This window comes from Photobacterium aquae (assembly GCF_001029445.1).
Classification (GTDB): Bacteria; Pseudomonadota; Gammaproteobacteria; order Enterobacterales; family Vibrionaceae; genus Photobacterium; species Photobacterium aquae.
The window spans coordinates 1-57,671 of the sequence record NZ_LDOT01000016.1 but is presented as its reverse complement, the minus strand read 5'-3'; the positions used below and the strand labels follow the sequence as shown (position 1 = coordinate 57,671).

Genomic DNA, 57,671 nt, shown 5'->3' with positions numbered 1-57,671 from the left:
AGCACCTTGGCTCTTGTTGCCATGAATAGCAGCAGCAGTGATCCCTTGGCTGTTCAGGTAATCGGCAAGACGGTTGGCACCGTACTTCATTTTACAGAACACCAATACCTGAGACCAATTACCGGCCTTGATCAGCTCAGCCAGCATTGCAGGTTTCTTTTTCTTATCTGCAGGATAAATGCACTGCTCAACCGTTTTTGCTGTCGAGTTCGCAGGTGTCACCGAAATTTCTACCGGATTATTCACCAAACCTTTGGCCAATTCGCGGATCTCATCAGAGAAGGTCGCTGAAAACAGCAAGTTTTGACGCTGCTTCGGCAGCAATTCCAGAATTTTACGGATATCACGGATAAAGCCCATATCCAACATACGGTCAGCTTCATCCAATACCAGCACTTCTAGCTGTGAGAATTTAACTGCATTTTGTTGGTAGAGATCCATCAAGCGTCCTGGTGTTGCAACCAGAATATCGCTTCCTTTACGCAAATTGAGCATTTGAGGGTTGATCTTAACCCCACCAAACACAACACTGGAACGTAAACGCATATGGCGGCTATAAGTCACAACGTTTTCATTGATCTGTGCGGCCAACTCACGAGTCGGTGTCAGGATCAATGCACGAACATGGTTGCTCTTAACACGAGGACCTTGGCTCAATCGCTCCAGAATAGGCAGCGTAAAGCCTGCCGTTTTACCTGTACCTGTTTGGGCTGCGGCCATAACATCCTTGCCTTCGAGGACAGCGGGAATCGCTTGTGCCTGAATCAGTGACGGTGTGTCGTATCCCTTTTCCTGAATAGCTCTAAGGATTGGCGCAGAAAGACCTAACGAGGTAAAACCCATACTTTGATTCTCAATTGTTTATCTAATGGTATTCATCCGCCTGACCTGACAACTTACAGATGAAAAAGCGGAAAAGTTCGTCATTCTGAATGTTTTGGACGTTAGCATCAATACTTAATTCACATTCATCGCATGATTCCTCTCTTTTCCGCATGATCCTATGCCCTACACCATCACTTGGGGGCATGCCTAACAGTTCCTTAATGCATGACCAATACTGTCTCTTTGATAGAAACATCTTGAAAGAGCTCGGGTATACTATGAACCGTGTACTTTTAAGCCACCGAGTCATTCGGTGCTATAGCAATACCCAACGGAATGTTTAACGCAAACAAATGGATATGTCTTCCCTATGATCACGCCCCCTTCTCCTTACCGATGGCGCAAAACATCTTGCGATAGCAGGCATCCCGCCATCACACCACGAAAATGGCTTCTTTGCCTCCTTGCAACCGTGTTGTTGACCGCATGCTCATCACCGCTAGATTTCACAAAAGAAGCCAGCTATGCCGTACCTATGGATGCAAACACCTCACTCGGTGGGCTTGCTGTTGACTATATGGAGCATGCTCCAAATGAAGGCACCGGTTTTTACCCGCTCAATGACGGTCAGGAGGCCCTGCTTGCTCGCCTTGCCTTAATCCACAAAGCAGAGAAAACCATTGACCTTCAGTATTATATCTATCGCGATGATGCCACCAGCTCGCTACTGACCTATGCCCTCTACCTTGCCGCCGAGCGTGGCGTACGGATCCGTATCCTGCTCGATGACATGCAGTCCAGAAACGATCAGGCGATGGCATCACTGTCATCCCACCCAAATATCGAGCTAAGGCTATTTAATCCATTTGAAAACAGAGCAATGCGAATGCTCGGCTTTGTCAAAGATTTTGACCAAAGTAACCGCCGGATGCACAACAAGTCATTTATCGCCGATAGCGCCTTTGCCATCGTTGGTGGCCGCAATATCGGCGATGAATACCTTGCTGCCAATAACAGCGTCGATTTCGGTGACTTCGATCTCATGCTGCTAGGCAAGGCCGTGCCTGATGTCAGCGAACAGTTCGATCTTTATTGGAACAGCTCACCAGCTTCCCCTGTTGAGTCGCTCATCGATGAACCTACCTCAATATCACAAACCGATATCGCCCATTGGAAAGAGAGCCTCAACCGACATTTCAAGAACTCGGACTATGTTGCAAGTTTTACGAACCTACCACTGGTCAAGGCCCTCAATGAAGAAACCCTCACCTTCTTCTGGGGCAGTGCCTCCGTCCACTACGACTTGCCCAGCAAAGTCTACAACCCAGCCGAAACGGACTTAATGCTCCACGCCTTGGATCAAATCCTCACCAAAGCCGAGTCGTCCTTCTTTTTGGTCTCCCCCTACTTTGTCCCAACTCAGTCAGGGACAGATGCCTTGGTTGCCGCCGCCCAAAATGGTCTTAACATCATCATTATCACCAACTCGCTCGCCTCAAATGATGTTTTCGCTGTTCATGGCTGGTATGCAAAATACCGCGCGCAGCTGCTCGAAGCCGGTATCGCCCTGTATGAAGTCAAAGTCGATCCGAAACTCAAAAAGAAACGCTCATGGCTAGGCAGTTCACGCACCAGCCTCCATGCCAAGACCTTCATTATCGACGACCAGGAAATTTTTGTCGGTTCATTCAATTTCGACCCACGCTCGGCGTTTATCAATACCGAAATGGGCGTGCTGGTTCACTCTCCGGAGTTTATTGATGCCGCATTTAGCGAACTGGACGATAACTTACAAAAAAGCACCTATCGCCTCAGTCTCAATGAACAAGGTGACATCCTGTGGCACAATGATTTTGCCAACATTACCTATGACAATGAACCCGATGCAAGTGTCTGGCTACGACTCGGGGCTTGGTTGGCAAGCATCCTACCCATTGAAAACCAGCTCTAATCATCTCTCGCTTAAAGGCTAAATCGGATAAAAAGCAGATAAAAATAAGCCCCGTATGAACGGGGCTTGGAGAGTATTCAATAATAAGGTCGAGTTAGCGAGCCACCACAGAGGCCATGGCACCTTTGCCGACCCCCTCATAGGCAACAACGTCAATTGACTTGCCCGCGTCGACCCAGCAGCTTGCTTGCTCTGCAATATAACTGGCCAACAACTCTACTGTTGTATCTGTTGGCAAGATTTCAGTTTCAGATTGGGCAATTGCCAATTCAAACTCGCCCTGAGGGGCGGTATAGCGGAAACCGAAATATGCCTCGTCGGTTACGACACCTTTCGCGGCATCACTCAGAGTCAGCTCTGACACTGGGCAACGATCTTCCTCGCTGCCAAGGTAAATATCCTGCCAACGCTCGGCCCATTTGGCTTCAAGTTCGGCATCACGTTGCCCATCAACAAACAGTTCTACCGGCGAACGGTGACCATGGGCAATGCGCTGACAATTACCGTCATGTTTTTTCAAGCCGTGGCTGTAGTGGTAAAACGCGCCGTCTATCTTTTCATGACGAAGTGTAATTTCAAGGCCCTGAACATTTTCAGGTAACTGGCCTTGCAACACTTTGCAAATATGCTGCGTAACCGAATCAATAGTGACTTCGTCAGAATCAATAATGCAATACGCCTGCTCTGGACAATGTAAATAAATACTTTTATCACCACGATCCAAATCCACGGTCTGATATCCAGACGTACTCTGCCCGATCGAGATAGCCGCGTTCTTTGCTGGAATAATCAAACGGTGATCAACAAATTCATCCACGATGTGTTTGATCTGTTTTTTTACCCGACTGAAATCAAGCACCATACTCATTTCATTGAGTTCACCGGACATCACTACATCCAGGATCCAGCTTTCACCTACCATACCACGCGTCGGGCACAGATATGACGCATCTACAACCGTCAGGTCTCTTACAAATAGCTTCAACGTGAAGTCCTTATTGATTCTCACTTCGGCAAAGCATTATACGCAGCTGCATCAAAGAGTAAACCGCCAAGGAATACTAAAAAACCCTATCAACCATCTTAAGATACTGAATTAAATGGACAAGTTATCGCCAAACGTCAACGATACTAACCACTAAAATCGATACGTCACTCCCGCATAAGCCGATGTTATCCCTTTTAACTGAGAGTGCACCTCAACCGGAGCGCCATTGGCATCTTCGGCTTGCCATGACTCCCGCTCTGCAGGCAACACGCTATGACGCAAACCAACCTCTAAGGAAAGATCTCTCATAACCTGCCAGCCAATACCGGTTTGAAGACCAAACACCAAACCATTATCGTCAAACTCTCCGGGAAAATCAGACTCGGTTTTGCTAAAGGCATAACCAAAATGCAGGCCGACAAAAGGCTGTAACGATTTCTCAGTACGGAACAAATAATCAGCGTTGATCAGATGCAAACTAGACACCGTGTCATACGCATCTTTACCAGCAAATTGTGTCGTCGCTTTATGGTATTCATAACTGTAATACACCCGATTCTGGCTATTATGGAGGTACACCCCTGCATCTACACCGGCAAAACCGCCAATGCCGCCATCGTCCGTATCCACAACTTGCCCACAGACTAACTTAGCACTGTCATCATTACCAATCAGACTCCCGCCAGCGCGAAGTGAGACAAAGTACTGGTTTCCATTTTCCACTGCTTCAACAACAGCATCGTCAGCCTCACCACACCATGCCTGATAAGGTAAAACTGCCAACATCAATCCGATTGCTACCTGCTTTTTTGCCATGCTTCTCACCTACTGCGAACTTCGCCGAACATCCAAACCCGACGACTCAAATTACATGGCAACATAGTAGTTGATTCAATAAATCAAGACCATAGCCCACTTCTCGAAATGGCAGATACAAAAATGCTCATCCATATCTAACAAGGGGCTATACCCTTTAAAGCGCCTATGGCTCTGACTCTCCGGTATCCTCATTTCGTAGCCAATTCAATGCTTCGAGAGGGTCTTCAAAATACCGAACTTCGCCGCTGGTAAACCACCCGCCAACTTTACTCATGATCTCTTGCCAGCGCTGATTACCGTAAATAGCGACCTTGTTAAATGTCTTGCCGTATTGCAGCCCCAATTTTAAATCGTCCCAAGCAGCCCGGAGTTCCCAACCTTCGAACTCCGTACCGTCGATATACATATTCACCACAGGCTCTTTAACATTGAGCAAAGCCTCATCCAACAAAGGCGTTATTTTCTCGTAATCATGATGCGTCAAAGTACCAATCGCTTTTACCTCAACAAATACCTGATTGTTCTCTAACTGTTTTATATCTAGGTGAATGCCATGTATATTTGTCATGGTCTTAACTCCTATCTACGTAGAGCTGTATCTAACCAACATCAAGATACAAGTGTAGTATACCCGTACCCTCGAGATCAGCCGGCAAGACAACGGGGAGCGACTATTTGAGTAGTTACCAGATGGGGGAAATTAAATTCCACCATGCCTAGCACCAACGGCGTACTTGTTGGCAATAGGCCGTGTAATCCTCGCCAAACATGGCCTGCAACACCGCCTCTTCTGGGGCTATTTGGAAGTGGTTCATATAGAACACAAACACCACCAGCATAAGAAAAGGCGACAACGCTGAAAAATAAAGGCAGGCAGCAATCAACCAGCACAGCAACCCCAAATACATCGGGTTACGGCTATAGCGGTAAATTCCAAAAGTGACCAAAGAAGATGTTTTATTGGGAAAACGAGGATCGATCGTCGTCTGGACTTGGGCAAATGCCACGACTCCAGCCAACCCAATAACCGCCCCCAACAAGCACAACACCAATATCACCGCCAATTGGCCGGTAAAATGCCATTGGTAAATGGGCCAATACGATGCCAGTCCGTACATCCCAGCCAGTGTCAGCAACATCACCAATGGCGGCGGTAGTCTCAAATACATCCCTGCGTCCTCATTAATACATTGATATGGAGATCATTATACCCAAGCCGCTCCGGTATGCTGAAGATGTTCCCTTGTTAGCTTGAGCATATTTGCAGCCGTTACCTCATATCGCTAGAATCGTGCAACCACTGTGCAGCTAACGCCACGTAACCGTTTCTTAGAATAGAGCCATGCAAACATTAAATTACCTACAAGGCTACCCGAGTCATCTTATCGATCAGGTGAATAACATGATCGAGAAGAACAGCCTCAAGAAATACCTACTGAAAAAATACCCTCACGGCCATGATATTCAATCGGAAAAGGCGCTCTACCAGTATGTCATGGACATCAAAAACGAATACCTCCGCCAGTCGCCACCGATTAGCAAAGTGGCTTATGACAGCAAAATTCATGTGGTCAACCATGCGCTGGGTATGCACACGTTTATCTCTCGCCAACACGGCAACAAACTGCAGGCTCGCAAAGAGATCCGCGTCGCCACTGTATTCAAGCACGCACCACTGCCATTGTTAAAAATGATCGCCGTTCACGAATTGGCCCACATCCGCGAGAAAGAACACAACAAGGCATTTTACCAACTCTGTTGCCATATGGAGCCAGAGTACCACCAGCTCGAGTTCGATATGCGTCTGCTACTCACCCAAATTGAATTAGACGGCCCGATTTACACAGACAACTAACCCACAGCTACTCAATGAAAAATTGTTACCCCACCAATTTTATTCTGACAACCGTAAGCATTTTGCTTACAATGAGCCGCTAACTTAATTTGTAGGTGTTTACATGAAAATTTGTGCTGTTGAGCTACGTAGTAACGAAGCGGTAATCTGTCTTCTGTCAAAAAGCAATGGTCTGTTCGACATTCCTGAATGCCGCGCCCAGAAGTTCATCATGCAGGATTCCCTGAACAACGAAGAAATGAAAAAATTCCAGCAGACATTCCAGAAGCTGCTGAATGACTACAACGTTGATCGCGTTGTTATCCGTACCCGTGAGACACGCGGTAAATTTGCTGGTAGTGCAGTTGGCTTCAAACTGGAAGCGGCTCTACAGCTGATCGATGGCGTTGAAGTTGATTTCATGACCAACCAAGAAATCAAAGAGCGTCTTAAGCGTAACCCTCTAGGCATCGAATTCCGCGCAACTGGTCTACGTCAGTTCCAGGAAGCGGCCTTCATGACAGGTTATGCGTACCTGAGCAAGTAAGCTTATCTCTCAAGAAGCCAGCACCGTGCTGGCTTCTTACCTCTTGTCTCGTACATTCCCTCACAGTCCGAACTCCACGACGGTACAAACTCAAAACAGCGATAATTCGCACAGCGCAGCCCTTCCCTATCTTGGTAGCCCTGAAGGCTTTCAAACACATTAAAATGCGACACAACAATGATCTTCTCTGCATACTGATAACGTGACAGCACCTCTTCGGCGCGAGCCCTTAGCATATCGCTTGTTTCGTAAGCTGGATTGTCAGCCGTCATACCAAATTGCAGAAAATGGCGATACTCCTTCCAACGTCTGTCCCGCTCTTCAAGAGGAATATACCCACCAGCCAGATCAGCTCGCCACTCTCGCAAATCATGCTCTACATACAAATCCAACCCCAGACGACGATTTAGTATTTCCGCCGTTTGCAGCGCACGGGTATAAGGGGATGACACTATCAATTGCGCCCCACGGAAAATGCGCTGTTCTGACAATGCCGTCACTTTATCAACAGCATCGCGTGCTAATGGCGAATAGTCCTTTTCCAGTTGGCTCATCGCCCGTTGGTCAGCCAGCGAATAGTCAGGCTCACCGTGTCGTACAAAAATCACGTCCATGAATTTCTCCAAAATAGCACGCGGCATATCTTACCCACGCAATAAAGAACAAGAAGCAAAAGGATTATCGGCATCATAATAAACGGACCTTGCAGGCGAAAATGCAACGGTACAATCTGCCCGCCGGAGAGATGCGTGTTATCTACGCGATATTCAGACCAAAATTCATAATCTAAATTAAAATAATGAACATAATATCGATGGTTTTCTCGGGAAACCTCAACATGACCTTGGTTACCATCATCCGCACTGAACCCCAAGGTTTCCTTCTCGGCCAAAATCCAAGGCGAATAATTTTGAGGCGCATCGCGATAATCACGCCACATCATCAACATTGGCACGCCTTGGCGTTCAATCACCACCGGAAGCTGCCCTCTCACTACCGAGTGATGGTGAAACTGAGTAAAGAAAGTAGGTTCCTCATAATATTCAGCGGTCACTAAATATGGTGGAACGAAAAAAAACACTACCCAGCAAGCGGCAAGTATGCTGACTATCTTCACGCACCAAACTGAACCCTTTACGATTCTTTTCGCCAGCCGCTTAGCCACTCTCCCACTCATTGAAAATATCTCTTGGCCAATAGCTGCTCTTGGGTTAAAGGCTCTTGCTGCCAAACATAAACCTGCTGCGCGCCCGCAGCACGCGACAGTTCAATAAGAACCACCTTTTCAACCTCGGTAAGCGGTTCATCAGAAAAATGGCATTGCTGGATCACAGCGATGATTGGTTTACGGAAAATACTCGCCGGAACACCATGATCTATCGCTTGCTTTAGCTGTTTTGCAGCAACATCGATATTACCCACGGCCAAGTGCGAGGAGGAGAACGGCGCGCCAGATTCAACCCCATACTGTTTGTCTTCAACGGGCCAATACACACGGAAACGGTTCTGGTGAACCTGAATATATACAAGGTGGGGCTGAGGGAGCATCCATGCCTCTTCGGTAATCGGTAAAACACGAAAAGTGATACTAACCAATTAGTTACCCAGCATAAAAGGGGTAACACAGTGTTACATTAACATTTACGTAATCAATCACGCCTTAGCGGGCGAATCACCGATTCCAGCCCTTCAATCTGCATCTCCAAGGCCAAAGCCATCAGCATACCCAACTCACCTTCTGGGAATCCTTTTTTGGCGAACCACAACAAATACTCTTCCGGCAAATCAATAATCACCCTGCCTGCATACTTGCCATACGGCATCTTGGTATTCGCCAATTTTACGATTTTTTCTTTATCAAACATATTCTTAACCTGTTGTCAGAACAACATCTCAAAAAACAGCCCCTTTGATAGGGGCTGTTTTTCATCTATAGGCTCAAAATAACACGGTTATTCGGAGACAAACACCAAATTGGCGCTCACCGGAACACTCATCAAAATGGAATTAAGCTTGGCAATATCCTTGAGCTTGTTCACCCCATCAGCCAGCCCAAACGCATCGGCGGTAATTACAACCGGCTCTACCGTTGTCACCAATAGCCCGCCATTATCCAACCCTGTTACCTGCACTTCAGCCTTGAGCGGCTGTTTTTTGCCATGCAAATCCAACTCAAACTCAACCGTGGTGGTCGATGTTTTGCCTGCTGCTATTTTTTCCAGCATCGCCGTATCAATGGCTGCAGAAACTTGAGTGATGGGATAACTCTTCGTATCAAACAATTCTTTTTTCATTCGCTCATCACGAATTTGGATCTGAGTATCTACACTATTTAGATCGATACTCAAAGATACCTTGCCGCTATCTTCAATCGAACCGCTGAGATTACGAAACCCGTGCTGCTCGAAAACCGAATCGTTTTTAACCGACGCAAAATGGATACTCGACTGCTGATTATCCAACTTCCACCCAGCCCACACGGGCATACTCGCCAGCATCATCCCCCCCACCAGCGAGGTTAAAGCAGCCGTAATAATTCCATTTTTCCTTACCGACATTATCATTTCCCCTAAAAACAGACACATCCTTTTTACTATAGGTCATGCAGCTGGAAACGATACGCGATCTCCTTCAGCAGTGAGGATCGCAATCTCCATTGGACGCCCATCAGGATCGAGTCTTACCTCACCAATTGCACTACGGTTCACCAAGCGATGATTATTCAGCAAATCCGGATCGCGCTTGAGAATCTTCAATCGTTTACGCTTAGTCAGCCAGTTAAGCGGCGAACGCGGGCTATATAGAATCCGGTCCATAAAATCGCAAACGCGCAGCAATCCATTAGGAAACTCATTTTTGATGCCGCTGGAGGTTATCTGGAAGATATTCGGCTTGCACTTACGCACTCGCAGCTTGACGTCATACGCAAATGAGTAATGCACATCACCCGACAGAATGACGAAGTTCGTCGGTGTTTTGGTATGGGTAAATATACTGATCAATGTATTGGCCGAACCGGGATGGGCCATCCAGTTCTCAGCATCAATCAAGAGCGGCTGGCCGAGCCAAGTCATCATTTTTTGCAGGGTTTCAATAAACTTAACCCCAAACATAGGCGCCGCCGAAACAATGATCACGGCAGGCTCATGCAGCAACTCATGCTGGAACTCCATCAGGGCTTCCCAGTCCATCAGCCCAGATGGCTTGTTCATCTTGGATTCCGAACGCCAGCGCCGGGTTCGGGTATCCAGCACCACCATTTTTGGCGTGGTCGGTATCGTGTAGTGCCACTGCTCGAAACGGTAGAGATAATCAATAAAATCATCTTGCGTCGCTGATTGCGGATCACTGAAAAATGTCGACGCTTTATGGTGGAATTCATCGCCAAAATGCTCGGGGGCATTACCCCACCCCTGACATAGCCAGTAAGCAATCAAACCGTTACCGATGATCCTGCGAGAAAAAGGATTGCCGTAAGCAGCCCGTTCCCAACCCACCGTCAGGTTCCAGTCATCGGTAATATCGTGATCATCGAAAATCATGTAGGTAGGAATATGCGCCATCAGGCGTTGTACCTGTGGCAGACCCGCGACAAAATTGTCGATTTCAATTTTCTCTTCTGCCCAACGCTGCTGCCAGGTGGGTTCAATAGCCCTCCCTGCCACACGAAAGTGCTGCTTCGCCAAACGTCCGGAATCGACAATCTCCCACAACGACGGCGACCAAACCATAATATACATCGCCATAAACTCAGCGAACGTGATCAGGTGGTTGCCCGACTCTCGCGAGCTGAAAACCGGTGAGCGACGACGAAGCCATGCGGCAAATTTCGGAAATTGCTCAATAACCTCTTCGCCACCTTCCATATAATGCGGTAGCAGCTTGTCTCGATAATAGAAGTTATCGGCATGCTGATATAGGGCTTCAGAATCTGCCACGGGGGCATCATCAAACTGTTCGCCGTACAACCCCAATAGGTCAATAACCTGCTGGATAGCATCCAGCATCGGACCGGCAACATGGTCAGCATAAATCTGATCACCGCTCATCATCAGCAAAGACGGTCGCTCGTGATATGCCTGACCGGCAACCTTGTTATCTGCGGCAACCAAACTGTCTTTGCTCGGATAATGAGGATTGCGACACGAGCCGTGCATCACATAATCGGCCTTTGTGCGAATCACGATATTAAGGTGTGATTGCCCCGGATAACACAAATACGGCATCAATGCCGTAAGGCTGCCCTGCTGGGTAACAACATCGTAATTCAGTGGCGTGTCTATCGGGCAAGAGTGAGAGGCCGTCAGCTGGTAAATCCATGCATGGCGACCAACCTGAATATGCTGCCCCATCGCCAAGTCGACCTTGAGCAACGTCTGCTTACCGTAACCTTCATTCTCTACCCAGACTTCGAAATATCCGTTCAGAGGTTTGCTTACTGCCAGCCATATTGTCAACGAATCCGCCGTTGCCCGGCGAATTATCGGACCGGCCAATACCAATGGCAACGTATCTTTAAGAGCTGCTTCGGCATTATCTCCGCTACAGCTAAAATTATTCGTCATCTTTTTATTTCTCTTGTTCTATGACCTATTTAAACGCTCAGTGAGTACGAAGTGCCTATCAAGGCGCGACATCAAATATCTTTTCCAATTCCTCGTACATCCACTGCATTACTTTACCGCATCCCTTGTCACGACGCTTCACGATCCCTATTTCGACCATCAAGGGATCCGGAATTTCCTCTGTCGATAACTCAACCACATCATTCACGTACCATTCTTCCTTGGCAACATGTTCTGGTACCAGCGCCCAACCTATGCCCCGGGTCGCCATTGCCGATATCATGTAATAGCTATCAATATGCCAGTAATTCGATGATAACGGCTTGGCCTGCCCTAATCCCATTCGGTCACGGATCACCAACTGGCGATGCTGCGACAAATCATTGACTGTCGGAGCAGGAATTTGGGCCAATGGGTGTTTACGAGACACAATCAGGCAATACTTAAATTTACCGACAGATGTAAACTCAAGATCTTCAAGCAAGGTATGCTGATGGAAAAGCACTCCGAAATCAGCCTTGCCGCTCGCTACCCATTGGGCGATATCCTGTTGCGAACCATTAAAAATCGTCAGTTTCAAATTGGGATAAAGTTCAGACAAGGTCACGAACATCATCTCAAATGCCATTAAGGGTACAGCTTCATCAATGGCGATAACTATAGTGGCCTCCTCTCCTTGTGCCACCGTCATCGCCCTCGACTGCATCCGTTGGCACTGGGCCAATACAGCCCTTGCCTCCACTAGCATATCCTCGCCAGCAGCCGTCAATACGGGCTGACGCGAGGTCCGGTCAAACAGCTCGAACCCCAAATCTAACTCCAAATTGCTGATCGCCGTACTTACCCGTGATTGGGCTTTGCCCATTTTACGGGCCGCCGCCGAAAAGGACCCTTGCTGAGCTGCACAAACAAACGCCTCTAACTGATCCAATGTCCAATGCATTTTTCACCTCATCGTGGGCTCACTCACCTTCTGTAGCGAATGGCCAGAGACCCAATCTATCCGAAAACCGGATAGATTCTAGCTTAAACCAATCTAAAAAAAGAGGATAATTAGGGGCAATAACACAATATATTGAGAACACGATGCAAGTCGAAACCGAATACAATAAAAAAGACATCAGGCGCACATTCTGGCGTTATGCCATTCCCTCTGTAGTCGCCATGCTAGTCAACGGCCTCTATCAAGTGATCGACGGTATTTTTGTCGGTCACTTCATTGGCTATGAAGGACTTGCCGGGATCAATATGGCATGGCCGGCTATTGGCATCATTGCCGGTATCGGTATCCTCATCGGTATGGGAGCCGGGAGCCTGATTTCTATTTACCGTGGCGAAGGCAACGAATCCCTCGCCAAACACACACTGTCAACCGCGGTGGCCTTGATGGTCGCTGCTGGCGCGTTACTCTATCTTGTTCTTCACTATCTTGCGCCGCTCTTTCTTACGATGCAAGGTGCAACGGGCAAACCACTGACAATGGGACTGGAATATATTCAGGTCTTTTCGTGGGGTGCCGTATTCACCATTGCCGCTGGGGCAATGCCGATGCTGGTACGCAACGATGATAGCCCGAATCTGGCAACCTTACTGATGGCAGCTGGCGCCGTACTTAATATCATTCTTGATTATCTGTTCATCGGTCATTTTGGAATGGGACTAAAAGGTGCTGCAATGGCAACTGTCATCGCCCAGATCGCAATTACAATCACAGCACTCGGCTACTTCTTCAGCCGCTTTTCATCACTGCGACTGGGCATTAACAGCTTCGTTCTCTCACCGAGGCTGGGAGTCAAAGTTATTTCGCTGGGAAGCTCTGGCCTTTTCATGTATGCCTATTTTAGCTTTGTCGTCGCGCTGCACAACAAACTCTTCATGGCCTACGGCAATGCGATTCACGTTGGCGCATTTGCCATTGTCGGCTATCTGATGACCATGTACTACCTGCTTGCTGAAGGTATCGCCAGTGGTATGCAGCCACCTGTGAGCTATTACTATGGCGCGAGAGAGGGCCAGAAAATCACCATCATCGTCAAGCTGGCGGCTAAGATTGTACTCTTAAGCGGCATTGTTGCCGTTGCTATCCTCAATCTGTTCCCCGTTCAACTTGTCGCTCTATTCAGCAAAGGCGATCCCCTGCTGGCTCATGAAACGGTCAATGGTATGAGACTGCACCTGTTTGCCATGTTCTTGGACGGTTTCCTTGCGCTGGCATCGGTATACTTTATGTCAGTCAACCAAGCTGGTAAGGCGCTGGCTATCTCCGTTGGCAACATGCTCATCCAGTTACCTTTCCTATACTTCTTGCCGCAGTGGCTAGGTGTAGACGGGGTTTGGCTATCGGTTCCGCTGTCCAATATCGTTCTAGCCAGCGTGGTCTTGCCGATATTCCTTAAAGATCTGCGCTCAAAAAGCCGCTCGATCCACAAAACAATTTTGGAACCCAGCCCGGTTTAATCCCCTTCAAACACAAAAGCCGCGCAATGCGGCTTTTTTCATAAGTAAGAGATATTCTCCCCCTTCTGATGGGAGCAGGATCTGAGCTTCTCGTTGATCTTTTGCTCCCTCAAACAACCAGCAAACTGACCGCCGACATGACTTCGCTGTTGAATTCAGGATGACTCAAAACCTGACGCTCTTGATCAAAATTCTCATAAAAGTTCGGTATCGATACCATAGCCTTCACTTCAGCGCCAAAAAATGGCATTGACCCGCTAGCCGCCGCCAACACATTCTTTGCCCCACCAGGGCCCGGCGACGTTGCCAGCAAAACAACCGATTTGTTCAAATACACTTTAGGGTTAATACGCGAACACCAGTCAAATAAGTTCTTATAAGCGACCGAGTACGACCCATTATGCTCGGCAAAAGAGATCACAACAGCATCCGCATCATGAATTTTCTTCAAGAACGCTTTAGCCAACTCAGGCTGTCCCAGCACTTTTTCTTTGTCTTCACTGAACAAAGGCAATTCAAAATCGTTCAGATCGAGTACTTCTACTTCGGCATTTGGCAAATGCGATACGGCATAAGTAACAAGCTGCTTGTTAATTGATGTTGTACTGCTTGAAGCTGCAAAAGCGATAACTTTCATCATTGTATCCCTACAGTTGGATGGATATATCCATATTAGCCTACAATAATCAAGCCACTGTGGGTACAGCGCACATAAAAAAGCCGAGATCACTCTCGGCTTCTTTTCAGTCATACGTTGACACTTGTTATCCGTGCCTAACCGCAAGGGAACGGGCAAGAATCGACAAGGTGGTACCATTGTGGAGAATGGCACTCGCTGCCGGATTCAACCAGCCCAACGCGGCCGCCAGCATAATGCCGCTGTTAATGTATTCAGCAAGCTTGATATTGCTGTTTACCATCGACATCGCAATATTCGCCAGCTGACGAGCTTGCGCGACACCGTATAGTTGATCGCGTAACAGAACAACATCGGCGGCCTGACGGGCAAGCTCTGTACCATTGCACATAGCTACACCCACATCCGCTTTTGTCAATGCCGGGGCATCATTGACCCCATCACCAACAAACATCACCGTCTTGCCTTGCTGCTTCAACGACTCAATGATCTGTGACTTGCTCTCGGGTGTGGCCTCGGCAAAAACCCGATCCAACTTAAGCTCATCACCAAGCATGTTGGCTTTAAAGGCACTGTCACCCGATATCATGACCAGTTCAGAGATCCCCGATGCACGAAGTTCAGCGAGCGTTGCCATAACGTCTTCACGTAGGTGATCCCGCAGGCCGATCATGCCAATCAGGCGATGGTCATAGGAAATGTAAATCAGATGGCGACCTTTCTCTTCGTATTCACGAATTTTTTGTTCGGCGCATGCAAAATCAACACCCTCATGAGACTCAAGGAAATGACGGCTTCCCATCACCAAGCAATGACCATCCAATGTGCTGCGCAACCCGTGTGCAATCACATATTCGACCTCACCGTGATCAATATGAGGCAGGGCATTATTTGCTGCCGCAGAAACAACCGCTTGCGACAATGGGTGGCTGCTGTGCTCTTCGACAGACGCCGCAATAGCCAATACATCCCTTGCCGTATTTTCACTGCAGAAGGTGACCACATCGGTCACTTCCATATCGCCATGCGTCAGGGTACCGGTTTTGTCGAATACGCAGGTATCCACTTTAACCAGTTTCTCAATGGCACTACCGCCCTTGAGCAAAATGCCCTGTTGCGCGGCACGGAACATAATCGATTTGAATGTTACGGGGGTGCTGAGTTTCAAGGCACAGGAGTAGTCAACCAAGAAAACAGATGCGACACGATTCACATCTTGGGTCAGAGCAAACACCGCGGCACCGATGCCCAAGGTGATTTTCACCCTGCGTTTTGCCATCTCCTGCGTGACCTGCTGGGTTTCACTCTTCTCACTCAGCGACTCGTAGATCAAAGAGGCAATTTTGGCAGTCGTTGCCTCACTACCCACTTTTTCTACGCGAACCTTGATACCGCCATCATGCACTGACGTGCCAGAGTATACGAATGCACCAACTTCACGCCGCACCGGCACACTTTCGCCTGTCAGTGCAGATTGGTTGATCAATGCTGTGCCGCTTTCTACCACACCGTCAATCGGTATCGCATCACCCGGCATCAACGCAATGATATCGCCAACTTGCAGCGTGCTGGAACAAACCTGCTCCTGCCCGCTCTGCGTTACTTTCCACACGACACAGTCTTTTGGCTGCATCAGCTCAGCCAGCAGTTGATCACTACTGCGGCTGGTTTGGTGCTCCATATACTCGCCAAGACTAACCAAGCTCTGGGTCATCATCGCGGTACGGTAATCACCCCGCCACGCCGATAGACCAATCGCAATAGCATCAAGGACTTCAACTGACACCTCACGCTGACGAAGATCATCCAATCCGGCAAAAAGTGTCGGGGCGATCAGGGTCGCAGTTGACAATGCCGCCCAACGTTGGGGCAGCATTGCAGCAGCCAAGGTGCCAATCACATTCAGGGCTACATCACCACGGGTATAGATATGCTCGCTATCGGCCCGCTCACCGCTATCGAGATCCATCTCAGCCAAACGTGACTTTATCGCCTTATGGCTTATCACATCGGTATCATACTGGATCACGACAGTACAGGCAGGCTCGTTAACCCGTACTTCTGTTATGCCCTGTATCGCCATCAGGCTTTGCTTAACCCAATCTCCAATCCCCGGGAAGTGTTTCAGGCACATGGCCTTGAAACGAATACGCCCGGGAAAATGGTGACGAACTTGTAACTCAATCATTCCTCACCTTTATGCAGGTTACGGTAATATTCAAGCTCAGCCTGGGTATCTTCTAGACGTTCTTTCAGCTCTTCAACCTCACCGCGAACCGTCGACCACGCTTTTTCACCCGTTGTTGCAACACCCTGCTGGAATGTTTTATTGGTCAGCAAATAGGCTACGGCAGCACCGGCTACAGCCCCCATCAAAAAATGTGTTTTGGTATTCTTTTTCTTATACGCCGATTCCTGCACTTGTCCCTGAACCTGAGGGTTTACATGATGAGGCATATGGTATGGGTAACCGTAATATGGATATTTATTATTCATGGTTTGTTTTATCCGTAATATTATCAAGAAGGTACAGGCCAGCAGCACTAGCACTGAGTATGGTGAGCATAGAGAGAATCGGGCGCCCTGCCATTTTATCGGCAACATAAGTGGTCGCCCCACTGACTAATCCGGCTTTTAGAGAATCACGAGCGACACTGGCTACCATTTGGTTGGTATCAATATCGCCCTTCTTGTGTGATTGCCACTGACTGGCCGCAGAAGCCGTTCCCCCCACAATCGCCCCCACCAGCATTGCTCTGCTTGCCGGGTGTAATTGATTGGAAGAATTACTCATCGCTCTTACTCGCCGGTTGGACGCTGAGATAGATCATGACGCATTTCCTCTACGTCAGTCTCATCTTGGTCAAACTCAGGCTGAGTACGATGGCGATCTAGCGACTCTTTAAAGCCTTCCTTGCCGGCACCGTATGTATCGCGGAAAATCTCACCACCTGTAGATACACCCTGCTTTACAGAAGACGCCGTTTGCACAGCCGTCTCTTTCACGGTCTCACCGCCAGACTTGAGCATGCTACCTGCATTGCTCACAAGGCCCATCAAGCCCTTACGAACATTTTCATTGCTCAATACCAACGCCGCCGCCGCACCGACTACTGCACCTTTCCAAAACTCTTTATCGTTCATACCCATTGTTCCTAAAATTTGCTTAAACATACCTGCATCTTCACCCAATGCGCCTTCAAGCATGGCTTGAGCCTGCTCGAACATCGGATCTAATGCGTCATCCGTGTTTGGGGCTTGCTGTGATTGCTCGCCCTGCTGTTGCGGTGTACCCGGAGGCACCATTCCCTGAGCCATCATCGCCATATGAGCCGCCCACATATGCGGATGGACATGAGGAGGCATCCCATGATTCATCGCCGCTGCTGGCTGAGGCGGAATACCACAAGCAGGCATCCCCATCGCTGCATGTGCCATCGCTGGGTTACCATGAAAATAAGGATGATGATGTGGAAAGTAATAAGGATGAAGATGCGGCGGGATCATCCCCGGATGCACCTGGGCATCCATCTGGCCATAAGGTGGCATACCCTGAGGCGGCATACCCTGTGGAGGGATGCCTTGCTCCTGAGCAAACTGACTTGCCCACTCACTCGGGTTGCCATATGGCCACTCCATATCTTTTTCGTTTTGTTTGTCGCTCATTACAACACTCCATTTACATCGATACAGCGCCCAAGCACCATACAGGCCTGCTCAGCGTCGCTGTCCGAATCCGAAAACAGTGCTTCGATTACCGCAGGATTGATCATCGCCGCGTCGTACTCGATAACAATACTGCCGGTCGCACTATTTAGCTTGTAGTTTTTCAATGCTGGGATGTCAGCTAAATATTGTTCAATATCCTGCTTATTGAAGCTGGCAAGGTGGGCAATTATTCCTAATTTGTATTTAAGTCTGACCCTTCCTGGAATATGGTGGGCAATCCCTACCATACGGCGCAACTTCATTGCGGTATCTATATGTTTTTTCATCATTTTATCTTTTTATTGTGAGCCGAAACCCTATCATAAGATCAAAAAGGTGACATTAGTAATCGAGTTTTCTTTGCGCTGTATCAAGATGAATGCTAGAGTCGCGAATAGTAATAGTTTTCATCTGTATTGGCAATTTCATGAACACTTACATTCATCAAACACACAAACGCTTACGTATTCGCTCTGACTATATTCGCGATCACTATGAAGATGTCGAGCAACTTATTAGCCAGCTGAAAGAAATTGATGCAATTTCCGATATCAAGCACAAAAAATACGCAGGATCTGTTGCTATTTCGTTTGATAACACCCAAATTAGCGCTGAAGATATCCTCGAAACCGTGGAAAGCCATCACTGGCTGCGCGAAAATAGCAAACCAACATTCATTGAGAATGCTGTCGCAAAGGGAACCAAAACGTTTGCAAGAGGAATGGCTGTAATGGCATTGAAACGACTTGCTGGCCCATCGGTCAGCCGATTGTTACTCAGCCTATAGACCATAAATTGCCAATCATTCAGAGACACAACAAGCCGGATAAACCGGCTTGTTTCATGCTGCTTTTAATCCAAATTTCTTCACTGCACATTTACACAGCCCGCCAGATAAAGCCGGGCAACGTTTACACGCTGGCGATTTAAGTGGCAACTTAGCTAGTGCTAACGATTGCTGCGTGATACGACTGATCGTCGGTGCTGCCGGTTGGGAATCGCTTTTGTGAGCATGTGGGGAGGCGGTTATTGATGATAGAGATAAACCCGAGCCAGAATAACCATCATTGAACCATGAAAATAAAGGGTTCAACGGTGTGGCAAGTTCTGATGCTACACTACGAAGTGTATCTTGAGAGATCTGCTTCACTTCACCTTTCAGCTCTTCGCCTAACCAGCTATTTGCAGGGGCTTTCTTTTTGAGACCCGCCAAAGCCTGATGACTCACATGGCTTTCTGGCTTCAATTTCTTCTTGAGCTTTTTTAGGGCTTTCTTTGCGTCCACAACCCATCCTCAAATATCAAGTTCAATACAATTGAACCTCATCAACCTAGAACTTTTTGAACTTAGCGCCCAGTAACTTAGAGCCTTATCAATTTAACAAAGCAAGAGAGCAAGGTAAATAAGAATTATTAGCAGATGAGATAAGAACGCATTACAGGAAGTAAAATCATCAAGATGGCGACAGAGCAGGCAGCACATAAATAAAAAAGGGAGCACATGTGCTCCCCCTCAAACAACTATAGTGACAAAATAACGCCGGCAACCGCAGCACTCATCAAATTGGCCAACACCCCTGCGGTTATGGCTCGAATGCCCATTTGAGAAATATAGCCCCGACGCTCAGGAACCAAGCTCCCCAGTCCGCCAATCAATATTGCCATTGTTGAAATATTGGCAAATCCACACAACGCAAAAGTAACAATGGCAATGGAATGCTCGCTGAGCTGGCTCTTCACATCCATCAATGAAATGAAAGCAACAAACTCATTCACGACAATCTTATTGCCGAGCAAACCACCAGCAACGATAGCTTCATTCCACGGCACGCCAATAACGAACGCGACAGGGGCAAACAGATAGCCCAAAATCAATTCAAAGCTCAAGGTCAGGCCAACCAAATCACCAAGTTTGCCCAACAGGCCGTTGAGCATAGCAATCACACTGATGAACGCGAGCAAGGTTGCCCCTACCGTCACAGAAATACGCAGGCCAGAGATTGCACCGTCGGCTAGGGCTTCGATAACATTGGTGGCTCGTGGCAACTCTACCGATGTAATCTCATCGGCATCTAGGCTTGTCTTCGATGGCGGCACCATGATTTTAGCCATCAGCAAACCAGCGGGTGCAGACATAAACGCAGCAGCAATCAGGTAATTCAAATCGACACCCAGCGAGGCATAACCTACCAGAGTTCCCCCGGCGACAGAAGCCAGACCACACGTCATCACAGCGAAAAACTGGGAGTCACTCATTTTGTTCAGGTAAGGCTTCACCACTAACGGCGCTTCAATCATACCGACAAAAATATTGGCCGTTGCCGATAAAGACTCAGCCCTACCAGTGCCAAGAAAACGCTGCAAACCACCGCCAATCACATTGATGACTTTCGGCATCAGCCCGATATGGTACAAACCCGAAATCAGAGCTGAGAAGAAAATAATGATACCCAGTACATTGATTGCAAAAACAAAACCAACACTACCGGTTGCCAAGTTGCCGAACAAAAAGGCGATTCCTTGCTGGCCGTAATCAATCACACCAGAAACCGCCCCCGAAACCGCATTCAAGGCTTCTTTACCCGCCGGGATGTAGAGCACGAGAAGGGCAAATAGAATTTGCAACGCAAAAGCACCCGCTACCGTTCGGAGGGGAATATTGCGGCGATCTGTCGACAACAATGCTGCCAGCATAAAAATCACAGCAATACCCAATAAAGAAGTCATAACAAAACCTTACTCATAAAATAGAGCAGCGCATTGTATGAATCGGTAACCACACTGCAACCACTCTTTGTTATTGATTTGTTACGCTCAGATACCCAAACAACACCAATACCCTCAAGGCATTGTTTATCAAGCCACTAAATACTTATTGGCTCCAATTATTGCCAAATGGAAAAAATGTTTATGTCACAGCACACAATATGCATAAGCTGTCTGACTGTTTATTCATCACTAAACTGTACCCAAGGGCGCAAGGCTTTATCCCAATATGGCTCATCACCGATATAGGTTTTGAAGAAATTCAGAACTGCAGAGATCTTTCGTGGTAGATGCTGACGAGAAGGATAGACAGCATAAAATGGCATACGCTGACTTGGCTGCCAGTCCGGCAATAATTGAATCAGTTTCCCGTCACGAAACTCGTCTCGCAGTAAATAAGATGCCAGATACGCGATTCCCCATCCTGCTATCGCTGCATCCCGAACCGCTTCGGCCAAATCCACCCGATAATTACCTGCCACCTTTATATTCATAGACTCACCTGCTTTGGTAAACAGCCATTCGCTGTAGTCCCTTTGGCGGCTACGGTAAGTTAAACAATTATGCTGCTGCAAATCCGACGGATGCAGCGGCGCCCTGTGCTCGACCAAATACTTGGGGGATGCAGCCAGCACAAAGCGAACGTCTGCCAAGCGCTGGGCAACAAAACCCTCGGGCAAATGTTCATAATTTGTGATCCACAGATCCAGCCTATCGGCCAACATATCGGCACGGTGATCAAACAGACTCAGCTCAACCTGTAAATCGGGATATTGCCGACGAAGATTTTCAATGGCCGGAATCATATGCAAGCTACCAAACGATTGGGACAGCCCTATCCTTATAACACCCGTGACATCATCACGCTGCTCCGCCATCTTGTCACATCCCCCTTGAACAGCATCAACAACTTGCTTGGCATAGACTGCAAATTGATGCCCGCCTTCGGTGAGAGTCAGCGAGCGCGTAGTACGCTGTACAAGCTTCACACCCAGCGCGGCTTCAAGCTGTCCCAACTGCTTACTGACATGGGATGTGGATACACCTAGCCGCTTTGCGGCCTCGGTAAAACTGCCCGCCGATAGCAATGTCTGAAAAATTACCATTTGGCTGGCTTGCTCGTGAATCATGACTCTCTCACTCGTTCAATCTCATCCATGAGCGCTACGTTCAAATAAGCCGACCAGTCTATCGTCCTGCTCATAATTGTCACCTCTTGACGCTATTGAACGCCAATTATTACCCATGTGTAATATTTATTTGCAATAGGAAGGCATTATCATCTCAGAAGAAATATTTATACTGATAAGCCTAACGAGAACATCAACAACGAGAATTAAAATGGGTTGGATTTTCCTTTTCTTGGGCGTCTTTGCTGAAGCAACTTCACATGTAGCACTTCGCGCCACAAATGGCTTCACTCAATGGCTCCCAAGCTGCATTGTCATCCTTGGTCACCTGGTCGCTTTCCTGTGCCTAGGACAAGCAATGCGTACCCTTCCGGTCGGAATCGTGCATGCCTTATGGGCAGGGATGGCAATCATCAGCGTTGCCGCTATGTCAGCCATTATTTATAAGCAGCAACTCGACCCGAAAGTGTGGTTAGGAATGATCATTATCGCTATCGGTATTGGCGTAATTAATCTCGCCGGTCATACCCACGCCCATTAATTCCGCTTATATATTCCCCAAAATAAAAAAGGTGCATCATGCACCTTTTTTATTAATCAAACGATATATTCGGCAAAAATAATTAACCAGATATTTATTCGTCGTCTTGTGTTTTATCTTTAGAAAACTTCTTTAAAATCGACGAGATAGGTACTATTGGGCCCATCATATTAACACGCAGTGCGTCCGAGCCTGATGCATAATGAAGCTCAGATCCATCCGAGGCTGAATAGTTATATTTATAATTAAACTTTGCTGTTGCCATGTGCAACAAATCAAAGTCTTTCCGGTGACAAGAAATATAGGCACGCCAGTACATTGCATCTAACACTTCGCGAGGATGCTCCGCCCGGATAATAAAGCGCCAACTCCCCTCTTCACCATAAAAGTCGAGAGGAAATACATTTTTTGTTTTTCTTTTGCTAAACAAGGCCAATGCACCTGAAGTTCACTGAGTCTGCTAGATTATGCAAAGATTATCAAATATTGAAAGATATTGAGGCTCAAATCAGAAAATTTTGACATAGTTGTGCACTTTTTGCCCGTAATGTCACAGCTAACCCACATATCTAATCACATCTTTGCTTCATATATTTATTGGCAACACAGAACATACCTCAGTAAGTTCACTGTCTCGATCCACTGGTGCATAAAAAAGACCGCTCTCGGCGGTCTTTTCTCATAATAACACTGTGACAGACAAACAGTAAGCAGGCGCTGATTAAACTCGGAATGAGCCCACTTGCTGATCAAGATCCTTCGCCAACTCAGCCAACTCACGGCTAGTTTGCTCTAGCTCTTGGCTTGCCTCCAGACCGACCTTCACTGAACGGTCAACGGTATCCATATTCAAGTTGATCTCATTGGCTACGCTTGACTGCTCTTCTGTCGCCGTCGCAACTTGCGTATTCATATCCAAAATAGTCATCACTTGAGCAGAAATCAGCTCCAAGGCCTGCTGGGCTTTTTCTGTCGATTCAGCCCCTTCCGCCGTCAACTGCTTACTGCTATCCATTGCATCCACCGCATTTTGTGCCTCATGCTGAAGCTGATCGATCATCGTCTGGATCTCTTCTGTTGAATGCGCTGTCTTGGTGGCCAGATTACGTACCTCATCGGCAACAACTGCAAAGCCGCGACCCGCCTCACCAGCACGAGCCGCTTCAATAGCCGCATTCAACGCCAGCAAGTTAGTTTGTTCCGATATCCCACGGATAACATCTAAAATCGAACCAATCGACTGGGTTTTCCCTGCCAGCGCTGTAATCACTTCCGCCATCGCATTCATCTGCTCTGCAAGGGCAACAATCTTGCTGGTAGCATGCTGAAGGATCTGACGACCTTCTTGCGTTTCCAAGTTTGCCTGCTCAGCCGATTCAGCTGCACCCGCAGCGTTTTGAGAAATTTCGCTAATTGTTGCAATCATCTCATTCATCGAGGTAACCACCAGTAACGATTGCTCGCTCTGCTCATGACCTCGAGAAAGCGCATGCTGGGATTGATTACGCACTTCTGAGGCAGACTGTCCCAATGCATGGCCAGTATTTACAACTTGCGCGACAATATCGTTAATTTTGCTAATGAAAACATTGAACGCTTTCGAGATATGGGCAATTTCATCGTCACCTTTTACCGGCAAGCGAATAGTCAAATCACCATCACCTTTGGAAATATTCTCAAGTGCGTACTGCAAACCAACAAGTGGCTTGAACATGCGTCCAAGTAACACCATCAAGGCACAGCCACAAAGGACAAAGATAGAAAGGATAACAATCAACTGAGTCATCATAATGTCGTTAGCCGCATCGCTAACTTCAGTGATAGGAATACCAATGTCTAATGCACCGTATAACTGTCCATTAACATAGACCGGTACCATGATGTCGTAAACCCACACTTCCTGCACATCTGCATACCATTTTGAATGCTGCGCCTTACCTCTAGCTGCGCTATCTATGGTATAGCTGTCATTATAAATTTTATTGATTTTCTCTACATCACTGTGCGCTACAGCTTTAATATTTTTATCTATAACAACTGCATAGCTAATATCTGTGCGTGACTTAAGTGAAAGAAGCAATGCTTGTAAGTCATCTATAGGCGCTGATGAGCTAGAAAGAATATATTCCACATTCTTTGCGAGTAATTCAGCCTGAGCCGTTGATTTCTTTAAAATAATCTTATCTATCTCTTGATGTGAGATATAAGACGTTGATGAGATACTTGTTATCGCCGCGATTGCAAACATGATGCTAACGACAATTAATATTATTTTTTTCATTTACCCATTCCTTTATATCTCGTGAGCTAATTGTTAACCCTTTGAGACACGACGTCACCTTCGCCAAAATACCGTCCTTGACGCGCCGTAAAATTGGCGATTTGAGTTATTGGTATTTTTATTCCTCACGCAAAATAATACACAAATCACTAGTGTTTACCTAAAGAGATGTTCCAAATAGTGAGGTTAGATAGTTTATTTTTATCTCAAATCAAATTGCGAATAATAAACAAACAATAAAAGATCAAAAGTTAAACAAAATACTAGCAGATAGTTGTTTTGCGAGCATTTTTCATCACGCAAAATAACCACCTCTAAAATAACTCAATCTTAAAAATCAATACAATTGTAAACAGCTAGCCAGACAAAAGGACATGTTCAATCCAGAGATTTTCTGAAACGTTTGGCTGCCACTAGCAGACCAATCAACGTAAAGCCCGCTAGCCAAAGCGTATCTCTCCACAAATCGATAACATCTGCCCCCCGAAGCACAATACCTCGGATCACCCGCATGAAATGCGTCGCAGGCAAGACCTCAGCAATCCATTGTGCAACTACTGGCATCGCTTCATAAGGAAACATAAAGCCCGACAACAATATTGACGGTAATAAAATAAATACTGTCATTTGCATCGCCTGCAATTGTGTCGTGGCAATGGTTGAAATAACCAACCCTAAAGTCAGACTGGCGGAAATAAATAACAAGGTACCTAGAAGGATCTGACTTATTGCTCCATTTATTGGCACATTAAATATCCAATAACCCAACCCAAGGATAATCACAACCTGAATTAAACCGACAAAAATATAAGGAACGATTTTTGCCACCATCAGTTCCATTGAATGAATAGGCGTAGTAATTAACAGTTCTAGGTTGCCTCGCTCACGCTCTCTCACTATCGCTGCGCTGGTGAACAATATCATCGTCATGGTAAGAATAACGCCAAGTAAGCCAGGGATAATATTGATCGCCGAACGCTGGGTCGGATTATAGTAAAGCACCACCTCGAAGGTTTTTTTCACCACAGGTCGTACTTCAAAATCCAAATCGGTCAGTGGCATAAATTGTAGCCCCAGAATGGCTGCACTGATCATGGTATCCGAACCGTCGACAATCCACTGCCCCAAAACTCTCCCTTGCATGGCCCGCTGGGTCAAATCACTTGGAAGGATCAATGCCGCCCTGACATCTCCTTCCGCTATTGCCCGCTCCGCTTCCTGTGGGGTACTGAACTGGTGTTTGACATTAACGACCTGTGTCACTCTCACCGATTCAGTAACAATTCGACCAGCAGCACTACCACTTTGATCAACAACAGCAATCGGGATATTTCGCACATCGGTATTAATAGCAAACCCAAATAGCAACAACTGAATCAAAGGGATCATAACGACCATACCAAAAGTAATTCGATCTCGAGACAATTGGCGAATCTCCTTCACCATAATTGCCTTCATTCGATAAAAACTCTTCATTGCCGTCCCTTTCCTGTTACCGAAACAAAGACATCCTCCAAACTCGGTCGGGCGATATTCATTTCACAATCAATAAGTTGTGGGAATTTATCCTTCAGCCATACCATCGGCTGCTGAACGTCTTGATTAACCAATACCCGTAAGCGAATACCAAGTTGAGCTGCGGATCTGATCTCTGGTAGCAACAGTAACTTATCTTTTAACTCACGCAACCGCTCAGCTTTGATCTCGATGACCTGTACCCCCATCTCGTCCATCAACTGTTCCGGCGAACCATCGGCTCGGATCTCTCCTGCTTCCATGATAGCCAGCCGATGACAACGTTCAGCTTCATCCATATAGTGAGTAGTCACCAAAATCGTTGTTCCTTGGGCAGACAAATCAAACAGCTGCTCCCAGAACTCTCGCCTGTTTTCAGGATCGACTGCCGATGTTGGCTCATCAAGGAAAAGCAATTCCGGATTGTGCATTGTTGCCGCCGCCAGCGACAGACGCTGTTTCTGTCCTCCACTCATCCCTGATACCCGCTGATGGCGACGCTTATCCAAACCATATCTGACAAGCTGCTCATCAACTCTTTTAGCCAGCACCGCTTTTTCCATACCGAAGATCTGGCCGATAAATTCAAGGTTCTCACAAACGCTCAAATCGTCGTAAAGTGAGAATTTCTGCGTCATATAACCAATTTTCAAACGCAGCAATTCCGATTGCTCGGGAATGGTAAGTCCAAGTACAGAAACCTCCCCCTCTGTAGGACAGAGCAACCCGGTCAACACGCGAATTGTGGTTGACTTTCCACACCCGTTCGGCCCAAGGAAACCGTAAATTGATCCTTTGGGTACATTGAGAGTAATGTTGTTGATCGCGCTAAAATTACCAAATTTTTTTACGACCTTGCTCGCCTGAATCGCGTACTCTGTCATTGGTTACTCCAACAAATCTACCTGTGATGGAATACCTGATGGCAGATTAGCCGCGCTTTCGGGCAAATCGACCTCCGCCAAATACATCAACCGCGTCCGCTCGTCCTCGGTAAGTGCATAATAAGGAGTAAACGATGGCTCAGTCGCCACCCAACGCACCGTTCCCTCCATTGCCGTTTCAACCCCATCTACATGCACAGTGACACTCACCCCTGGGGCCATATTCCCCCGGTGCTCAGCCGGTACATAAACACGTGCATACGGGCGAACACCAGCCTGCATAACGGCAACGATACCATTAACAGGAACCCGCTCCCCTAGGTTATAAGGCAAGTTATCCAAAATACCGTCTCGGGTTGCCACAATATCTAGCTCTGCCAGTTTTTGCTCCTGCAACGCCACATCGGCCTTGGCCGCCAGCAATTCTGCTTTTGCCTGTTCAATATCTTCTAGGCGAGCACCGGCGGTCAACTTGTCAAACTTTTCCCTATCGGAGTCAAGCTGCGCTCGCGCTGAATCACGAACAGCCAAGGCCGTGTCTTTTTCTGATTGGCTGATCAGCTTTTTGGCAACTAATTCTGCCTTACGGCGGTAATTTTTCTCAGCCTCTGTAAGCTGTGCTTGCGCTCGGGCAACTTTCGCCTGGGCCGCTGCTATATCTTCGGGCCGTTCACCATTTGTCAATTTCAACAAATGGGCAGCAGCTTTTGCCTCATCAGCCATAGCATGAGCCAAAACCGCTTGCTGATTTTTGCTATCCAACCTGACCAATAACTCTCCTTGCTCAACAAAACTCCCTTCCTTTACGGGTAATTCACGAATAATTTCGCTCGCTGTCGCAGAATAAGTCACCCTGTCACGTTCAAGAACCCCCAAAGCTTGACTAGGAGACTCATATTTACATGCACTCACCGTCATTATAAGCACAATTAAAGTAAGGAATTTCACTCGCATTGCCCTATCCTTTATTTCATTTCTGCCTTCCCTCTATTTATTACCTTACCATGGCTTACAAAGCATATTTTCATTCCTCTATCACAAATTAAAAAAATAAAAGAAGCCGCCTAAAAGACATAAGGCAATGATTTTTATAACTTAATAATGAGGCCGGCAAAAGGTGGAAATACAAGCTTAATATTTAAAGTCAATAGCAAAATATTGATTTTTGAACAAGGCAAAGACATGTCTTGCTTAAACATTCTCAAAGAAATGAATAATATTAATTGGAAGGGAACAGTTGTTTTGCCCAAAGAACAGATCACCCAGATATGAAACCTGTTTAGCACTAAGGGAAAATGGATTTATAATCTTCGGGAAGATAACACAAAAAAATTTACATTATCAGTCTTGCTAATTAACTTTCTCTGCCTATAATGCTGAAAACCGGAGCGTCTGCCAACGCTCCGGTTTTTTTGTGCCTGCTTTCCGGTGATCTAACCGCTATCTGCCAATAGCTGAAAGCCAGAAAGCAACTATTCGATAATTAGGTCGAGAAAAGGAATAACCCAATGCGTATCGAACAAGACTTGAAACTAGGCTTTAAAGATGTACTGTTCCGTCCGAAACGTTCTACCCTTAAAAGTCGCTCTCAAGTTGAATTAACCCGCGAGTTTACATTTAAACACAGTGGCCGTCAATGGTCTGGCGTACCTATTATTGCCGCTAACATGGACTCTGTAGGTAGCTTCCGCATGGCTCAGTCCCTAGCCAAGCATGGTGTAATGACGGCTATCCACAAACATTACACTGTCGCTGACTGGGCAGACTTCGTTGCCAACAACGATGCCTCTGTACTGAACAACGCAATGGTTTCTACCGGCACATCTGATGCTGACTTCCAGAAAACCAAAGACATCATGGCGCTTTCTGATGATCTTATCTTCATTTGCATCGACATTGCCAACGGCTACTCCGAACACCTTGTAGAGTACGTACAAAAAGTACGTGCAGCCTTCCCTGACAAGGTTATCAGCGCTGGTAACGTCGTAACGGGTGATATGGTTGAAGAACTGATCCTTGCCGGTGCCGATATTGTAAAAGTGGGTATTGGACCGGGTTCTGTATGTACTACCCGTGTTAAAACAGGTGTCGGCTACCCTCAACTTTCAGCCATTATTGAGTGTGCTGATGCAGCTCACGGCCTTGGCGGTCGTATTATCGGTGACGGTGGTTGTGCCTGTGCCGGTGACGTATCCAAAGCCTTCGGTGGCGGTGCAGACTTCGTCATGCTAGGCGGTATGCTGGCTGGCCACGAGGAAAGCGGCGGTGAAATCATCGAACAAGACGGTAAGATGTTCATGAAATTCTATGGAATGTCTTCACAAAGCGCGATGGACAAGCACTCTGGTGGTGTTGCCACCTACCGCGCTGCTGAAGGTAAAACCGTACTATTGCCTTTCCGTGGCTCAGTGGATTTCACCATCCAAGATATCATGGGCGGCGTGCGCTCAACCTGCACCTACGTTGGTGCGGCACAGCTTAAAGAGCTAACTAAGCGCACGACTTTCATCCGAGTTCAAGAGCAAGAAAACAACGTTTTCGGTAAAGAGTAAACTCAGTATTTCCGAATAATTTAAGGCCGCTTTCGAGCGGCCTTTTTCGTACCCAAAATCAAAAAGTGGCGACAAAGTGGCGACAGCCAAAATTTACTATCTCTCTTTCATCACCCAATGTGCGTACCTGGCTGGTTCGCAGGCATAGTGCCGAGCACTCTCAGCATTTTGAACCAATTGAATAGATTTCTGCATATAGTTTCGATATTTCCCTGCAAGCGATTCAACTGTCCCAAAAACTAAATTTCAGTTTTGGTAAATGTCTAACCAACTGTTTTTATTTGGTTTAGCTGCTATTGCGATCATCCCGTGATCTTTCATCTCACCGACAATCGCCACGTAAAGCACGAACTTTTATTTAAATTCAATAAGTTAAGTTAGAGCCACCGCTACAACTGCAGATCATTAAACTGAAAAATAGTGAAATTTAGATCATTGTTTGAAATTCCTGATACGCGATTTCAGGGCTGTATTACTCTCCCCTACTTTACCCCTTAGCCCAGTATTCGCAGGGGCTTAGAGGGCATTAGGCAACGCAGGAAGCGATAGAAAATTGCGAAAAACAAAACTGAAATAATTTGCGGATCGCACAGCCCGCAGGAGGGGAGGAGGAGTGCGTTTTACGTGGCCCTACCCTTTGCGTGGTGATTTTACGCCTAAGTTCTGGACGTAAAAAAGCGCCCGAGTGGGCGCTTTAGTGTTCAAGAACGAGAACCAAAGTTATTCGACAAATTTAGCCTTGTAGACAGAGTAAATATAGAGTGGCAGTTCCAAACCTTATCATATCAGCAGCTGTTGTTGACAACCGGGAGAGACCATATGTATGAGCAACGCAATACCGATGCTTCCGCATACCACCTTAAACACTAAACGCGACCAATAGCAAAAATGCCAAGCGATGCGAATCACTCTTAAACAGATTGTATGGTGAATTTTTTCAAGATTGCATTTGTACGTTTTACTTTTGTTTGAGCTTCATGTATCCAGCCACCATCTCGACTTAAATATTCGTCGAATGCATCTAAACGTTCCGACAAATCAATGAAATTATCTAATCCCAACCTAACCTTATCGGCTGCATTTTCTACCTCTCGAGTATTTAAAACGCCTTTAGGCGGAACTTCTACTTCGGGAAAATTGTAGCTATTTAAATATGTAATCCCAGCAAGCGTTACTACCTCTTTAAGATGCTGTTCATCTTTTACCATTCCGATTTTGGACCTAAAAATAGATGCTAGTCTTGGCTGTAAGTATTCACATGTTGCTAATAATGCACTGGTTTCGTTTTGATAACTTGTACCATCTCCCGGATCAAACGGAAATGACCGAGAATAAGTATCTAGAATAAGATCCAAAGCCATTATCGATTCGTCATCGAGAAAAAGATGATGCTTAAGCATAAGGTTTTTAAGTTCTCTGTAACTGACATAAGGGACACGCTCCCACAAACCATCATCTGAATCAGCTAAGTAACCCCAATCCTCATTAATTTCGGCAACTTTTGCAATTAGAGATACATATGCTTCACGTTGATGGTCAAAAAATAAAGAAGTACGCAATTGACTAACTTGGTTATCATGTTTGATAGCTTCAACTTTAGCGTTTAAGTCAGTTTTGTAGTTCTCTAATTTTTGACTGTACTCAAAGCTAATTGATTGTTTTAACCGTTCTGATATCCACGTCCGAGCTAACCATGAAATAATAGCCCCACTTGTACCACCAGTTAGTATTGTTATAAAGATGTCCAACTGAACTCCTATTTACCTAACACCTACGATAAGGCGTGCCCCACTGAGCCGACAAAACGCACAAACTCCATACCAAAACCTCCGAGTGTAACGCATTGCCTTGTTATGTGACTTTATAAAGTTGCGCAGAATATGACTCTATCAAATATTCAGAATCTTTCTTCGCAAACTCCATTTCCCATAGATTACCAACAGCCTTAATCATCTCAGCCACAAAACTACAGACATATGAAAGAGTAAGCCCACACAAAACAAAGTCCATTTCCTGTCCGTGTAGCCTAGATAAAACTACACTCTTGACACAGTTAGGAGTTGAATGAACATGATTTGAGAGGAGTTTATAAGCCCCCTGAAACTCATCACCATCAATGCAACGTAACTCTATTAATTCTTTTTGGTTATACAAAGATGCTTTTCTACCTTGTCTGAGCTGTTTTTTGGTTACGGAGTCTTGAACTTTATATTGTTCACACTCTAAAAGCGCCTTCTTTAAAGTTAATTTTTCATTTTCCAAATCCGTTGTTGTATCTAATTCCCACTTGAAACTGTCTGACATTGATAAGAGGGTACAAGTATCGTGATAATCAAATAGAATAAATCTAAAATCAGACTCATCTTTATCAACATCATCTATGCAGTAATACCAGCATAAATTTGTTGATTCAATAATGTTACGACCTAACGATGCTATAGAAGAAAAATCAAAATAAGGTATTTCTTCACCATCATCTTTAGGTAGAATTTTAAGTAAAGAAACGCAATTGTGGACTAGTTTTGCTAAAAAATAAGTTGATAGTCTTTTACGCCGATCATTTGTATTAACTCTTCCGAAATGCATCGAAAGATCTGTTGCTATTTCAGTAACCAATCCAAAATCATCTATTAGTTCACTTATATCACCCAAATTTATCTCCTGTCATATAACGCCGGGCATAAGGTACGCCACAACCAACTAATCAAGCACACTGAACTCCAAACCAAAACCGCCGAGTGTAATGCGTCACCTTGATGCCTTTATTATGTGTTTTTTTGTTGCAATTGCTTGGCTTTAGGTAACCTCTTTTCGATAGCCGCGAATCTTGGTCCTGCTTTAATACCTATCCGCTGATCACCGTAGATTTCTTTCATTACTGCTATATACCGCTCACAAATACGTACTTCTAGATCATAGTCTTTGGCTTTTCTAGCTAAGATCGCTACACGTTCAAAGTAATATGGCGCAGGTGCTTGATCAGTGATTCTGTACTTATTTAGCTCTGACTCACAACACTTCATCATTACTTCAAGGTCATGCTTTTTATCATGAGCTATTTCATATGTTGCTTTGCCTTCAACAAGCAACTCACCGTCGGTTGCCTTTGTAATAATTTCACCGACAGTCTTACAGGTCAGATCATCAGTCGAAATCTTTCCCTTTTTCAACATTCTTTTGAAGAAATTCATGGTTTCTCCTTAAACACATAACAGCGTTTTTAAACAGAATTCTCGCTTTCACCAGAATACCTCCCGAAAGTTTCTTTTCAAAACCCTTTAAAGTCAATACGATAGCAGCGAAAGTATGCCAATTCACACATATTTGTGTCTGTATAAAATAAGAAATCGGTATTAATGAGACCTCGTTAATACCGAATCACAAAAAAATAAACTTTAACTTTCATGCGCTTAAAAAGAGCCAACCGTTAAAAGTGAGCATTTTTAGGCTTCATTAACACCAATCAAATAATCGAATGCTCCCCAGCCGAACTGCCGCTCCTTGGCGTTCTCAGTGAACTCATCCACGATCGCATCGGCGATGGCCTCGCCATGTTGCCTGACTGGGCGAACTCGCCCTCGACCACGAAGCCCTTGTCTTGCAGCTCTTTGATGATTTTCTGTTTCAATGATGTTTTGCTTAATGCCATGTTACTTCCCTGCAAATACGGTTTTTGATACGTCGACATGGGGCTTGCCCATGAACGGACAGATAGTGGCACCGGTACACACGCCCTTGCCTCCGTTCATCTTGATGGTTCTGGCCTGCTCAACAATGTAGGCCGCTTTGGTCACGCGGGTTGCACCTATCTCCTCGATAAGGTTTTCCAGCACCTTGACCCGCTGATTAAGACATTCGATACGCTCATCCTTGTCGGTCTTTCGCTCGAAGTTACCCGCTTGGTCGACTAGCTGATAGACGCCCTGGCGCTGCTGGTAGCAGTTCCCCACTTAGCCCAGTATTCGCGGGGCTTAGCGGGCATTAGGTTAACAATGAATACCTAAATGAGGAGAGTTTTATGGCTAAATTTCTAACACATACAAAACTTGTTCTAGTTTCACTTCTGCAAGCCATTAGTGCGGTATGTGCCAGTACTGTTTCAGCAGGTATGATGTCCGAGGTAGATCTAGAGGCTTTAATGCCTCTAGGCTTCCACCAAAAAGCATTTACTATATGACGTTAATATACAATAAGCGATATAATCAATTTCCTCCTCGCTGCCACCCTAAGAGAAAATCATTATATCGAACCGTTCCCTCCCTATAAGGATTTTTATAAAACTGATTGGCGCTTGAGTACCCACGCTGATAAGCTAGTCTCTTAGTTTGGGGGATCTCTCGCCCTGATAATTTAACTTCTAGTTCATTCGCAAAACGTATGGCCATTGTCATAGCCCACTCTCTATCGTAAGCCTTGTAGATTTCAGTCAATGACCACTCTTTACATTTCATTTGATTATCTTGCTCATTCTTTGCCATTTCCAGAGACTCAAATGGTCCAAAGCAATGACAAATCTCTGTATTGGTATTTATTATTTTTGCAAACCAGAAAGCCATTACCCCTCTCCTAAAAACAATATTAAACTAGCCAATAAAATGGAAAAGTACATTTCACTCTATCGAATCGAACACTATGACAGAAAAATTGTGCTGAACCGTGATATAATTCCACTCAAAAATTTAGTTGTAATGACACACTAAATTATCTCTTTGGTAAAACTTGAAACTCTCTTTTGGGATCGACTCAGGCCTTTACCTGTGATGTATATCCTATCGTTCATAATTTAAAAACATGATTTTTACACATAAAAATATATGTCAAATAAAAAAGGTATTGATGAAACTTTATCAATACCTTTTTTTCGAAGTGTAATCTATTTCCTGTTAGCTATCTATACAGATCAGAACTAAAAACAAGACAGAGATCACATCAAATAATCGGATGCTTCCCTGCGAATACGGTTTTTGATACGTCGACATGGGGCTTGCCCATGAACGGGCAGATAGTGGCACCGGTACACACGTCCTTGCCGCCGTTCATCTTGATGGTTCTGGCCTGCTCAACAATGTAGGCCGCTTTGGTAACGCGGGTTGAGCCGATTTCCTCGATGAGTTTTTCCAGCACCTTGACCCACTGGTTGAGGCATTCGATACTCTCATCCTTGTCGGTCTTTCGCTCGAAATTGCCCGCTTGGTCGACCAACTGATACACGCCCTGGCGCTGCTGGTAGCGGCTCTCCCTTAGCCCAGTATTCATGGAGATCTCGTGGGCATTAGGCAGTGCAGGATAGGAAAAGTGCGTTTTACGTTGCCCAACCCTTTTCGTGGTGATTTTACGTATTAAGTTCTGAACGTAAAAAAGCGCCCGAGTGGGCTCTTAATTGTTGAAGAACGAGGACCAATGTCATTCGGCAAATCTAGCCTTGTAGAGAGACCGAATGTAGAGCAGCAGTTCCAAACCTTATCTTATCGACAACTGTTAGTGACAACCGAGGGAGTCCAAGTGGCCGTTATGTATAATTTTTTACGAAAAACATAACCAACTAGCCATTAGTAAAAATGCTACTACTGCAAGTAAAAATGTTAGATCCCAAAAAAAGTACAGAGGGTAGATAAACTTTAAAAGACTTTTTAGCCAACCATTTTGTAGTTGCAAAAATGCTTTCTCCTCCATAAAACTAGACATGCTAAACCACAGCCCTCTAACACAATCAACCTCCTTCAAAATTACATAGCGTCCTTGAATCAACTCATTATTTTGCGATTTCAAAACCAACCAAACCACAAAAAACAGGGCAAAAAAGAAAAACGTTGGAATTGTTATCCATCCCAGAGGAGCAAGTAATATTGATGCTACAATATTATCCAATTTACCACCTAACCAAATTATTCATAACAAATGACATAGACTCCCCCCAGCAAATACTAAGCCGGAGGCTGCCACGTCACCTTCAAGCTATGGCATTGATGTAGCCAATCATTTCTTTAGTATCCACAGTGAGAATAACAAAAGCAACACCCTGATCTACAAACAATATCTCGAAGAAAGGTACTCACATTCTTTGCCAATTTACCGCCTACCATTGTCGGGATGATTACAAATCGATGTATGGCTAGGTGGACGCCTCGTCTAGCCCTGTAAACAGACAAAAAATAGAGGAGCAGTCCCAAACCTTATCGGCAGCTGTTGTTGACACCCCGGGGAGTCCATGTAGCCTAATTAAGCGGAAATTAATAGTTGGCTAAAATTGCGAAGCGATGGCCAACTGTTAATTTCCCGTTTAAATGATTTGTTAAATGGCAAGCACTAAACTGCTAAGATAAACATCAATTATCAAAAAAAGCAGGTAGAATAAAGCGTTTCATCATTGTAGGAAGTTGAGATTGCCCTGCGAAGTTTGAGGCTGTTTTAACAACCACTAAGTTTAGCTCTTTAATAATGGCTATCTCTTGTCCACCCCAGCCACTAGCTAAAACTGCTGAATAGTTTTTCTCCCCAATAGAGTAACTATTATGCCACCAAAAATAACCGTAAGTATCGTTATAAGGATTAGTCTCGGGGTTCATTGAGTCTATAACCCACTGCTTATCAATAACCTGCTTGCCTTGCCATATACCTTCATTAAGCATCAACTGGCCAACTTTGAGCATATCTAATGGGCGCATCATTGCACCACCGGCAGTATTGGTTTTGCCATCATTCTGCTTTGACCAAAAACTATTTTTAAAACACAAAGCACTTAATGCACTATCACGAGCATAATCTGCAACAGTCGGCAACTTAGTGGCCGTATCTATAACACCACCAACAACGGAAACATAGCCACCACTATAAGAAAAGTGCTCCCCTGGTTTATTCGTCAAGCTACGTTTTAGTGTAAACGCGACCGAATCATCACTTCCCATTTCTGCCGTACGGGTATTTTTAGGATCTGTATAAGGAACGCTCCACTCATCCCATTCAAGGCCTGCCGACATATTTAAAAAATTGGCTAAAGTTATTTTTGATTTATCTGCTGTTAATATACGAGCATATTGAGGTAAAAATTTAATAATTGGTGCATTCACATCCGTTAATTTACCCTCGGTAATTAAACTGCCGAGTAATAATGAAGTAATGCTTTTACTCACAGATTGAAGTTGGTGTGGGTCATTACGCTCCCAGCCATTAAAATACTCTTCTATTAACAGTTTATTGTCTTTATAAATCAACAAACTATCTTGCTTCCCCCAACCGTATCTATCTGATTTTATTTGCTTGATTAATTTTTCAATTTTTTCAGGATGCTTGCTGTTTTTAGCTAAAGAATGAAGCTTATATTCCTCAGAGCAACTCTCCTGATCTACGGCAGAAAAATCAGTAAAATTAGGATTGCTATTATATAAAAAGGGAATTGACGGCTCTACATTGATACGATTAAACGGGTGCTGTTGACCATTTATTTCTTCTACATACTTTTGAAACTTAGCCTCTTTAACACCTGAAAATTGACCAGTTAACCCCCACTCTTTAAGAGTAAAACTATGTGCTTCATTAAGATCTAACTCTTCAACTCCCCACACATTACGAGCTATTATTTTGCCATTTCGTTCTAGTACAATAAAATTAATGGTCGAGTCGTTTTCAGATTGAAAAACACCTGTATAGGGATTTTTGTCCGCCTTAGTTTGTGAAAATGCGCTGGGAATCGATAATAAAAACACACTCACTAGTATCATTGATATCTTGGGTACACGCTTAAAATAATGTTTCATATAAATCCTTTTTATGCGACGATTCAAAAGACAGAATATCCATTTAACCGTGTTTTTAAACAGAATTCTCGCTTTCACCAGAATACCTCACGAAAAGCTTCTTTTTAAAACCCTTTAAAGTCAATACAATAGCAGCGAAAGTATACCTATTCACACATACTTTGTCGGTATTAATGAGACCTCATCAATACCGATATGAAAAATGAATATATCAATTGCAAAATTAAACGAACAAAGACATGGCAACTCTCTTTTCAGAGTCCATGCTCTCCTTTCAGATAATCGAATACTCCCCTGCCGAACAGCCACTTGTCACATTGGCCTTGGCGTTCTCGATGAACTCATCCACGATCGCATTGGCGATGGCCTCGGCCATGTTGCCAGCTTGGGCGAAATCGCCATCGACCACGATGCCATTGGCTTGCAGCTCTTTGATGATTTTCTGTTTCAATGATGTTTTGCTTAATGCCATGTTACTTCCCTGCAACTACGATTTTTGATACTGCAGGATAGGAAAAGTGCGTTTATACGTGTCCATGCCCTATGCGTGATGATTTTACGCTTTGGTGCTGAGCGTAAAAAAAGCGCCCGATTGGGCGCTTGGTTGTTTAAAACGAATATCAATTCAGCTAGAACTTATTAGCTGCCAATGATTAAGCTTCGCTTCTTATCACTAAAACTTGCACCATAGTATTTACGTTGATTACCGCACATCCAGCATGAACAAACGCAAGGTGTCGATGCACAAATGCCTAACCTTCGATTTGAAATATTTACTGAGTTACCCCAAAACGTTTTTCTATTGTTCTTAACTCGTTGAATATGGTGTCTGCGCAAAGCTCGTTTTGCAATTTTCATAATTTACTCCCGAATAGGTTTATTCGAGTGACCACTCCTTCGAATGGTCGCCTCTACCTGAATCGAGAATGTTTGAAGTAATCCATTTTTCTCCTAAAACCTGACGAACGACATAAACTCCCCTTCACCCAGCAGATACTCAGCCGGAGGCTGCCATGTCACCTTCTATCTGTGGCATTGATGTAGCCAAACATTCCTTTAGTATCCACAGTGAGAATAACAAAAGCAACACCCTGATCTACAAACAATATCTCGAAGAAAGCTACTCACATTCTTTGCCAACTTGCCTCCTGCTATTATCGGGATGGAAGCCTGTTCAAGTTAACCAATGTATGGCTAGAGAACGCCTAGCCTGGCCCAGCATAAAACTACCAACCAGCGGTGAGACCGCAGTAAAAGCCCCCTCAATATATGTCGTAAACGACGATAATCGACAGAGCGAAGCAGACAGCTTTGTTGTTCGATCATATTGGCGGCTGTACCAACAAGGGGAATCGCTTTACCCCTTGACACCCCAAAGGCTCATACGCGCGTTATGGCATATTAGTTCCATTCTACTCTGGTATCTATGTTTGGATACTCTCGTCTCAAGTCATCAAAACAACTTTTTAAGGATTCGAAGCACTCAGGGAGAGTCGACTTCAAATGACTAGAACCGACAAACTCTATGACTTTAGGCAAATCTGAATCGCGTAAACCTAGATCACAAAGGCAATCCCAAAATGCGTCCCAGTTTTTTCCATAAAAATCAGGAAAACCTAAGCAATTAGCCATTAATTCATGAAGTTGAATTTTGCTCTCTATCATTCTTAAATCAATACGCATAGTCCCTCTATAAACAGAATTCTCGTTTACACCAGAATGCCCAGAACACCTTCCAAAAATTTTCTTTTTTGCCCCATTTAAAGTCAATACGATAGGCATGTATATATGCTCATCTGCTTATATTTCACCTGTATTAAATGAGAAATCGGTATCACTAAGCCTCATTAACACCAATCAAATAATCGAATGCTTCCCTGCCGACCTGCCATCGACGACGAAGCCTTGAGCCTATCTCTTCGATAATGTTGTTCTGAACCCACTTAGTATCGATTGATATCAAACATACTATCAACCTCCAGTCCCCACACATACAAACACAGAACCACATCCATACACATACTAATCAAATTCAAATATTTACTTATAAAAATCATTGTAACCAACGACCAATTACCACTATATAACCTGAATGCGACCTTAAAAAACATTTGATATTAAACACATTGACTTGAAAAGGTTCAACATCAAACATAATATGACGTCAACGAAACAAACAAGGGTGCACATAAATGCTGAAAAAATCACTAATAGCATTATTACTAACACTTCCCTCTCTATGTATGGCGACTGATACCGCAGAAGAGAGCCCAGATCCTAGCGATCTTACTCAAGTGAACAGTTTTGCTATGACAACACTCGATACTAAAGGTGATGGGAAATTTTCAGCAGGGATAGCAGGCCAATATAGCGAAGGAAACACATTTCTTGGTTTAGCCGAATACTCCAAAAAGAACGTTAGTCGTTTACGTTATTTTCAAGTGCTAGACACTGGTATTCACGAAATGGATAAAGCCGGATTTTCAATTGATTACATCAAGGACTGGAGTGCAACACAAACCAGCGATCTAATCGCCATCGGCGGTATTGCCAAAGTCAATACGCCTTGGGAGTCATTCACTATTTACCCTAACGTCGCATATGTTACAGGCAAGACTGGAAATATGGACATCAATGGCTATCAAGCCAACTTGTTTGGTTCGCTATCGCTCAGTGACTGGGGCCAATACATGATTGTCCAACCTCAATGGATGGAAACCAACATTGGTAGCAAGCTAGAGACAAAAATCGGCTACGGGCAGCCAATCTCTGACGATGGAAAATGGTGGGTACAAGTTGATTACACAAACCTAAGCCAAAAAGCCAAGGGCAGTAAATCGGTCTCAGACAACAAGGGTGAACTCGGGTTCTTCTACTACTTCTAGCGCAAGGCTTAGTAAAAATAACCCTTGATAAATTATCAGTTTAAATAATTACTGCTAGTGGCCTAGCCCACCAGCTGCACGGAGATATGACCATGAAAAAAACACTTCTTGCTGCAACTATCGCAATAACGTCTGCGTTTAGTGTACAAGCTGAATTGATCCAACATACAGACCAGATTGCAGAAGTAAAATTTACTGGGTCGACCTATGAGCTAGGTAAGCACGTTGGTAACGTTGGCCATCAGCAGATCATGGCTGGTATCGAACGTTTTGACAGTATGCTTGGCGTAATGCTAGAAGGTATGGATCTTGATAACCTAAAAGAGACTTTCGACAAGAACGACGTTTACGGCCAACTCAAGATACACTCGCCAGACTCGGCAGAGTACATCGCGGGGTTATCTGATGCACTCAACCTTGAGCCAAACTACCTACTCGCGCTTGGCATGTCTGATGAAGCAGTATTTGAATCTCAGCGTTCTGGTGGCCTTGGTTTCTTAGAAGAAAGCGAGAAAAAAGCTGAAGCCCCGGCCAAATGCACGGTAATGGGTAAAACCAACGGTAAAGGTAAAGCCATTGGGCTGGCAAACTTCGACTACATGGGCATCAATGAAGAGGGCCTAATGGTTATCAACCATACAGACCTAGAAGGGAACACAAAGCTCATTCAAACTTGGATTGGCCTCATCCCTTACGGCGGAGTCACTGCCGGGGGGCATCCTCTGCTGATGAATACCATGTCTGATGAAGGCACAGCACGCCAGCACGATAATGGGCCAATTCTCGCTAAGGGCCTAATACCTTCCTACAAGATGTCATGGGATGTATATAACGCGAAAACACCAGACCAAGTTAAAGATGTGTTTGATGCAGGTGCACCAACAACCTACTTTTCCTATTTAATTCTTGATGCCAACGGCAAAGTATCCAACGTAGAGAATGGTTATAAAGATAGCACGCGTTGGGGAGCGGCTGACTCTATGGTTCACTCTAATCATTCGAACTTTGTTCATCATGACTTCATTGAGGGGGACTTCGGTGGTCAAACGCTGCTACGCAAGGAACACGGGGAAACGCTACTCGCTACAATGGATATGGAAACTGAGTTCAAAGATGTACTACCTACAATGCAACATAAGCCGCTATACAAAGGTCGTGGCGGCGCGGTAAGTACAGTTACAACTACGTTCTGGAAAGTTGACGGCAAGAATGTTGATATGAGTATTTATACTGATGCCAACCACCCGGTAGTCACTATCAAAAACTACTAACTAGCAACATCCGTCGTATCTATAAAAAACACATTGTATCTCATAGAGCCCACCCATATTTTCGGTGGGCTTTATTAAAATGGGTAATATAAATATCGGTAAAATAAGTAATATATTTCACATCATCGTCATTTTATCTTGTGCTATAGATACTTTTATCCCGTACGTTTCAGCACAATACTCCAAAAAGTTGTAAAGCAACTCTTTTTGATTAGTTGTTAATAAACTCAAATTGAAACAATAATCAGAGTATCCCAATTCTATATACAGTGGAATCAGCTCTACAAAATAACCGTGATGAGGCTTACGATGAAGTATATATCGACAAATCGCCGGCAGCAGCCATATCATACCTTTGGAACTTACAACTTCATGTTCATCACAAATGGCATACAACGCATCATAAGTTATCTCTATATCACCAAAGGGAACTTTGTCTTCAATGATTTGCCTAATAATATCCTGCTCCGAAACTGAAAAGAACTCATCAGCTCCGGGACAGACACAAACCGGAAATTCTTTTTCAAATAGGATAATGTACTCTTCTCGTTCTATATATCCCCAATATCTCAACAACCTTTCTCCTTCATTGAATATCATAACACTTTTCAGTGAAACCAAGCGTACAAATCCCCCCTATACATAGCTCACAGCACTAACCGTGCCGCTATGAATCGGTGCTTCAGAAATCACCACCTCAGTTTTGGCAACGATCAAATGCTATAGCTGGATCAAGGTAGAACATTTTCTTCCATCCTTGAGTCTGCTCGGAGATGAGCCACGGGTATGGCACCAGGCTTAATACCGAATAGTGCAAATGAGCGGGCTTACCTCTTGCATTGCCCGTTTGACCGACTGTCCCTATTGTTTCCCCCGCTGACACCCAATCACCTATTGATACTAGCCCAGACGCCATATGAGCATAATAATGAACACGCCATTTGGGACCTAACACCGCCGCTACATTCCCCCCTTTGGGTAACTCTCCAACATACAGCACCACGCCATCGCTTGCTGCAATCACAGATGTTCCGTGCTTGGCAAAAATATCAATCCCTTTGTGCGTACCCGACGTTCCCCAGGGCTCATACCAAAACGTCTTCTTATTCCAGTCATTACATTGTGCATCTTGAACCGGAATCATTGTCGTCGCAGGAAAAAGTAAACCGGCCCCCACAACAATTCCCACACCAATAGCGATCCATTTCCCCCACTGCATTCAATCATCCCCTCGCTTTCTAACAGATATTATTAGATGATTTCAGGATGCCTAAGAGAAGCCTGAAATCATAATTTTTCGAGAAAGTGCAATAGAATCATTTGCAAGGTGAATTTAGGTAAAAAGTAAATCATTCATCGAGCAATATTCTTTGTATTACTCAACAATACTGCATTTACTGTCTCCCTTATCTACCACTTTTCACTGTTATTAATTCTTGGTTATTTTATAAACTCAACCACTTATCTATCAATCAGACACTAATACCCTGCTGTTTTTGTTGCTTTTTTAAGCGCATCATCTTCAACCAAAATTATTAACCCCAAACAAATGTTTCCAAGTTGTTAAAATGTGATTTTGGTCGTGTTCTTCGCTTTAATTCAACGGTAATGTCATTTTAAAGGGATTTAAGACTAGAGGATGAATCTATGCCGCAGAGTGCTGTTAATGAGTTAGCCAGACAAGTCTGCAATGAACTTGCACGAGTTCGAGATATCGGTGAAGGTGAAGATGATATGGATCTTGATCGTCTCAAAGAAATTCAGGATGAAAAGCAGGCAAGACTAAACAAGCTAAGAAGTAAGTTACTATTGCTGGCTACAGATCCTGGTGCAGAAAAAAAATATTGGTCTTATGCAAAGGATCACTGCCATGAACTATAAGAGAAATCTGCATTGAACGTACCTCCGCAAACTAAATCCCTTTTTCTTTACAGATAGTTTAGTCCTTTTCTTTCGGCTGTTGTTAATGCCAATAGCCACTGCGCAAAATACCACCAAAGCAATCCAAGATCACAAAGTATGCACCTCATTTAATAAATAATTTGTGATTATCCTTACACACGCATAGATTCACCGCGGTTTATCGCTTCTTAAAAAACCCGCATGATGATGCTTTATTTATCATTATTTTCTTAGATGGCTGAATGGTACATAGCGGTTTCATCATACCGAAGCGAAATGTTATCAAATTGTAGTTATTATTTTGCAGGTTAATCTTAGTGAAAATTAAGGTAGTAAAATCCGCCCTGATACTTAGCGGACTTATTTTTAGCGCCACTGCCAGTGCATACGAAAATACCACGCATGTTATCGGTGGCAATATTGGTGGTATTGGCAACCAATACTATGAGCTTGAAGAAAAAATTGATAGTGAACACAATGAACTAGATGTGAGTATGGGCACTAGTGGTGACCTTTACTATCGTTACATGCTTAGTCCATACATCGGCGTCGAAACAGGATTCATGGCCGGAGGTGGCGGTGGTGTTCTCAATTGGCTCAACCTTATCGAAGTAGATAACTTTCACTATTTAGCTGGACGCGTAGCGCTATATGGTAATGTACCATTGTTTTCCAACAGCAGTTTATATGGAAAAGCCGGCGGTGCCGCTACTCGTATAAGCTATGAAATCAATGAGCATGAAAAAAGCTCGACTGAATATGGCTTTTTCGGTGCTCTTGGCTGGCAGTATCGTTTCAACTCAGGATTTGGCCTAAATATAGAATATCAGTATATGAACGCGGGCAATTTCGAAACTGAGTCATATCTATTTGGCGCGAGCTACGCATTCTAACCCCCCCTTACTATTAAAAATAGCTGTAAAAACTGCAGCTATTTTCCTCTCCCCCACAATTCAACAAAAAACAAAAGCTTAAAAATCAAAACCTTGAAAACAACATAGCAATACATGCAAGAAATGCATGGTTTTTATGATAAGCATTCATTTTACTCATAGTTTGGGTTTGTATAATATCACTACCAAGTTAAAGACGTGATGCAACTATTTAATTTCCAATATGTAATACCTTTTCGGTAGGGCTTTTGACACCTTAAAACCACCAGAAAAGATAACTGACTTTTATTATTCATCACGCCTGTTGTTTTCAATATACCCATCATTTCGAGGAAATAGGTATGACCATTCCAACCACAGCAATGCTTCAGGCTTGGCAAGGATTCACCGCAGGTGAATGGCAGACAAACGTCAATACCCGAGATTTTATCCAAAATAACTACACGCCTTATGAAGGTGACGAATCTTTCCTTGCTGATGCAACCAACGCTACAACGGCATTATGGAATAAAGTCTTGGAGGGTATCAAGGAAGAAAGCCGTACCCATGCCCCATTGGATTTCGACACCGATCTGCCTTCAACCATCATCTCCCATGATGCTGGTTATATTAATAAAGAGCTCGAAACTATTGTCGGCCTACAAACAGACAAGCCTCTAAAGCGGGCCATCATTGCCAACGGTGGTATCCGTATGGTGAAGAATTCCTGTGAAGTGTATGGCCGTGAACTTGATCCTCGCGTAGAAAAAATCTTCACCGAATACCGCAAAACCCATAACAAAGCCTGCTTCGATCTGTACACCAAAGATATTATCGCCTGTCGCAAATCAGGCATTATCACCGGTCTGCCTGATGCCTATGGTCGCGGCCGCATTATCGGTGACTATCGCCGTCTAGCTCTTTACGGTATCGATTTTCTCAAAGCAGACAAACTAGAGCAGATTACCTCTACCCAAGCCTTTCTAGAGCAAGGTCAGGATCTCGAAAAAATGCTTCGTTTGCGTGAAGAGCTGGCCGATCAGGTTCAGGCATTAGAAGATATCCGCACAATGGGCCTGAAATACGGCATTGATATGTCATCACCGGCACAATCCGCTCAGGAAGCTATTCAGTTTACCTATTTCGGTTATCTGGCCGCGGTAAAATCGCAAAATGGTGCTGCAATGTCTCTCGGCCGCACGTCAACATTCTTGGATATCTATATTGAGCGAGATCTCGCGAACGGTGTTATCAACGAAGCCGATGCTCAGGAGATGATTGATCACTTCATCATGAAGCTGCGGATGGTTCGCTTCCTGCGTACCCCGGATTACGACTCCCTATTCTCGGGTGATCCGATCTGGGCAACAGAAGCGATGGCGGGCATGGGCGTGGATGGCCGAACCTTGGTGAGTAAAACCACCTTCCGTTATCTGCATACCCTGCACACCATGGGACCGGCCCCAGAACCCAATATGACAATTCTGTGGTCAGAACAACTACCGGCAGCCTTCAAGCAATACGCGGCTAAAGTCTCTATCGAAACCTCGTCGGTACAGTACGAAAACGACGACTTGATGCGCCCTGATTTTAACAACGACGATTATGCCATCGCATGTTGCGTCAGCCCGCAAATTGTCGGCAAAGACATGCAATTCTTTGGTGCTCGCGCCAACTTGGCTAAGGCTTTGCTCTACACCATCAATGGCGGTATCGACGAAAAATCAAAAGTTCAAGTGGGCCCGCAGTTTGCCAAAGTTATGGATACCGTACTGGACTTTGATACCCTGATGCCGCGTTTTGACGAAATGCTTGATTGGCTGGCAACTCAATATGTCACTGCGTTGAACATCATCCATTATTCTCACGACCGCTACAGTTATGAGGCCTCGCTTATGGCCCTGATGGATCGCGATGTTCGCCGTACCATGGCCTGTGGTATTGCCGGCCTATCGGTAGTCGCCGACTCTCTAGCTGCTATAAAATATGCCAAGGTTACCCCTATCCGTGATGAGGATGGCATTGCTGTTGATTTTGAGATTGAAGGTGACTATCCAAAATTCGGTAACAATGATGACCGTGTCGATACCATCGCATGCGATTTGGTGGAACGCTTCATGAAGAAAATTCAGAAGATGACCATGTACCGCAACGCGACACCTACACAGTCAATTTTAACTATCACGTCTAACGTGGTATACGGCAAAAAAACCGGCAATACTCCAGATGGCCGCCGAGCTGGCATGCCATTTGGTCCGGGGGCAAACCCTATGCACGGGCGCGATACCAAAGGGGCTGTCGCATCGCTAACATCCGTAGCCAAACTGCCGTTTGCTTTTGCTAAAGATGGCATTTCATACACCTTTTCTATCGTGCCAAATGCATTAGGCAAAGATGTTGATATCCAAAAACAAAACCTTGCGGCACTGATGGATGGTTACTTCCACCACGAGGGAGGTAAAAATGGGGTCAGCGTGGAAGGTGGGCAGCACCTCAACGTTAATGTCATGAACCGTGAAATGCTGCTAGATGCCATTGAACACCCTGAAAAATACCCGCAACTGACTATCCGTGTCTCTGGCTATGCGGTACGTTTCAACTCACTAACCCGTGAACAGCAACAAGATGTGATCTCTCGTACTTTTACACAAACAGTATAAAAGCCGTTAGCATTCACGCCTAAACAATCAAACAGGTTCGCTATTGCGAGCCTGTTATATTTCATTTCTACGGTAATAGCGTATAGCTAAGGCCAACAGGCTGCCAATCACCAATCCCGCAACATTCGCTGCAAGATCCAACCACTCACCATAGCGGTTCACATAAGGCTGGATAAGCTCGATAATCCCGCTCCATCCGGCCAAACCTAAAAGGTAACAATACCAATACCTAGGCAGGCGCAACATCAAAGGAAAAGCAACGGCGGCATAAGCCACAAAGTGATGGGTTTTATCGCTACCAGGAGCCGGTGGCAAATGCTCAAAAGGCGTTAACGACAACACGCTAATAGCAATAAGAATAACTACCGTTAATTGCCACCAATAATGGTCGATAACACGAATGACAGATTTCACAGCCTCTCCAATCATAAAAAATTAATCATAATAACGTAACGAAAAAAAGCGCAACTACGTAAAGTAGTTGCGCTTCATGTTATCGCAAAATAAGAGATTAAGCTTCACTCAAACTAGCAAGCGGATCCTTGATAGCGTTAGAGACTTCAATCGGCAATTTTTGCTTCACGTAATCACCCGGTGCATCAGCACGAACAGGGTAATTATCATTACCGGCAACACGGGCTGCAATCGGCTCTGCACCTTCAAAACCGGCTAGCCAGTTATTCCAGTGACCCCACCATGATCCTTCCTCGCGCTTAGCCCCTTTGAGCCAAGTTTCAGGATCGGCAGCCATTTTATCATTGGTCCAGAAGCCATATTTATTTTTCGCCGGATGATTAACAATACCGGCAATATGACCCGATTCACCCAGAACAAACGTTGACTTACCGCCAAGGTTCTTCGCACCACGATAAGTACCCTGCCATAGCGCAATATGATCTTCTTGGGTTGATATAAAGTAAGTTGGTATCTTGATCTTAGACAGATCAATATAGACGCCCCCCACTTTATAGCCTTTCGGATCTACGAGCTTGTTTTCAAGGTAGAACTGGCGCAATAACGTGCTGTGGCAGGCCACGGCAACGTTTGTACTATCACCATTCCAATACAACAGATCAAAATCAATAGGGCTGTTACCCTTGAGATAATTGTTGATGTAGTAGTTCCAGTACAGGCTATTTTCACGTAGCAAGCTAAACGTTACGCTTAACGAGCGACCATCCATGTAACCTTTGGCTTCGTTTTGTGTCTCAATGGCAGAAATGATCGGATCATTGATATACGCACCAATCTCGCCAGGCTGTGAAAAATCGAGCAGCGTGGTGAAGAAAGTGGCCGATTTGATCCGACTGCGCATACGCTTGGCGCTGTAATATGCCAATGCCGTAGCCAACAAGGTGCCACCAATACAATAGCCCGCAGCGTTAATCGACTTCTCGCCAGTGATGTCTTCGACAACATCAACAGCCTTAACAACACCATCAACCACATAGTTATCAAAGTCGATATCGAACATGCTGGCATCAGGATTTCGCCAAGACATCATAAAGACAGTATGCCCTTGCTCAACCAGCCAACGTACCATCGAGTTCTTCTCACGAAGATCAAGAATGTAGTACTTGTTGATGAACGGCGGCACAATCAGCAACGGTGTTGCATTCACATTTTCTGTCTGAGGGCGGTATTGAATCAGCTCGAACAAGTGGTTCTTGTAAACGACATCACCCGGTGTATTGGCAACATCTTTACCCAATTCAAATGCCGCATCATTGGTCATTCGAATCTTGAGCACATCTGCACTGGACTGCAAATCTTGCTGAAGTAGTTCCATCCCCTTTATCAAATTCTCACCATTCGTTTCAACGGTAAGTTTGGCAAGTTCTGGGTTGGTTGTAATAAAGTTGGTTGGCGACAGAGCATTAATCGCCTGACGAGAGAAAAAGCTCAATCGCTCTTTGGCCTTCTCATCCAAACCATCAATAGATTCAATGGTCTCTCTCATCTTGTTGCTAAATAGCAAATAGGATTGTTTTATATAATTATAAAACGCTTCGTTTTCCCAAGCAGGGTCCATAAAGCGCTTGTCATCTTTCTCTGGAATAACCAGATCAGATTCATTACCGTTTTTCATGGTGACGTTTTGCCAGATTTTCATCTGGTTTTCCCACCAGTCCATCTGAACTTTTGCCAACACAGCAGGCTGCGAGGCCGCCTTCTCCAACAACTTAGCGGTATCTTCCATGCTAAGTTCATTGAGGGCCTTGTTCAGCGGTGAATTAATGGCTGCCTTGCCTGAATCCAGCTCCTTCCACCACATTTGGTTCATTTCCTGAAGCTTGGCAAAGTAGTCCGTAAATAAGTTCTGGTTCATGGTAATGACCTCGACACTTGGACTAAAAAAGCCGTCCATAATAATGGACGGCTGAACGGTCATTTCACTTATGCAGGAGTGGCTTGTTTTACGTTCTCTGCAACCAGCTCTTCTACTTCAGTTTTAAACGACTGAGCAATAGCCGTAAACTTATTGCTGTCGTCGATTAGCTGCTGAGAAAGCTTAGTTAGCGTCTCAAGCTGCTGACCATTAAATGCAGCAAAAGACTGAACGTCTTTCACTTCGCTAACAGCTTTAAGCTGAGATAGGCCAAGTTCGCTATAAGCACGTACCGCAGCAAGCTGAAGCTCGGTAAGATCTTCAACGTTCTTAGTGAAAAGCTTGTTGAACTTTACATATGGTGCTAGAGATTTTTCAGTCTGCTCAGAAAAAGACTTAAACATTTCCGTATACATAGCGGTTTCCTTCATTTCGATTAAAGTAATTTAAGTGCCTAAACGCATTTTTTAGGCACCAGAGAATGTCTATTCTATTACACGCTTTTCAATACAACGGCAGTACCCATGCCGCCCCCAACACATAGGGTGGCAAGGCCATGTTCTGTACCACGCCGACGCATTTCATGAAGAAGGCTGACAATGATACGGTTGCCCGATGCACCCAGCGGGTGCCCCAATGCAATCGCACCACCGTTTACATTTGAGCGCTCGGCCAAATCCTCGACCTGAGTACCCAGCTCGTCAGCCAGTTCATGTAAAACACCTAATGCCTGGCCGGCAAACGCTTCGTTAAATTCAAACAGTCCAATTTCCGCAATCGAAAGATTGGCTTTTGCCAAGGCCTTCGTTACGGCAGGCACGGGACCAAGCCCCATAATCGAAGGATCAACACCGGCCTGCGCATAACTTTCAATCTCAGCCAGTGGCGTTAAGCCGTACTTTTTAACGGCCTCTTCTGATGCCACAATAATTGCACTACCACCATCGTTAATACCCGATGCGTTACCTGCAGTCACAGAGCCCCCCTCTTTCTTAAAGGCTGGGCGTAGTTTCGCTAGCCCCTCGATAGATGCATCGGCTTTGGGGTACTCATCGGTATCGACAACACTGGTCTGACGACGTGCAGTTACTTCAACCGGCGCAATCTCTTCGACAAATTTTCCTTGCTCAATCGCGGCAACCGCTTTTTGCTGGCTTGCCAAAGCAAAGTTGTCTTGCTGTTCACGGTTAAGCCCAACCTTCGCCACAACATTCTCAGCCGTTACGCCCATGTGGTAATTGTTGAATACGTCCGTCAGGCCATCAGTAATCAGCAAGTCGTCGAGGCTCAAGCTGCCCATCTTCTGCCCGTCACGAATTGCAGAGGATGCACAGAATGGAATCTGGGACATATTTTCAGCACCGGCTGCAACAACCAATTCGGCATCACCGGCTTTAATATGCGCAGCCGCATCCATTACGGCTTTCATCCCCGACCCACACACCATATTCAAACTATAAGCAGGCACTTCCACCGGAATACCTGCAGCAATTGCAGCCTGACGGCCAGGCCCCATACCTTGCCCCGCACCAACAACGTTACCCAGAATTACTTCATCCACCTGTGATGGATCAACTTTTGCTTGTTCCAGCGCCGACTTAATCGCAACTGCAGCCAATTGTGCAGCAGGTACCGATTTAAGCGCGCCATTAAAACTGCCAAGTGGAGTACGCTTAGCTGCAACAATAAATACTTTTGACATGATTAAATGCATCCTTTCATTTCAGGGTTAACAATCAATTAGTGCATATACAATCCGCCGTTAACGGACAGTGTTTCACCAGTGATATATGCAGCCGCATCACTTGCAAGAAATGCAACCGATGCAGCAACTTCGGAGGGAGCTGCCAGGCGTTTCATGGGGATTTCCGCCTTGATGCTATCAAGTACTTCTGGTTTGATAGCCTCAACCATTGGCGTGCCAGTATAGCCAGGGGCAATCGCGTTAACTGTTACGCCAAATCGCGCACCTTCGGCAGCCAAAGCTTTGGTAAAGCCAATCATGCCAGCTTTAGCGGCTGAGTAATTAGCTTGGCCAAACTGTCCCTTTAGGCCATTAACCGAAGAAATATTAATAATCCGAGCATTCCCTTTTTCACACATCGAAGAGAACAACGGATGGGTAACGTTATACAAGCTATTCAAATTAGTTGTTATAACATCATGCCATTGTTCTTTCGTCATACGTTTGAAAGTGGTGTCACGCGTAATTCCGGCATTATTGACAAGAACATCAATGTTACCTTCCTCTTGCAACAATGTTGCCAGCGCTTCTTCACAATATGCTGCATCCGTAACATCTAACGGGAACAACCTTACCTGTTCATCTGAATAATTATTTTCTTTAAACCATTCTTTTGCCTTGCTTTCCCCACTTGGAAAGTAAGTTGCTATAACCTTGAACCCTGCATCCACCAATCCTTGGGTAATTGCAGAGCCAATACCGCCCTTCGCACCTGTCACTAATGCTTTTTTTTCCATTCGAGAAGACTCCATTCCATCAAGATGATGATATACAGCTTAAATAACAACACCTTAACGTCTTTACTTTTAAAGGCCACTAACCAGACTTAATGCTTTTTCGCATTATTATATTTTTCTGTGTTTCATCTTATTGAGTGAATAAGGCAATTCTATGACTGCTACACTTCACAAATATTATAAGAACACACACGCATACTATTATCAACTCACTGCATCAATGGTCGTACCAATATACCTGCATAGAATCACATTAATGAACTGCAAAGAGGTTAATCAACAAATGCGTCAACATTGTTTCATTTGATCGGCCCCGCAAAAGCAAAATTTTAACGACTCCGCAAAATGATAAAGAAAACAACAAAGGCATTAATGATTCGTTGTTACCAAGCGTGCACAAATAACGCGCAATTATGCACACCATGAAATGACCAACAAACAATCACAACGCGCCATCATCTGAACCCCAATTTCCTATAACAACAGGCATTTTTGAGGCAGGCGCAATTCAGAAGAGGATGTCACGGAAAAAGAAGTATATGAGCGTCAGATAGCAAGCGAGCAAGAGCAAAGGTGATTAAGAAAAAAGCAATTAACTCGACCTAGTTTCAGCAAAAGGAACTTAAAACATTGAAACTAGTCTCAATGACCATATCTACATACTATGAGTAACAAGACAGGACACTGCATTATGTTGACGTCTACTTTTCAACGCCTTCAAGAATACCTGAGTAGTCAGGTCATTGGTCAACCCGAGCTTGTCAAGCAACTGCTGATAGCCCTTCTAGCTGACGGTCACATTTTAGTTGAAGGTCCCCCAGGACTTGCCAAAACCCGTGCCGTAAAAGTCTTGTCAGACTGTATTGAAGGTAACTTTCATCGCATTCAATTTACACCGGATCTCTTGCCTGCCGACCTGACTGGCACAGACATCTATCGCCCTGAAACCGGTGAATTTACTTTCCAGCCTGGGCCGATCTTCAACTCGCTCCTTCTCGCCGATGAGATCAACCGAGCCCCGGCAAAAGTACAAGCCGCTATGCTAGAGGCGATGGCCGAGAAACAAATTACCGCGGGACGAAAAACATACCCATTACCTGATTTGTTCTTGGTCATGGCAACCCAAAACCCTATCGAACAAGAAGGGACATACCCACTGCCCGAAGCGCAGCTTGACCGTTTCTTGCTTCAGTTGAATGTCGACTATCCTGATGGTGAGCACGAACTGGCCATTTTGCGCCTTAATCGCGGTGAAGCGCGCGGTATTGAGCAAGCTGAAACCGTGAACGTTAGCCAAGAGGATATTTTCAATGCCCGCCAACAGGTGCTGAACATCCACATGGCAGAGGAGGTCGAGCATTATATCATTCGCTTGATCATGGCAACTCGCCGCCCTGAAAAATACAGCCCTAAACTTGTTGAATGGTTGCAGATGGGGGTAAGCCCTCGAGCGACATTGGCTCTTGATCGCTGTGCTCGTGCCCATGCATGGCTCAACGGGCGCGACTACGTCACTCCTGAAGACGTACAAGCCATGGCCTACCCGGCTCTTCGCCACCGTCTTCTATTAAGCTATGAAGCACAGGCCGAAGGTATTTCTCCGGATCAAATTATCGAACAGCTACTAGCACAGGTTGCTTGCGCATGAAAAATCAAGCCACATCACTTGCACTGCCTCGTCACAGTGATGGTGTTAATGTGTGTCTTGCTGAACTTATCCAGTACAAAAACCAAACTGTGCGCTGGCTTGCGCCCGCGCACAGCATCTGGTCACAACTGAGCGGCAAGCACCAGAGCCGTCACAAAGGCCGGGGCATGGATTTCGCCGAAGTTCGTCCCTACCAACCTGGGGATGATATCCGCGCCATTGACTGGCGGGTTACCGCTCGCAGCGGTAAAACCCACACCAAGTTATTTACCGAAGAGCGCGAGCAACCAGTGATGCTACTCGTCGACTTGAGCACCAGCATGCAATTTGGCTCTACCTTGATGCTCAAATCTGTTCAGGCAGCACATTTTGCCAGTTTATTGAGTTGGCTAACTGTTGCTGAGCAAGACCGTATCGGCGCTGTCATCTTCACCGATCAGCAAATAACAGAATGTAAACCTCGTTCACGACAACAAGGTGCACTTCATGTTATCAATGCCCTAATTAATGCCCAAACCCAACAACTTTCCAATCTTGGACAGCCATCTAGTCAGCGCTTTTCTGATGCACTAAAACGGCTTGCGCACCTATGCCCCAAAGGCAGCGAAATCGTCATTATCAGCGATTTTTACCAGTTAACAGAAAACGACAGGCGCCGGTTAAGCCAATTGCGTCAGCATAACCGCATTCAGTTCGTCCACCTGTCTGATCCTCTCGAAGCAGGCCAAACCCCATACCGAGGAACCGCCTTCGTCACCGATGACCAACAGTCAACATGGATTGATTTTTCCGCCAGCAAAACCCGTCACGGGTTGAGCCAGCTATATGATGACCAGCAACAATTTCTCCATGCATTCTGCAAACGAATGGCGGTGCCGTTACATTCCATCTCTGCCGCCATTCCGTTACTCACGCAACTGGGGCAATTAAACGGCCATTCCTACACTTCGTTCTCGGAACAGCTAATCACCGGAGGGGCAAATGACTAACGCTCAACCCTCACAACCAATGGACATGCTTGTTGATATCCATCTTCCTGATATCCCAAGCTATTGGCCTTTGGGATGGGCTTGGTGGGTCGTCATCGCCTTGCTCATTGTCGCAATTGCCTATCTTTACGTGAGACTTAAACAACGCAAACAGCAGCGCCTTGCTCGACAAGAGGCGTTGGTACGACTGAAATCGTTATCCAACCCGTCATCTTTCAACGAGCTCAACTTGCTTTTGCGCCAAGTCGCCATGAGCTACCTGCCCCGACAATATGTTGCAGGGTTAGCGGGCGCGGCATGGCTTGAGTTTCTTGATAGTCAGTTAACAGGTAAAAAACGTGGGTTTGTGGAATTAGCCCCTCTTTGGCAGCAAGGTTTGTTTTCAGGCAAGCCGTTGACTCCCGATGAATACCGCGTTTGCTTCAAATTATCTGAGCTGTGGATCAAACATGCCAAATTGACCCACTCGCCACAAATTCACGAAGGTGACAAAAATGCTTGAATTTGCATGGCTATGGGCGTTGCTCCTGCTACCTCTGCCACTGTTAATCTATCGGTTCGCTCCGGCACGCCACAGGCCATCCGCCGCCATTCGGCTGCCTAGGCTCCCGGCCGGGGTTGGCATTCAACAACGCAGCAACCGCTGGATTAGCATTTTTATGGGAATGGCTTGGCTATGTCTTATTACAGCCTTGATCCGTCCTATATGGTACGGAGAGCCTATTCATATAAACCCTGAACACAGGGATATTATGCTGGCGGTGGATCTATCAGGATCGATGTCGATCAAAGACATGGATCTCGGGAACGGAAACAACACCGACCGCCTTACCGCAGTAAAAGCAGTGTTAGATAAGTTCATCGCAGAACGCGAAGGCGACCGTATCGGCTTGGTACTATTTGCCAACCATGCCTACCTGCAAACACCGCTGACATTTGACCGAAAAACGGTACAGGATCAGTTAGGACGAACGGTGCTGGGACTCATCGGCCAAAGTACAGCAATCGGTGAAGGGCTTGGGATCGCCACCAAAACCTTTATTGAAAGCGATGCACCACAGCGGGTCATTATCTTGCTCAGCGACGGTGCCAATACTGCCGGGGTCATCGATCCTCTAGAAGCCGCCCGACTGGCCGCCAAAAGTAAAGCGACTATCTATACCGTGGGTGTCGGCGCTGAAGAAATGGAACAAAGAACCTTCTTTTCAACCCGAACGGTTAATCCATCACAGGATCTAGACGAAAGAACGCTCAAACGTATTGCCGATATGACAGGAGGCCAATACTTCCGAGCACGCAATCCGCAAGAATTGGAAAAAATCTACGACATTATTAACCAACTAGAACCGGTCAATACCGCGCAACAAACATGGCGGCCACGGCAAGAGTTGTTCCGCTACCCTCTCGGGATTGCGTTACTGTTCTCGGTTGTTGTAATGATATTGAGAAAGCGTCATGAGTGAATTTACTTTTCTTTATCCTCTGTGGCTACTGGCACTCGTCCCCCTATTACTGATAGTGCCTTGGCTACGCCGCAACACAACACGCCAGCAAGGTCTAATTGCCTCGCACCTGGCAGAAAAACTGGGGATCGGCCAATCCACCAGCCAGAAAGCCCTGATTCCTGGCGTTAGCCTAGTCTGGGTATTGGCCTGCATTGCTCTGGCTGGCCCAAGTTGGCAAAAAGACACCGTACCGGCATATAGCCTTTCTGGTGCCCGAGTATTGGTGATGGATATGTCCCAATCAATGTATGCTACCGATATGGCCCCAAACCGACTTTCGCAAGCCAGATACAAAGCCTTGGACTTACTGCCAGGCTGGCAAGAAGGCAGTACAGGTTTGGTTGCCTACGCCGGTGATGGCTACACCATCAGCCCTCTAACTAAGGATGCTCAAACCCTCGCGAACTTGATCCCTCACCTGTCGCCAGAAATCATGCCAATTGCAGGCAGTAATGCAGCGGCAGGCATCAAAGAAGCGATTGATCTGCTCAAGCAAGCAGGCTTTCAACAAGGTGATATCATCATGATCACCGACGGATTAAGTGAATCCGAATCGGCGGCCAGCCTAAGTTTGCTAAAAGCAAATCCTTACCGCCTATCCGTTCTTGCTGTTGGTTCAACGCAAGGCGCACCGATCCAACTTCCTGACGGCCACCTACTCACAAACGATACTGGCAACACGGTGATCAGTAAATTGGACATCAACACCATAACTCCTTTGGTCAAAGCAACTAATGGTATCTTCGTTCAAGCCGACACCAGTAACCATGATGTTGAAAAGCTGATTGCAGCAACCGCAAAACCCGAACAAGCGGCAAACAAAGACAAACAACAAACACTTGAAGAGCGGGTCAACAATGGCTTTTGGCTGATGATCCCCATTGTTATTCTTGCTTTGTTTGGATTTCGCCGAGGGATTGTCCTTGCTGCAGCTCTCGTGCTAATTCCTGTAGAACCTGTCCATGCCAGCATAGTCTCCGATGCGTTCAACAACAGTAATACCCAAGGACATCAATTGTTTGAACAAGGCAACTTTGCCGAAGCCGCCAAACACTTCAATGATCCCCGCTGGAAAGGTAGTGCCTATTATCGAGCCAAAGATTACCAGCAGGCCATCGACACATGGAAGCCACTAAAAGATGATGATTCTCGTTTTAATCTAGGCAATGCCTATGCGCAGGCCGGGCAATTGGAAAATGCCGCCAAGACTTATCAGGACTTGTTGGCCGACAATCCGGACTATCCGGGGGCATCAGAAAACCTCAAGGTCGTCGAGTCCTTACAAAAACAGAAACAAGAGCAGCAACAACAAAACGGCAACAGTCAGTCACAGCAAGGTCAGCAACGACAAGACAGCAACAGTCAGTCGCAGCAA

General features: G+C 45.4%; 58 protein-coding genes and 4 pseudogenes (1 of these 62 running past the window's edge). 18 read left to right on the top strand and 44 right to left on the bottom strand.

Translation table 11 applies throughout. The features are described 5' to 3' along the window. Nucleotides 1-843, bottom strand: partial view of a DEAD/DEAH box helicase gene (locus ABT56_RS13050; RefSeq protein WP_047879322.1) — the 5' portion only. Its footprint begins 651 nt before the window's first position; 843 of the gene's 1,494 nt are visible here — the first part of the coding sequence; the start codon lies at nt 841-843; the stop codon falls past the left edge of the window. Between the two features lie 415 nt (nt 844-1,258). Between ABT56_RS13050 and ABT56_RS13045 the strand changes: the two genes are divergently transcribed. Continuing rightward, a complete protein-coding gene (locus tag ABT56_RS13045) occupies nt 1,259-2,776 on the top strand; it encodes a phospholipase D family protein (RefSeq protein ID WP_047879342.1) in 1,518 nt (505 codons plus the stop codon). Nucleotides 2,777-2,870: 94 nt separating this feature from the next. Here the strand turns inward: ABT56_RS13045 and ABT56_RS13040 are convergent, their stop codons facing one another. From ABT56_RS13040 to ABT56_RS13025, 4 genes are all read right to left on the bottom strand, one after another. After that, nucleotides 2,871-3,761, bottom strand: a complete 891-nt coding sequence (locus tag ABT56_RS13040; RefSeq protein ID WP_047879321.1) for a 6-carboxytetrahydropterin synthase — start codon at nt 3,759-3,761, stop codon at nt 2,871-2,873. A 153-nt stretch (nt 3,762-3,914) separates the two neighbouring features. Beyond that, a complete protein-coding gene (locus tag ABT56_RS13035; protein ID WP_053062484.1) occupies nt 3,915-4,580 on the bottom strand; it encodes a porin family protein in 666 nt (221 codons plus the stop codon). A 166-nt stretch (nt 4,581-4,746) separates the two neighbouring features. Continuing rightward, nucleotides 4,747-5,151 (bottom strand): SpoIIAA family protein, encoded by a 405-nt coding sequence (locus ABT56_RS13030; protein ID WP_047879320.1) that lies wholly within the window; start codon nt 5,149-5,151, stop codon nt 4,747-4,749. Between the two features lie 148 nt (nt 5,152-5,299). Next, nucleotides 5,300-5,752 (bottom strand): methyltransferase family protein, encoded by a 453-nt coding sequence (locus tag ABT56_RS13025; protein ID WP_047879319.1) that lies wholly within the window; start codon nt 5,750-5,752, stop codon nt 5,300-5,302. Nucleotides 5,753-5,925: 173 nt separating this feature from the next. Here ABT56_RS13025 and ABT56_RS13020 point away from each other — a divergent pair, with 173 nt between their 5' ends. Both ABT56_RS13020 and ABT56_RS13015 read left to right on the top strand, forming a co-directional pair. Further along, nucleotides 5,926-6,438 carry a YgjP-like metallopeptidase domain-containing protein gene (locus tag ABT56_RS13020; RefSeq protein WP_047879318.1) on the top strand — a complete coding sequence of 171 codons (513 nt, stop codon included), beginning with the start codon at nt 5,926-5,928 and terminating at the stop codon, nt 6,436-6,438. Between the two features lie 103 nt (nt 6,439-6,541). Then, complete coding sequence (locus tag ABT56_RS13015) at nt 6,542-6,964, top strand: DUF3010 family protein (RefSeq protein ID WP_047879317.1); 423 nt, start codon at nt 6,542-6,544, stop codon at nt 6,962-6,964. 86 nt (nt 6,965-7,050) lie between these two features. Here the strand turns inward: ABT56_RS13015 and ABT56_RS13010 are convergent. From ABT56_RS13010 to ABT56_RS12980, 7 genes and pseudogenes are all read right to left on the bottom strand, one after another. Continuing rightward, nucleotides 7,051-7,578: pseudogene (locus tag ABT56_RS13010) on the bottom strand (histidine phosphatase family protein); the annotation flags it as partial. Then, entirely contained in the window at nt 7,569-8,129 is a 561-nt protein-coding gene (locus ABT56_RS13005; protein ID WP_157037851.1) for a hypothetical protein, read from the bottom strand. The gene ABT56_RS13005 and the pseudogene ABT56_RS13010, both read right to left, overlap by 10 nt. An 8-nt stretch (nt 8,130-8,137) precedes the next feature. After that, complete coding sequence (locus tag ABT56_RS13000; protein WP_047879315.1) at nt 8,138-8,512, bottom strand: hypothetical protein; 375 nt, start codon at nt 8,510-8,512, stop codon at nt 8,138-8,140. A gap of 101 nt (nt 8,513-8,613) precedes the next feature. Continuing rightward, nucleotides 8,614-8,829 carry a DUF3820 family protein gene (locus ABT56_RS12995; protein ID WP_047879314.1) on the bottom strand — a complete coding sequence of 72 codons (216 nt, stop codon included), beginning with the start codon at nt 8,827-8,829 and terminating at the stop codon, nt 8,614-8,616. Between the two features lie 87 nt (nt 8,830-8,916). Next, nucleotides 8,917-9,522, bottom strand: coding sequence for a YceI family protein (locus ABT56_RS12990; RefSeq protein ID WP_047879313.1), 606 nt, complete (start codon nt 9,520-9,522; stop codon nt 8,917-8,919). Between the two features lie 42 nt (nt 9,523-9,564). After that, nucleotides 9,565-11,529, bottom strand: a complete 1,965-nt coding sequence (locus ABT56_RS12985; protein ID WP_047879312.1) for an alkaline phosphatase D family protein — start codon at nt 11,527-11,529, stop codon at nt 9,565-9,567. A 58-nt stretch (nt 11,530-11,587) separates the two neighbouring features. Then, nucleotides 11,588-12,472, bottom strand: coding sequence for a LysR family transcriptional regulator (locus ABT56_RS12980; protein WP_047879311.1), 885 nt, complete (start codon nt 12,470-12,472; stop codon nt 11,588-11,590). A 143-nt stretch (nt 12,473-12,615) separates the two neighbouring features. On the opposite strand from ABT56_RS12980, the gene ABT56_RS12975 reads away from it, so the two are divergent. Next, nucleotides 12,616-13,986: an MATE family efflux transporter gene (locus ABT56_RS12975; protein ID WP_047879310.1), complete on the top strand. Its 1,371-nt coding sequence runs from the start codon at nt 12,616-12,618 to the stop codon at nt 13,984-13,986. Between the two features lie 109 nt (nt 13,987-14,095). On the opposite strand, the gene ABT56_RS12970 is transcribed toward ABT56_RS12975, so the two are convergent. From ABT56_RS12970 to ABT56_RS12945, 6 genes are all read right to left on the bottom strand, one after another. Next, on the bottom strand, nt 14,096-14,623 hold the full coding sequence (locus ABT56_RS12970) for an NADPH-dependent FMN reductase (RefSeq protein WP_047879309.1): 528 nt from the start codon (nt 14,621-14,623) through the stop codon (nt 14,096-14,098). A 127-nt stretch (nt 14,624-14,750) separates the two neighbouring features. Continuing rightward, on the bottom strand, nt 14,751-16,811 hold the full coding sequence (locus ABT56_RS12965) for a heavy metal translocating P-type ATPase (protein ID WP_047879308.1): 2,061 nt from the start codon (nt 16,809-16,811) through the stop codon (nt 14,751-14,753). Next, nucleotides 16,808-17,119 (bottom strand): hypothetical protein, encoded by a 312-nt coding sequence (locus ABT56_RS12960; RefSeq protein WP_047879307.1) that lies wholly within the window; start codon nt 17,117-17,119, stop codon nt 16,808-16,810. Before ABT56_RS12960 ends, ABT56_RS12965 begins: the two co-directional genes overlap by 4 nt. Continuing rightward, nucleotides 17,112-17,417, bottom strand: a complete 306-nt coding sequence (locus ABT56_RS12955) for a magnetosome protein MamC family protein (protein ID WP_047879306.1) — start codon at nt 17,415-17,417, stop codon at nt 17,112-17,114. The genes ABT56_RS12960 and ABT56_RS12955 overlap by 8 nt, the downstream gene beginning before the upstream one ends. A 5-nt stretch (nt 17,418-17,422) precedes the next feature. Continuing rightward, nucleotides 17,423-18,289, bottom strand: a complete 867-nt coding sequence (locus ABT56_RS24505; RefSeq protein ID WP_084722267.1) for a hypothetical protein — start codon at nt 18,287-18,289, stop codon at nt 17,423-17,425. Continuing rightward, nucleotides 18,289-18,618, bottom strand: a complete 330-nt coding sequence (locus tag ABT56_RS12945; RefSeq protein ID WP_205626085.1) for an HMA2 domain-containing protein — start codon at nt 18,616-18,618, stop codon at nt 18,289-18,291. Before ABT56_RS12945 ends, ABT56_RS24505 begins: the two co-directional genes overlap by 1 nt. A 140-nt stretch (nt 18,619-18,758) precedes the next feature. On the opposite strand from ABT56_RS12945, the gene ABT56_RS12940 reads away from it, so the two are divergent. Continuing rightward, entirely contained in the window at nt 18,759-19,118 is a 360-nt protein-coding gene (locus ABT56_RS12940) for an HMA2 domain-containing protein (protein WP_047879305.1), read from the top strand. 54 nt (nt 19,119-19,172) lie between these two features. Here the strand turns inward: ABT56_RS12940 and ABT56_RS12935 are convergent, their stop codons facing one another. From ABT56_RS12935 to ABT56_RS12925, 3 genes are all read right to left on the bottom strand, one after another. Next, on the bottom strand, nt 19,173-19,616 hold the full coding sequence (locus ABT56_RS12935; protein ID WP_047879304.1) for a hypothetical protein: 444 nt from the start codon (nt 19,614-19,616) through the stop codon (nt 19,173-19,175). 236 nt (nt 19,617-19,852) lie between these two features. Next, nucleotides 19,853-21,058: a NupC/NupG family nucleoside CNT transporter gene (locus ABT56_RS12930; RefSeq protein ID WP_047879303.1), complete on the bottom strand. Its 1,206-nt coding sequence runs from the start codon at nt 21,056-21,058 to the stop codon at nt 19,853-19,855. A gap of 221 nt (nt 21,059-21,279) precedes the next feature. Further along, nucleotides 21,280-22,227: a LysR family transcriptional regulator gene (locus ABT56_RS12925; RefSeq protein WP_047879302.1), complete on the bottom strand. Its 948-nt coding sequence runs from the start codon at nt 22,225-22,227 to the stop codon at nt 21,280-21,282. Between the two features lie 211 nt (nt 22,228-22,438). Here ABT56_RS12925 and ABT56_RS12920 point away from each other — a divergent pair, with 211 nt between their 5' ends. Beyond that, complete coding sequence (locus ABT56_RS12920; RefSeq protein WP_047879301.1) at nt 22,439-22,768, top strand: DMT family transporter; 330 nt, start codon at nt 22,439-22,441, stop codon at nt 22,766-22,768. Nucleotides 22,769-22,862: 94 nt separating this feature from the next. On the opposite strand, the gene ABT56_RS12915 is transcribed toward ABT56_RS12920, so the two are convergent. From ABT56_RS12915 to ABT56_RS12895, 5 genes are all read right to left on the bottom strand, one after another. After that, on the bottom strand, nt 22,863-23,198 hold the full coding sequence (locus ABT56_RS12915) for a hypothetical protein (RefSeq protein ID WP_047879300.1): 336 nt from the start codon (nt 23,196-23,198) through the stop codon (nt 22,863-22,865). A gap of 291 nt (nt 23,199-23,489) precedes the next feature. Beyond that, complete coding sequence (locus ABT56_RS12910; RefSeq protein WP_047879299.1) at nt 23,490-25,049, bottom strand: methyl-accepting chemotaxis protein; 1,560 nt, start codon at nt 25,047-25,049, stop codon at nt 23,490-23,492. 378 nt (nt 25,050-25,427) lie between these two features. Beyond that, nucleotides 25,428-26,525, bottom strand: a complete 1,098-nt coding sequence (locus tag ABT56_RS12905) for an ABC transporter permease (protein WP_047879298.1) — start codon at nt 26,523-26,525, stop codon at nt 25,428-25,430. After that, nucleotides 26,522-27,448: an ABC transporter ATP-binding protein gene (locus ABT56_RS12900; protein WP_047879297.1), complete on the bottom strand. Its 927-nt coding sequence runs from the start codon at nt 27,446-27,448 to the stop codon at nt 26,522-26,524. The genes ABT56_RS12905 and ABT56_RS12900 overlap by 4 nt, the downstream gene beginning before the upstream one ends. Nucleotides 27,449-27,451: 3 nt before the next feature. Continuing rightward, on the bottom strand, nt 27,452-28,402 hold the full coding sequence (locus tag ABT56_RS12895; protein WP_047879296.1) for an HlyD family secretion protein: 951 nt from the start codon (nt 28,400-28,402) through the stop codon (nt 27,452-27,454). A gap of 554 nt (nt 28,403-28,956) precedes the next feature. On the opposite strand from ABT56_RS12895, the gene ABT56_RS12890 reads away from it, so the two are divergent. Next, nucleotides 28,957-30,000 (top strand): GMP reductase, encoded by a 1,044-nt coding sequence (locus ABT56_RS12890; RefSeq protein WP_047879295.1) that lies wholly within the window; start codon nt 28,957-28,959, stop codon nt 29,998-30,000. A gap of 911 nt (nt 30,001-30,911) precedes the next feature. Here the strand turns inward: ABT56_RS12890 and ABT56_RS12885 are convergent. The 5 genes and pseudogenes from ABT56_RS12885 to ABT56_RS12865 form a co-directional block, all read right to left on the bottom strand. Beyond that, complete coding sequence (locus ABT56_RS12885; protein ID WP_047879294.1) at nt 30,912-31,748, bottom strand: hypothetical protein; 837 nt, start codon at nt 31,746-31,748, stop codon at nt 30,912-30,914. 103 nt (nt 31,749-31,851) lie between these two features. Then, complete coding sequence (locus tag ABT56_RS12880; protein ID WP_047879293.1) at nt 31,852-32,652, bottom strand: DUF5677 domain-containing protein; 801 nt, start codon at nt 32,650-32,652, stop codon at nt 31,852-31,854. Nucleotides 32,653-32,765: 113 nt separating this feature from the next. After that, nucleotides 32,766-33,191, bottom strand: coding sequence for a hypothetical protein (locus tag ABT56_RS12875; protein WP_047879292.1), 426 nt, complete (start codon nt 33,189-33,191; stop codon nt 32,766-32,768). A 252-nt stretch (nt 33,192-33,443) separates the two neighbouring features. Then, nucleotides 33,444-33,649, bottom strand: a pseudogene (locus ABT56_RS12870) (hypothetical protein). Nucleotide 33,650: 1 nt separating this feature from the next. Continuing rightward, nucleotides 33,651-33,938: pseudogene (locus ABT56_RS12865) on the bottom strand (hypothetical protein); the annotation flags it as partial. Between the two features lie 80 nt (nt 33,939-34,018). On the opposite strand from ABT56_RS12865, the gene ABT56_RS23945 reads away from it, so the two are divergent. Continuing rightward, nucleotides 34,019-34,177: a hypothetical protein gene (locus ABT56_RS23945; RefSeq protein WP_157037850.1), complete on the top strand. Its 159-nt coding sequence runs from the start codon at nt 34,019-34,021 to the stop codon at nt 34,175-34,177. Between the two features lie 25 nt (nt 34,178-34,202). On the opposite strand, the gene ABT56_RS12860 is transcribed toward ABT56_RS23945, so the two are convergent. The 6 genes and pseudogenes from ABT56_RS12860 to ABT56_RS12830 form a co-directional block, all read right to left on the bottom strand. Next, on the bottom strand, nt 34,203-34,556 hold the full coding sequence (locus ABT56_RS12860) for a hypothetical protein (RefSeq protein ID WP_047879291.1): 354 nt from the start codon (nt 34,554-34,556) through the stop codon (nt 34,203-34,205). A gap of 373 nt (nt 34,557-34,929) precedes the next feature. Next, a pseudogene (locus ABT56_RS12855) lies at nt 34,930-35,238 on the bottom strand (hypothetical protein); the annotation flags it as partial. 285 nt (nt 35,239-35,523) lie between these two features. Next, nucleotides 35,524-35,868, bottom strand: coding sequence for a hypothetical protein (locus tag ABT56_RS12850; RefSeq protein ID WP_047879290.1), 345 nt, complete (start codon nt 35,866-35,868; stop codon nt 35,524-35,526). 458 nt (nt 35,869-36,326) lie between these two features. Continuing rightward, on the bottom strand, nt 36,327-37,754 hold the full coding sequence (locus ABT56_RS23270) for a serine hydrolase domain-containing protein (RefSeq protein ID WP_053062481.1): 1,428 nt from the start codon (nt 37,752-37,754) through the stop codon (nt 36,327-36,329). Between the two features lie 274 nt (nt 37,755-38,028). After that, on the bottom strand, nt 38,029-38,226 hold the full coding sequence (locus ABT56_RS12840; protein WP_047879289.1) for a hypothetical protein: 198 nt from the start codon (nt 38,224-38,226) through the stop codon (nt 38,029-38,031). Nucleotides 38,227-39,155: 929 nt separating this feature from the next. After that, nucleotides 39,156-39,536 (bottom strand): barstar family protein, encoded by a 381-nt coding sequence (locus ABT56_RS12830; protein ID WP_240478314.1) that lies wholly within the window; start codon nt 39,534-39,536, stop codon nt 39,156-39,158. 410 nt (nt 39,537-39,946) lie between these two features. On the opposite strand from ABT56_RS12830, the gene ABT56_RS12825 reads away from it, so the two are divergent. Both ABT56_RS12825 and ABT56_RS12820 read left to right on the top strand, forming a co-directional pair. Continuing rightward, entirely contained in the window at nt 39,947-40,639 is a 693-nt protein-coding gene (locus ABT56_RS12825; protein ID WP_205626084.1) for a hypothetical protein, read from the top strand. Nucleotides 40,640-40,731: 92 nt separating this feature from the next. Beyond that, nucleotides 40,732-41,910 (top strand): C45 family peptidase, encoded by a 1,179-nt coding sequence (locus ABT56_RS12820; RefSeq protein ID WP_047879286.1) that lies wholly within the window; start codon nt 40,732-40,734, stop codon nt 41,908-41,910. A 117-nt stretch (nt 41,911-42,027) separates the two neighbouring features. Here the strand turns inward: ABT56_RS12820 and ABT56_RS12815 are convergent, their stop codons facing one another. Then, nucleotides 42,028-42,510, bottom strand: coding sequence for a hypothetical protein (locus ABT56_RS12815; RefSeq protein WP_047879285.1), 483 nt, complete (start codon nt 42,508-42,510; stop codon nt 42,028-42,030). 97 nt (nt 42,511-42,607) lie between these two features. Beyond that, nucleotides 42,608-43,129: a M23 family metallopeptidase gene (locus ABT56_RS12810; RefSeq protein WP_047879284.1), complete on the bottom strand. Its 522-nt coding sequence runs from the start codon at nt 43,127-43,129 to the stop codon at nt 42,608-42,610. Nucleotides 43,130-43,557: 428 nt separating this feature from the next. Between ABT56_RS12810 and ABT56_RS12805 the strand changes: the two genes are divergently transcribed. The 3 genes from ABT56_RS12805 to pflB all read left to right on the top strand — a co-directional run bounded on the left by ABT56_RS12805 (nt 43,558) and on the right by pflB (nt 47,344). Beyond that, nucleotides 43,558-43,791, top strand: a complete 234-nt coding sequence (locus ABT56_RS12805) for a hypothetical protein (protein ID WP_047879283.1) — start codon at nt 43,558-43,560, stop codon at nt 43,789-43,791. A gap of 338 nt (nt 43,792-44,129) precedes the next feature. Then, nucleotides 44,130-44,705, top strand: coding sequence for a porin family protein (locus tag ABT56_RS12800; protein WP_047879282.1), 576 nt, complete (start codon nt 44,130-44,132; stop codon nt 44,703-44,705). Between the two features lie 341 nt (nt 44,706-45,046). Next, nucleotides 45,047-47,344, top strand: coding sequence for a formate C-acetyltransferase (gene pflB, locus ABT56_RS12795; protein WP_047879281.1), 2,298 nt, complete (start codon nt 45,047-45,049; stop codon nt 47,342-47,344). Nucleotides 47,345-47,398: 54 nt separating this feature from the next. Here the strand turns inward: pflB and ABT56_RS12790 are convergent, their stop codons facing one another. From ABT56_RS12790 to ABT56_RS12770, 5 genes are all read right to left on the bottom strand, one after another. Further along, nucleotides 47,399-47,758 (bottom strand): VanZ family protein, encoded by a 360-nt coding sequence (locus ABT56_RS12790; protein WP_047879334.1) that lies wholly within the window; start codon nt 47,756-47,758, stop codon nt 47,399-47,401. A gap of 97 nt (nt 47,759-47,855) precedes the next feature. Then, the gene (gene phaC / locus ABT56_RS12785) at nt 47,856-49,673 is read right to left on the bottom strand and encodes a class I poly(R)-hydroxyalkanoic acid synthase (protein ID WP_047879333.1); all 1,818 of its coding nucleotides are present in this window, start codon (nt 49,671-49,673) and stop codon (nt 47,856-47,858) included. A 68-nt stretch (nt 49,674-49,741) separates the two neighbouring features. Further along, nucleotides 49,742-50,089, bottom strand: coding sequence for a phasin family protein (locus ABT56_RS12780; protein WP_047879280.1), 348 nt, complete (start codon nt 50,087-50,089; stop codon nt 49,742-49,744). A 77-nt stretch (nt 50,090-50,166) separates the two neighbouring features. Further along, nucleotides 50,167-51,375, bottom strand: a complete 1,209-nt coding sequence (locus tag ABT56_RS12775; protein ID WP_047879279.1) for an acetyl-CoA C-acetyltransferase — start codon at nt 51,373-51,375, stop codon at nt 50,167-50,169. Nucleotides 51,376-51,413: 38 nt separating this feature from the next. Beyond that, the gene (locus ABT56_RS12770) at nt 51,414-52,154 is read right to left on the bottom strand and encodes an SDR family oxidoreductase (protein WP_047879278.1); all 741 of its coding nucleotides are present in this window, start codon (nt 52,152-52,154) and stop codon (nt 51,414-51,416) included. A 691-nt stretch (nt 52,155-52,845) separates the two neighbouring features. Here ABT56_RS12770 and ABT56_RS12765 point away from each other — a divergent pair. The 5 genes from ABT56_RS12765 to ABT56_RS12745 all read left to right on the top strand — a co-directional run. Then, nucleotides 52,846-53,802 (top strand): AAA family ATPase, encoded by a 957-nt coding sequence (locus tag ABT56_RS12765; RefSeq protein ID WP_047879277.1) that lies wholly within the window; start codon nt 52,846-52,848, stop codon nt 53,800-53,802. Continuing rightward, on the top strand, nt 53,799-54,791 hold the full coding sequence (locus ABT56_RS12760; protein ID WP_047879276.1) for a DUF58 domain-containing protein: 993 nt from the start codon (nt 53,799-53,801) through the stop codon (nt 54,789-54,791). The genes ABT56_RS12765 and ABT56_RS12760 overlap by 4 nt, the downstream gene beginning before the upstream one ends. After that, nucleotides 54,784-55,293, top strand: coding sequence for a DUF4381 domain-containing protein (locus ABT56_RS12755; RefSeq protein ID WP_047879275.1), 510 nt, complete (start codon nt 54,784-54,786; stop codon nt 55,291-55,293). Before ABT56_RS12760 ends, ABT56_RS12755 begins: the two co-directional genes overlap by 8 nt. Then, entirely contained in the window at nt 55,286-56,254 is a 969-nt protein-coding gene (locus ABT56_RS12750) for a vWA domain-containing protein (RefSeq protein ID WP_047879274.1), read from the top strand. Before ABT56_RS12755 ends, ABT56_RS12750 begins: the two co-directional genes overlap by 8 nt. Beyond that, a partial coding sequence (locus tag ABT56_RS12745; protein WP_047879273.1) for a VWA domain-containing protein occupies nt 56,247-57,671 on the top strand: 1,425 nt, incomplete at its 3' end. The genes ABT56_RS12750 and ABT56_RS12745, both read left to right, overlap by 8 nt.

Coding starts and splice junctions, on each gene's coding strand:
- ABT56_RS12985 (WP_047879312.1), bottom strand. CDS start 11,529: ATGACGAATAATTTTAGCTGTAGCGGAGATAATGCCGAAGCAGCTCTT.
- ABT56_RS12955 (WP_047879306.1), bottom strand. CDS start 17,417: ATGAGTAATTCTTCCAATCAATTACACCCGGCAAGCAGAGCAATGCTG.
- ABT56_RS12770 (WP_047879278.1), bottom strand. CDS start 52,154: ATGGAAAAAAAAGCATTAGTGACAGGTGCGAAGGGCGGTATTGGCTCT.
- ABT56_RS12970 (WP_047879309.1), bottom strand. CDS start 14,623: ATGAAAGTTATCGCTTTTGCAGCTTCAAGCAGTACAACATCAATTAAC.
- ABT56_RS12925 (WP_047879302.1), bottom strand. CDS start 22,227: ATGATTCACGAGCAAGCCAGCCAAATGGTAATTTTTCAGACATTGCTA.
- ABT56_RS12825 (WP_205626084.1), top strand. CDS start 39,947: ATGCTGAAAAAATCACTAATAGCATTATTACTAACACTTCCCTCTCTA.
- ABT56_RS24505 (WP_084722267.1), bottom strand. CDS start 18,289: ATGAGCGACAAACAAAACGAAAAAGATATGGAGTGGCCATATGGCAAC.
- ABT56_RS12780 (WP_047879280.1), bottom strand. CDS start 50,089: ATGTATACGGAAATGTTTAAGTCTTTTTCTGAGCAGACTGAAAAATCT.
- ABT56_RS12900 (WP_047879297.1), bottom strand. CDS start 27,448: ATGACAGAGTACGCGATTCAGGCGAGCAAGGTCGTAAAAAAATTTGGT.
- ABT56_RS13035 (WP_053062484.1), bottom strand. CDS start 4,580: ATGGCAAAAAAGCAGGTAGCAATCGGATTGATGTTGGCAGTTTTACCT.
- ABT56_RS12765 (WP_047879277.1), top strand. CDS start 52,846: ATGTTGACGTCTACTTTTCAACGCCTTCAAGAATACCTGAGTAGTCAG.
- ABT56_RS12820 (WP_047879286.1), top strand. CDS start 40,732: ATGAAAAAAACACTTCTTGCTGCAACTATCGCAATAACGTCTGCGTTT.
- ABT56_RS12965 (WP_047879308.1), bottom strand. CDS start 16,811: ATGATTGAGTTACAAGTTCGTCACCATTTTCCCGGGCGTATTCGTTTC.
- ABT56_RS12995 (WP_047879314.1), bottom strand. CDS start 8,829: ATGTTTGATAAAGAAAAAATCGTAAAATTGGCGAATACCAAGATGCCG.
- ABT56_RS12750 (WP_047879274.1), top strand. CDS start 55,286: ATGCTTGAATTTGCATGGCTATGGGCGTTGCTCCTGCTACCTCTGCCA.
- ABT56_RS12840 (WP_047879289.1), bottom strand. CDS start 38,226: ATGGCATTAAGCAAAACATCATTGAAACAGAAAATCATCAAAGAGCTG.
- ABT56_RS12805 (WP_047879283.1), top strand. CDS start 43,558: ATGCCGCAGAGTGCTGTTAATGAGTTAGCCAGACAAGTCTGCAATGAA.
- ABT56_RS12975 (WP_047879310.1), top strand. CDS start 12,616: ATGCAAGTCGAAACCGAATACAATAAAAAAGACATCAGGCGCACATTC.
- ABT56_RS12810 (WP_047879284.1), bottom strand. CDS start 43,129: ATGCAGTGGGGGAAATGGATCGCTATTGGTGTGGGAATTGTTGTGGGG.
- ABT56_RS13030 (WP_047879320.1), bottom strand. CDS start 5,151: ATGACAAATATACATGGCATTCACCTAGATATAAAACAGTTAGAGAAC.
- ABT56_RS12960 (WP_047879307.1), bottom strand. CDS start 17,119: ATGAATAATAAATATCCATATTACGGTTACCCATACCATATGCCTCAT.
- ABT56_RS12755 (WP_047879275.1), top strand. CDS start 54,784: ATGACTAACGCTCAACCCTCACAACCAATGGACATGCTTGTTGATATC.
- ABT56_RS12760 (WP_047879276.1), top strand. CDS start 53,799: ATGAAAAATCAAGCCACATCACTTGCACTGCCTCGTCACAGTGATGGT.
- phaC (WP_047879333.1), bottom strand. CDS start 49,673: ATGAACCAGAACTTATTTACGGACTACTTTGCCAAGCTTCAGGAAATG.
- ABT56_RS13020 (WP_047879318.1), top strand. CDS start 5,926: ATGCAAACATTAAATTACCTACAAGGCTACCCGAGTCATCTTATCGAT.
- ABT56_RS13025 (WP_047879319.1), bottom strand. CDS start 5,752: ATGTATTTGAGACTACCGCCGCCATTGGTGATGTTGCTGACACTGGCT.
- ABT56_RS12910 (WP_047879299.1), bottom strand. CDS start 25,049: ATGAAAAAAATAATATTAATTGTCGTTAGCATCATGTTTGCAATCGCG.
- ABT56_RS12830 (WP_240478314.1), bottom strand. CDS start 39,536: ATGCCTATCGTATTGACTTTAAATGGGGCAAAAAAGAAAATTTTTGGA.
- ABT56_RS13000 (WP_047879315.1), bottom strand. CDS start 8,512: ATGCTCCCTCAGCCCCACCTTGTATATATTCAGGTTCACCAGAACCGT.
- ABT56_RS12920 (WP_047879301.1), top strand. CDS start 22,439: ATGGGTTGGATTTTCCTTTTCTTGGGCGTCTTTGCTGAAGCAACTTCA.
- ABT56_RS12945 (WP_205626085.1), bottom strand. CDS start 18,618: ATGAAAAAACATATAGATACCGCAATGAAGTTGCGCCGTATGGTAGGG.
- ABT56_RS12905 (WP_047879298.1), bottom strand. CDS start 26,525: ATGAAGAGTTTTTATCGAATGAAGGCAATTATGGTGAAGGAGATTCGC.
- ABT56_RS12930 (WP_047879303.1), bottom strand. CDS start 21,058: ATGACTTCTTTATTGGGTATTGCTGTGATTTTTATGCTGGCAGCATTG.
- ABT56_RS12980 (WP_047879311.1), bottom strand. CDS start 12,472: ATGCATTGGACATTGGATCAGTTAGAGGCGTTTGTTTGTGCAGCTCAG.
- pflB (WP_047879281.1), top strand. CDS start 45,047: ATGACCATTCCAACCACAGCAATGCTTCAGGCTTGGCAAGGATTCACC.
- ABT56_RS12775 (WP_047879279.1), bottom strand. CDS start 51,375: ATGTCAAAAGTATTTATTGTTGCAGCTAAGCGTACTCCACTTGGCAGT.
- ABT56_RS12895 (WP_047879296.1), bottom strand. CDS start 28,402: ATGCGAGTGAAATTCCTTACTTTAATTGTGCTTATAATGACGGTGAGT.
- ABT56_RS12860 (WP_047879291.1), bottom strand. CDS start 34,556: ATGGCTTTCTGGTTTGCAAAAATAATAAATACCAATACAGAGATTTGT.
- ABT56_RS12890 (WP_047879295.1), top strand. CDS start 28,957: ATGCGTATCGAACAAGACTTGAAACTAGGCTTTAAAGATGTACTGTTC.
- ABT56_RS23945 (WP_157037850.1), top strand. CDS start 34,019: ATGGCTAAATTTCTAACACATACAAAACTTGTTCTAGTTTCACTTCTG.
- ABT56_RS12990 (WP_047879313.1), bottom strand. CDS start 9,522: ATGTCGGTAAGGAAAAATGGAATTATTACGGCTGCTTTAACCTCGCTG.
- ABT56_RS12875 (WP_047879292.1), bottom strand. CDS start 33,191: ATGAATTTCTTCAAAAGAATGTTGAAAAAGGGAAAGATTTCGACTGAT.
- ABT56_RS12815 (WP_047879285.1), bottom strand. CDS start 42,510: ATGATATTCAATGAAGGAGAAAGGTTGTTGAGATATTGGGGATATATA.
- ABT56_RS23270 (WP_053062481.1), bottom strand. CDS start 37,754: ATGAAACATTATTTTAAGCGTGTACCCAAGATATCAATGATACTAGTG.
- ABT56_RS12940 (WP_047879305.1), top strand. CDS start 18,759: ATGAACACTTACATTCATCAAACACACAAACGCTTACGTATTCGCTCT.
- ABT56_RS13015 (WP_047879317.1), top strand. CDS start 6,542: ATGAAAATTTGTGCTGTTGAGCTACGTAGTAACGAAGCGGTAATCTGT.